This is a genomic window from Pseudomonas sp. RIT-PI-o (assembly GCF_001297215.1).
Classification (GTDB): Bacteria; Pseudomonadota; Gammaproteobacteria; order Pseudomonadales; family Pseudomonadaceae; genus Aquipseudomonas; species Aquipseudomonas moraviensis_A.
Window position 1 is genome coordinate 284,876 of the sequence record NZ_LHPA01000041.1, and the last position, 56,792, is coordinate 341,667.

The window sequence follows — 56,792 nt, forward strand, 5'->3', positions numbered from 1 at the left end:
TCTCGGTCGAGAGCACATTGCAACGGCCCAAGGCACCCGCTATCGCCTGGGACAGGTCGAGACCGCTGTGCTGGGCAAGTTGAACCGTGTCACCGAGTTGCTGCCGAGAGTGTCGGCACACCAGCAGAAAAAAAGTGCAGCGAATCACTTATGAACGCTCGCGCCTTGACTCGCACACCAGACATAGTCGCTTGGGATGGCAGAGGCCTGGCTGTCAGACAGATCGCCTGTTTGCGCAAACCCGGTGACCCTGCTGTGCAAATGCTTGTCGCTCGCCAGTATTACAATGCGACAGGCGCGGTGGTTGAAAAATGGGATGCGCGTCTTTTTGGCTCAAGCCCCCGTCCCAACCTTGCCCTCGTCTATTCACTGAACGGCGAGCCCTTGAAAACCGACAGCGTCGACGCCGGCTGGCGCCTGACCCTGCCCGGGCTGGCCGGTGAGCCTTTGCGCCGCTGGGATCAGCGCGGCAGCCATTGGCAGACGCTCTTCGATGAGCAACTGCGGGTGGTCGCCGTCGGGGAAAATGGTCGGCCCAACGTGGATGTTTTCATCTACGCCGACGCCTCGGCCGAGGCGGGGCTCAATCAGCGCGGCCAGTTGCTGGAACAAAAGGATCGTGCCGGCTCACTGCTTACCGACAGTTTTTCCCTGACCGGCCCGTCTCTGAGGGAAACCCGCACGTTCCACGACGGTGAGCCATTTACCAGCCACCAAGTGTTCAGCCCCCTCGGCGCACTGCTGGAGCAGACCGACGCCGGCGGCCACCGGCGACGCTTATGTTACGGCCTGGCCGGGCAACTCAAGGACGCGCAACTGCTGATCAGCGGCACGTCTGACTGGCAACCGGTGTTGATCGACGCGCAGTACAACGCCAACGACCAGATCATCGAACAACTGGCCGGGAATCGGGTGCACAGCACGTGGACGTATGACCCGGCGGATAATCGTTTACACACCCAGTCCAGCCACCACGAAGAACGTGGGGTCCTGCAAGACCTCGAGTACTTCTACGACCGCGTCGGCAACATCACCCGCATCGAAGACCACGCTTTTGCACCGCGATATTTCGCCAACCAACGGATCGACGGCCACCGTGATTTCATCTATGACTCGCTTTATCGGCTGATCAGCGCCACCGGCCACGATGCGGGCCCGCCGCCGGACATCCCCGGTCTGCCGCAACCGGGTGACCCTAACGATCGCCGCAACTACACCCAGACCTATCAGTACGATCACGGTGGCAACCTGATCGAGCTGTGCCATGTACGGGCGGGCAACCATTACACCCGGCAAATGCGCATCGATCCGAACAGTAATCGCGGGGTACGCTGGAAAACAGACGATCCGGAACCGGAGTTCGACGTTCTGTTCGATCGCCACGGCAACCTGAATGCGATGCACCCCTGCAAACCGCTGACCTGGAATGCCCGCGACGAGCTGCAAAGCGTGACCCTGATCCAGCGCCCGGACGGCCCCGATGATGCCGAGCATTACCGCTACAGCCAAGGCATGCGCGTGTTCAAGCGCCACGAAACCTTGGCGGCCAACACCGCACACTTTCATCAGGTGCGCTACTTGCCGGGGCTGGAAATCCGCACCCGCGACAACGGCGAAGAGCTGCACGTCATCACGCTCGGCAACGCCCGTTGCCTGCATTGGGCAGCGAAACAACCCGAGGGCATCGCCACCGATCAACTGCGCTACAGCCTGGAAGATCACCTTGGCTCCTGCGTCATGGAACTCGGTCAGCAGGCGCAACTGATCAGCGCCGAAGGTTACTACCCGTTCGGCGCCACGGCGTGGATGACCGCGCCCTCAGAGATCGAGGCCCCCTACAAGTTCATCCGCTATTCGGGCAAGGAGATGGACGCGAGCGGTTTGTATTACTACGGCGCCCGTTATTACGCGCCATGGTTGCAGCGCTGGCTCAGTGCGGATCCGGCGGGGGATGTGGATGGGCTGAACCTGTATGGATTCGTGCGCAACAATCCGATGACTTACTTCGACACGACAGGCAACAAAACAGAAGAAGCCCAGCCGTCAAGCACAGGCGCTCTGGCGTTTATTACCGGAAACACTCCCACAGAGCGTATGCAGAAGAAACTGGCCTTCCATAACGAGCTGCTTTCAGCGGTCGATCTGGCTGTCAGGGATGTCACCACACAGATACTCAATCATCGTTCCGAGACCAACAGCAGGGTATCAACCGCGAAACGAACAGGTTTTTTTCTTGCGGAAAAGGGCGCGTCCAACGCGGTTGGCATAGGCATGGGCGCAGCCGGGGTAGCAATGGGAATCCCTGGCGGCCCTCTGGGAATGCTGATTGGCGGAGCTCTTGGTTTCGTCGTCGGAAAAACCGTGAGTAGAACGACGAAAGCGATCGGCAAAAAAACCGGTTTGAACACCTCCATCAGCTTGCAAACGGATCGATTGAAAGGACCCAGGCTGTTAAAGCAAACACAGGGCGAACAAGGGCCCGTGATCAACTTTAAAGCTATCGCCAGTTACAACCCGCTCACACCCGAAGGACGGCAAGAGATCCAACAAGGCGGCATCGCGGCTGGCAAGGAACTGGCCCTGGCAGCCGCTGGCAAGATCCCCTACGTCGGGCCGGCCATTAAGGTGATTCCGGACACCCTCGATCTCTTGAATGAAATAGTAACCAGCGCAAATGATCTTACCGAGGATGAGGTGACTGCACTGGATGCCGACATTACCGACACGATCAATATGCTGCAGTATCGCTCGAAACATTTAATCGAAACGGTCAAGACCCTAAGTCGTACGGACCCCTCCAAGCGCATTGAACGCATTGAACGCATTGAACGCGACACAGGACAGCGAATAAGAAGGCTTCGAAACCTGAGGACCGTGCTTCATTCCAATTCGTCGACTTTTACTGCCGTATGAAAAGGTGACGCCGCCGCTCCTGGCCTGAACAGCGCTCATGGTAAGGTGCCTGCCCGTCCTTATTCCTGCGCCCAGCATGCTGCCGACTTCCCGTACCCTGCGTCTGTCGTTGTATTCCCTGCTGATCATCGCCGGCACTGTCGTGGCCGCGACCCTCGCCATGCGCCACGCCGAGCGTCAGGCACAGGAAGAAGACGCCACCCGCGCGAACCAGCAACTGGGGCTCTACGCCAACTCATTGCACACCCTGATCGACCGCTACCGCGCGCTGCCCGCCGTGCTGGCGCTGGATCCGCAATTGCGTTCGGCACTGGGCGGCCCTGTCGATGCGGCGCAGCAGACCGCACTGAATCTGAAGCTGGAAAAGATCAATGGCGCGGCGCAGTCCTCGACCCTTGAACTGCTCGACCGCACCGGCCTGGCCGTGGCCGCCAGTAACTGGCGCTTGCCGAGCAGTTACGTCGGTCACAATTACGGCTTCCGCCCCTACTTCAGCCAGACCCGCACCCAAGGCACCGGGCGTTTCTACGCGGTGGGTGTGACCAGCGGCATTCCCGGTTATTTCCTCTCAAGCGCTGTGCTCGGGGACAACGGCGAGTTCCTTGGCGCGATGGTGGTCAAGCTGGAATTTCCCGAGCTGGAGCGCGAATGGAGTCAGGGCAGCGACACGCTGCTGGTCAGTGATGCGCGCGGGATCATCTTCATCGCCAACCAGCCGGGCTGGCGTTATCGCGCCTTGCGGCCGTTGAGCGCCAGCGATCTGGCCGAGATCAAAACCACCCGCCAGTACGACAAGCAATCGCTGGTCCCTTTGACCCATTTGCCGCTACGGCGCTTCGATGACAACAGCGATCTGCGCCGGGTCGAAGGCCCGCAGGGCACGGCGGATTATCTGTGGGAATCGCTGCCGCTGACGACCGAAGGCTGGACCCTGCACCTGCTGCGCCGCCCGCAAGTGGCCTTCGAGGATTTGCGCAACGCCGCGCTGGCCGCCGCCGGGGTGTGGCTGGCGCTGGTGTTCCTGTTGCTGTTTCTCAACCAGCGCTGGCGGCTGGCCAAGGTCCGCCAGCGCAATCGCGAAGAACTCGAGCGTCTGGTCGAGGAGCGCACCCGCGACCTGCGCACTGCTCAGGAAGGTCTGGTGCAGTCGGCCAAGCTCGCCGCGCTGGGGCAGATGTCCGCCGCGCTGGCCCATGAAATCAATCAACCGCTGACCGCTCAGCGCATGCAACTGGCGACCATGCGCCTGCTGCTCGAACATGGCCGCGTGGATGACGCGTACAAGGCGCTGAAACCGGTGGACGACATGCTTACGCGCATGGCCGCCCTCACCGGCCACCTCAAGACTTTCGCCCGCAAAAGTCCGAGCGGTTTGCGTGAGCGTCTGGATCTGGCGACCGTGGTCGATCAATCGCTGCAATTGCTCGATGCGCGGCTGCGCGACGAGCAGGTCAGCCTGGTGCTGCATCTGACACGCCCGGCATGGGTGCGCGGTGATGCGATTCGTCTCGAACAGGTGCTGATCAACCTGTTGCGCAATGCGCTGGACGCCATGCAAGGCAAAGCCTGCAAGCGTCTGCAAATCCGTCTGGAGGCCGACGAGCAATTGTGGCGGCTGAGCGTCAGCGACAATGGTGGCGGCATTGCCGAGGAGCATCTGGGCCAGGTGTTCGATCCGTTCTTCACCACCAAACCGGTGGGTGACGGCCTGGGCCTGGGGCTGGCAGTATCCTTCGCCATCGTGCATGAATCCGGCGGCCGTCTGAGCGCCGAGAATGCCGACAACGGCGCGGTGTTCAGTCTTACTTTGCCAATCGATCTGGAGGCACACATCTGATGCTCAATTCGGTGATGGTGGTCGACGACGAAAGCAGCATTCGCGACGCCGTCGAACAATGGCTGAGCCTGTCGGGCTTCGAAGTGCAGCTGTTCAGCCGCGCCGAAGAATGCCTCGCCGCGCTGCCGGAGCATTTTCCCGGGGTGATCCTCAGCGATGTGCGCATGCCCGGCATGGACGGTTTGCAATTGCTCGCCGAGGTGCAGAAGCGCGACGCGGATCTGCCGGTGATTCTGCTCACCGGCCACGGCGACGTGCCGATGGCAGTTGAAGCCATGCGCGACGGTGCCTACGACTTCCTGGAAAAACCGTTCAGCCCGGAAACCCTGCTCGGCAGTCTGCGCAGGGCGCTGGACAAACGCCGCCTGGTCCTGGAAAACCGCGCCCTGCACGAACTGGCCGACAACCGCGCGAAGCTGGATGCGACGTTGCTGGGCGTGTCCCGGGGTTTGCAGACGTTGCGTCGGCAGGTGGTGGATCTGGCGGCGCTGCCGGTCAACGTGCTGATCCGTGGCGAAACCGGCAGCGGCAAGGAACTGGTCGCGCGCTGCTTGCATGATTTCGGCCCGCGCGCCGACAAACCGTTCGTGGCGCTGAACTGCGCGGCGATCCCGGAACAACTGTTCGAGGCCGAACTGTTCGGCCATGAGAGCGGCGCGTTCACCGGCGCCTCGGGCAAGCGCATCGGCAAACTGGAGTACGCCGATGGCGGCACGCTGTTTCTCGACGAGATCGAAAGCATGCCGCTGGCCCAACAGGTGAAATTGCTGCGGGTGTTGCAGGAGCAAAAGCTTGAACGGCTGGGCTCGAATCAGAGCATTCGGGTTGATCTGCGCATCGTTGCGGCGACCAAACCGGACCTGCTTGATGAGGCCCGCGCCGGACGTTTTCGCGAAGACCTGGCTTATCGCCTGAACGTCGCCGAACTGCGCTTGCCGCCGCTGCGCGATCGCCGCGAAGATATTCCGTTGCTGTTCGAAACATTTGCCCAGAACGCCGCCCAGCGTCTGGGCCGGACCTTCCCACCGTTGACCGGCGCCCAACTGAGTCACCTGCTCAGCCACGACTGGCCAGGCAACGTCCGCGAACTGGCCAACGTTGCCGAGCGTCAGGTGTTGGGGCTGGATGAACCGGTCGCCGGAATCGATCCGGGGCAATCGCTGGCGGCGCAGCAGGAAGCCTTCGAAGCGCAATGCCTGCGCGCGGCGCTGACCCGGCACAAAGGCGATGTGAAAGCCGTGCTCGAAGAACTGCAACTGCCGCGCCGCACGTTCAATGAAAAGATGCAGCGCCATGGGTTGAGTCGGGAGATGTTTTTGGCCGAGTGAGGCAGAGATTTGTGGTGTAGCTGAAATCCATCCCCCTCACCCCAGCCCTCTCCCCCAGGGGGGCGAGGGGGAAGGGAGCCGATCTCCATGCTTTCCCGAATCTGTATTCGACTCGATATTGCAGGTCGATGTAACCCACGAGAACACCTCGGTCAGTTCCCTCTCCCTCTGGGAGAGGGTTAGGGTGAGGGGCTTTGATCTTCACGCCGATAAGCGGAAATCCGCTCACACAAACCAATCAGTCGGCACAAATCCGCTCACCCATTCCCCCTACCCCCTCTAAACCGGCCCTCCGGCCCTTGGCACAGCTCCTGCTATAGCCCCGGCAGGCTGCGTTCCGACGCGCTCCACAAAAACAATTAAACGAAGGATCCTTCAATGGATAACTCCAACGCCCTGCCTCTCGGGTCGGCTGCCGTGCCGGCCAAACCGAGAACCACCGCCAGCCGGATCAAATCGATCTTCAGCGGCTCTGTCGGCAACATGGTCGAATGGTACGACTGGTACGTGTATGCCGCCTTCTCCCTGTACTTCGCCAAGACCTTCTTCCCCGCCGGTTCAACCACCGCGCAACTGATGAACACCGCAGCGATCTTCGCCGTCGGCTTCCTGATGCGCCCGATCGGTGGCTGGCTGATGGGCATGTACGCCGACAAGGTCGGACGCAAGAAAGCGCTGATGGCCTCGGTGTACCTGATGTGCTTCGGCTCGCTGCTGATTGCCCTGAGCCCGAACTATGAAACCATCGGCATCGGCGCGCCGATCCTGCTGGTGTTCGCCCGCCTGCTGCAAGGCCTGTCGGTCGGTGGCGAGTACGGCACGTCGGCGACGTATCTGTCCGAGATGGCGACCAAGGAACGTCGCGGCTTCTTCTCCAGCTTCCAGTACGTAACGCTGATCTCCGGCCAGCTCATCGCCCTCGGCGTGCTGATCGTGCTGCAAAACATGCTGACCACCGAACAGCTGTACGCGTGGGGCTGGCGCATCCCGTTCGCCATCGGCGCGCTGTGTGCGGTCGTGGCGCTGTACCTGCGTCGCGGCATGGAAGAAACCGAGTCGTTCACCAAAAAAGAGAAGTCCAAGGAAAGCGCCATGCGCACCTTGATGCGCCACCCGAAAGAGCTGTTGACCGTGGTCGGCCTGACCATGGGCGGTACCCTGGCGTTCTACACCTACACCACTTACATGCAGAAATACCTGGTGAACACCGTCGGCATGAGCATCTCCGACTCGACCACCATTTCTGCCGCCACACTGTTCCTGTTCATGTGCCTGCAACCGATCATCGGCGGCCTGTCGGACAAGATCGGCCGGCGCCCGATCCTGATCGCCTTCGGCGTGCTCGGTACGATCTTCACCGTGCCGATCCTGATGACCCTGCACACCATCCAGACCTGGTGGGGCGCGTTCTTCCTGATCATGGCGGCGCTGATCATCGTCAGCGGCTACACCTCGATCAACGCCGTGGTGAAAGCTGAATTGTTCCCGACCGAAATCCGCGCCCTGGGCGTCGGCCTGCCTTATGCACTGACCGTATCGATCTTCGGCGGCACCGCTGAATACATCGCGCTGTGGTTCAAGAGCATCGGCATGGAAACCGGTTACTACTGGTACGTCACCGCGTGCATTGCCGTGTCGCTGCTGGTGTACATCACCATGAAAGACACCCAGAAGCATTCGCGGATCGTGACTGACTGATAGGGCTTTTGATCAACACAAATCCACTGTAGGAGTGAGCCTGCTCGCGATAGCGGTGTATCAGTCGCCATCACTGATATCTGACACACCGCCATCGCGAGCAGGCTCACTCCTACAAGGTTTGCATCCGGGTGGAAATATGCACTGGCTCCTTGCACTATGGCTGCATCCGAATGCAGCTCAGGAATCCGCTCCCCATGCCCGATGACATCCACTTCTACGAACCTGCCAATGGCCACGGCCTGCCTCACGATCCGTTCAACGCCATCGTCGGCCCGCGCCCCATCGGCTGGATCTCTTCGCAGGATGCCGAAGGCCGGCTCAATCTGGCGCCGTACAGTTTCTTCAACGCCTTCAACTACATTCCGCCGATCATTGGTTTTTCCAGCATCGGGCGCAAAGACAGCCTGAACAACATCGAGCAGACCGGTGAGTTCGTCTGGAACCTCGCCACCCGCCCGTTGGCCGAGCAGATGAACCAGAGCTGCGCGATGGTCGCGCCGGAGGTCAACGAGTTTGAACTGGCGGGGCTGACGACCGTGGCGTCGAAGGTGATTTCCGTCCCACGGGTCGCCGAAAGCCCGGTGTCCTTTGAGTGCAAGGTCACGCAGATCATCCAGTTGCAACGCGCCGATGGTGAAACCGTGCCGAGCTGGCTGATCCTCGGTGAAGTTGTCGCCGTGCACATCGCCAAATGGCTGCTGAAAGATGGCGTGTACGACACCGCCGCCGCACAACCGATTCTGCGCGGCGGCGGGCCGGCGGATTATTTCCAGCTGGGGCCTGAAGCATTGTTCAAGATGTGGCGCCCGGGGGCGCAGAAATAACTACCAGATCAGCTCGGCGTCATCAGTGACGCCCTGGAGTTTATCCAGCTCGTTGATCGCCGCTTCATCGGCTGCGATGGCGCCGGGAAACACCTGCTCGTTCAGCAATTTGTGAAAGCGCGGTGCGCCGCCATCGATCAGGGCCTTGACCGCGATGGCCGCGTAATAACCCTTGTTGCCGCCCAGCTCGACGGGGACGACTGCGGAGACTGCTTCGAAGCGTTCAAACTCTTTACGTGCCATGTCGCGGATCCTGGCTCAATCAATTAAGCCGGACATTAAACCCTCAACCGGCGAGTTTGTGTATCGGCGCCGAACATTGACCGAGGGCCTGCGCGGCGGAAACGTCCCTGAAGGTGTGGAAGTCGAGGCTGTTGACCACCAGGTCCTGGACCAGCTCGGCGAAGACTTCCATCGACGGACTGTTGAAGTAAGCAGTCATCATCTGCTGGCTGCTCCAGTAGCCGCTGACCAGCCACAGGTCGGCGTCGCACTGCGATTGTTGCAACGAGAAACTCAGGCAACCGGGCGCAGCGCGCGAGACCTCGATCAAAGCGCTCAGGCGCACACCGAGTTCCGCCGAGCGCCCGGCCTGGGCACGAACGAAGGCCATATGACTGACAGGCATCTGCTTGGACATGATCAACCCTCCATGAAATCGCGTGGCAGCCGGGGGACGGGCTGCGACTGAAGCAAAGATTAAAGGCCGGGCCGGCAGCGCCGTTAGTCGATTCCTGCCTTCGCGTTGCACAATCCTGCGAGACTGTGCAGACGACCTGTAACAACCTGTAAACCTGCGCAACACGTGGGTCATACGCGTTTTGTGTAGGAGCTGCCGAAGGCTGCGATCTTTTGATTTTGCCTTGAAGATCAACGGATCGCAGCCTTCGGCAGCTCCTACAGGATCGTATGGCGGGAGACATGTGCGCACCTCAGGGCAGAATCAGGCAAGCATTTGGCAGAATGTGTCTACCGCCGCTGCTTGCACAAACATATGCTCTGTTGCATTCCCCCTCACTTGCCGAGGATGCCGTGCATGACGTCATTCGATCGTTTTCAAGCCGAACCCAGCGCCGACATGGAAAAGCAGCGCGCGGAGCTGGCGGCGATCATCCGCCGCAACACCAGCGATGATGGCAGCTACCAGACCGCCATTGGCTCGCTGCTCATGTCGCGCCACACCAAGTCCCATGATTTCGCCCCGGTGCTCGCGCAGCCGGCGCTGTGCATCATGGCGCAGGGGCGTAAAGAGGTCCGACTGGCTGACGAGTTCTTCAATTACGACCCGCTGAATTATCTGGTGGTGTCGGTTTCGATGCCGCTCAGCGGGCGGGTGGTCAACGTCTCCCCCGAAGAACCGATCCTCGCCGTGCGCCTCGACATCGACCCGACGGAAATCACCGCGCTGATCGCCGACGCCGGCCCGATGGGCGTGCCGACGCGCCCGACCGGCCGTGGTCTGTACGTGGAAAAAATCGACAGCGCCATGCTCGACGCGGTGTTGCGTCTGGCGCGATTGCTCGACGCGCCGAAAGACATCGCCATGCTCGCGCCACTGATTCGCCGGGAGATTCTCTATCGCCTGCTGCGCAGCCCGCAGGGTCATCGCTTGTATGAGATTGCGATTGCCAACAGCCAGAGCCATCGCATCAGCCAGGCGATCAAATGGCTCAACGGCAATTTCGAGCAGCCGTTGCGCATCGATGATCTGGCGCGAGAAGTGAACCTCAGCGTGTCGACGCTGCATCACCGCTTCAAGGCGATGACGGCGATGAGTCCGTTGCAGTATCAGAAGCAGCTGCGCCTGCAAGAGGCGCGGCGACTGATGTTGACCGAAGGACTGGAAGCGTCAGCGGCGGGGTATCGCGTGGGCTATGAAAGCCCGTCGCAATTCAGCCGCGAGTACAGCCGGCTGTTTGGCGCACCGCCGTTGCGGGATCTGGCGCGGCTGCGGCTGTCGGTCTGACCGTTAAAAGCCCCTCACCCTAGCCCTCTCCCAGAGGGAGAGGGGACAGATTGGGGAATATTGAAGAGGTTCACCGACTTGAACGATTACCTTTGAATCCATAATCGACTCGATTTTTCAGGTCGGCGAACATCGCAAGACACCTCGGTCGGCTCCCTCTCCCTCGGGGAGAGGGCTGGGGTGAGGGTCGGCTTTTACACCGCTCGAATCACATGCTTGATCTCCTGAAACGCCGCCAACCCCCAAGGCCCCAGTTCGCGGCCAATGCTGCTCTGTTTGTATCCGCCCCACGCCGTCTGCGGGAAGATCACCTGCGGTGCATTGATCCACACCAGCCCCGCCTGCAACCCATTGGCCACGCGATCTGCTGCGGCGGCATCGCGCGTCACCACACTCGCCACCAGGCCGAACCGGGTGTCGTTGGCCAAGGCAATCGCTTCGGTTTCGCTGCCGAAACTGCGCACACACACCACCGGCCCGAAAATCTCCTCTCGCCATAACGCGCTGTCCAGCGGCACGTCGGTGAACACCGTCGGTTGCAGAAAATAGCCCCGCGGCAAATCTGCCGGGCGATTGCCGCCACAGAGCAAACGCGCCCCCGCACTCAGGCCACGATCAATATGCCCGAGCACCCGCTGGTATTGCGCCTGATTGACCAGCGCGCCCATCTCCACGTCCGGGTCGAACGGATCGGCGACTCGAATCGCCTGCGCGCGTTTTTGCAGACGCTGAAGGAATTCATCCATCAATTGCTCGGCGACCAGCACCCGACTGGTGGCCGAACACATCTGCCCGGCGTTGAAGAACGCACCGCCACACGCCAGTTCCACCGCCAGATCAACATCGGCATCCGCCAGCACCAGCAACGACGATTTGCCACCGAGCTCCAGGCTGACTCCCTTCACGGTTTCGGCAGCGCGTTGCATCACCTGCACGCCAACTGCGTTGCTGCCGGTGAAGGAGATTTTGGCAATACGTGGATCCGCCGACAACGGCGCACCCACCGCCAGACCAGTACCGCAGACCAGATTGAACACGCCGTCGGGCAAACCGGATTCAGCGATGATCGCCGCCAGTTCCAGCTCCGGCAGCGGCGTTACCTCGGACGGCTTCAGCACCACGCAGCAACCGGCGGCCAGCGCTGGTGCGAGTTTCCATGCGGTGGTGACCATGGGGAAATTCCACGGCACGATCAGCCCGACCACGCCGCACGGCTCACGACGCAGGCGCGCGCTGAAATCCGCGCTGGGCAGCGGCACGTGGCTGTCCTGTTTTGCGTCGAGGCCTTCGGCGAGTTCGGCGTAATACTCGAACGTGGCGATCACGTCATCGACATCGATCGCCGCTTCGAACTGCGGTTTGCCGTTGTTGCTCGATTGCAGGTTCATCAAATGCTCGCGACCCTTGCGCACGCCATTGGCAATGTTGCGCAGGATCGCCGCGCGCTCGGTGCCGGTGGTCTGCGACCAGTGTTTGAACGCTTCGCACGCGGCGCTGATCGCTTGATCGACGGTCTGTTCGTCACCGCCATTGACCGTGGTCAGCAGCGCCTCCGTAGCGGGGTTGATCACCCGCAGGTGTTCACGGCCCGACGACCATTGGCCGTTGATGTAGAGGCCATCGAGTGTGGTTGGAAAATTGATCATGGGGCCACCGCCTGCATCCATTGGTTCTGGTCGATTTCAATCAGCGTCGGGCCTTGCCGGTCCGTCGCCTTGCGCAGCGCTGCGCGCAGTTCGTCGACGCTGCTGATGGCTTGCGCGGCGCAACCGAGGCCCTTGGCCACGGCGACGAAGTCCGGGGTGTAGATGTCCACGCCGACCGGTTCGATGGCGCGGTTGACCATGTACTTTTTAATCTCCTCGTAACCCTGGTTATTCCACAGCAGCACGATCACCGGCACCCGCGCTTCGACGGCGCTGGCCAGTTCCGGCAGAGTGAATTGCAAGCCGCCGTCGCCGATCAGGCACACCACGGGCGGACGGGCGCCGTTATCGAGTTGTCCACCGAGCCACGCACCAATCGCCGCAGGCAACGCATAGCCGAGGGTGCCGTAACCGGTGGAGGCGTTGAACCAGCGGCGGGGACGCTCGGGGTTGAAAGTGAGGTTGCCGGTGTACACGGGTTGCGTGGAATCGCCGACGAACACCGCGTCGGGCAATTCATGCAACACCGTTTCAAGGAAGCGGGTTTGCGCCAGCGTCGGCGCGTCCCAGCTCGCGGCCAGCTCATCGCGCAAACGCCCGGCTCGAGCGTGGCCCCAATCGGTTCGGCGCTCGGCCAGCGGTTTTTGCGTCAGCGTGCTGAGCAATGCCTGCGCGGCGTTGCGCGAATCAGCGACCAGTGCGACGTGCGGCGGGAAGTTGCGCACGGTCTGATCGGGGTCGATGTCGATGCGCAGCAGCTTGCCGGGGATCTCGAAGCCGCCAGCGAAGGTCACGTCGTAATCGGTCTCGGCCAGCTCGGTGCCGATAGCCAGCACCACGTCGGCTTCAGCGACCAGTGCGCGGGTGGCGACCAGGCTTTGCGTCGAACCGATCAACAGCGCATGGCCCGTCGGCAGCATGCCCTTGGCGTTGATGGTCAGCGCTACCGGCGCATCGAGCAACTCGGCAATTCGCCTCAACTCCGGGGCGGCGTCGATGGCACCGCCGCCGGCGAGAATCAGTGGCCGTTGCGCGCTGGCGAGCAGTTCGCTCATGCGACTTACGGCAGCCGGTGCGGCGCCGGCACGGTCGATGTTCACCGGCATGCTGGCGAGCAATTCATCGGCCTCCTCCACCAACACGTCCAAGGGAATTTCGATGTGCACCGGACGCGGTCGCCCGGCCTGGAACAACGCAAACGCACGGGCCAGCACCACCGGCAACTCGGCGGCAGACATCAGCGTGTGCGAGAACGCTGCAACGCCGCCAACCAGTGCGCTCTGGTTCGGCAGCTCATGCAACTTGCCTCGGCCACCGCCCAACTGATGGCGCGACTGCACGCTGGAGATCACCAGCATCGGAATCGAATCGGCGTAAGCCTGGCCCATGGCGGTGGTGATATTGGTCATGCCCGGGCCGGTAATGATGAAACACACACCGGGTTTGCCGCTGGTGCGCGCATAGCCGTCGGCCATGAACCCGGCACCCTGCTCATGGCGAGGCGTGACGTGGTTGATGCTCGAACGGGCGAGGCCCCGGTACAGCTCAACGGTGTGCACACCGGGAATGCCGAACACCTGCTCGACCCCGTAATTCTCCAACAGCCTGACCAGTACTTCGCCGCACGTTGCCATGTTGATTGCCCTTTCTCGTTCGCTGAAACACAGCTTGTGCAGGAGTGAGCCTGCTCGCGATAGCGTCATGAAATTCAACATTGCGGTGACTGACTCACCGCTATCGCGAGCAGGCTCACTCCTACAGAAAAGCCGTGGAATGCGTTCATTGGAACGGTGCACAACTGGCAGCAACAATCGATTAAAAGTCATACTAGCCATGTCCTCCCGTCATACCTCGGATTGCCATGAAACGCCTGCCTCCCCTGCCCGCTCTGCATACGTTCTGGATCACCGCGCAATGCTGCAACTTCACCCGCGCCGCCGAGCAGTTGCACATCACTCAGGGCGCGGTGAGCCGGCAGATCGCCGGGCTGGAGGAACAGCTCGGTTATCCGTTGTTCATTCGTCTGGCCCGCGGTCTGGCGTTAACGGCCGAAGGCCGCGAATGGCTGCCGCAGGTGGAAAAGGTCTTCGGACTGATCGGCGAAGCGACCGAGCAGATCGGGCTCAAACATCAGACTTTGCAACTCAAGGCCCCGAGCTGCGTGATGCGCTGGCTGCTGCCGCGTCTGCTGCAATGGCAGAAGGAGCGCCCGGACGTGCCGGTAAAACTGACGGCCTCGCTGCAACACGGTGTGGATTTTCAGCGCGAGCAATTCGACGCCGCCGTGATCTACGGCCCGCCACCGGATAATTCGCCAGGCGCGCTGCATCTGTTCGACGAGCAACTGACACCGGTCTGCTCGCCGCAATTGCTCAAGGGCTCGCCTGCGCTGAATTCACCGGAGGATTTGCAGGCGCATCTGTTGTTGCACCCGACCCACGACCTTCAGGACTGGTCGGTGTGGCTCGATGCGGCGGGTTTGCAACTGAGTAATCTGGGTCGCGGGCAGCATTTCGAAACGCTGGATCAGGCGATGTCGATGGCCTCCCATGGCACAGGTGTGGCGATCGGGGACTGGTCGCTGATTGGTGATGATCTGAACGCCGGGCGGCTGGTGATGCCGTTTGCGTTGAAGGTGAAGACGGGGTTGGCGTATTACGTGGTGGTGCCTGCTGCAGCCAAGCCCTCGCCGCAGTTGGAAGAGTTGATGCTTTGGCTGGTTGAGCAGGCACATTTGCGCTGAAGCTTCTCCCCCTCACCCTAGCCCTCTCCCCAGGGAGAGGGAACTGATTGGGGGATGCTCAAGAAATTCATCGACCTGACACAGCCGCGCCGAATCCATAATCGACACGGTCGTTCAGGTCAATGCGTGATCCAAGACAACTCGGTCGCGTCCCTCTCCCCCCGGGAGAGGGCTGGGGTGAGGGGAAAAGTCTTGACTCAATATCCGACCGTATAACGTTGGCGCGAATGCTTCGGCGTTTCCACTTCGTCAATCAGCGCAATCGCGTAATCGGCAAACGTGATCCAGCTACGCCCTTGCGCACTGACCAACAGATGATCCTTGCCGACACGGAAGGTGCCACTGCGCTCACCTTCGACAAACTCCGCCGACGGCGACAGGAAAGTCCAGTCCAGTTCCTGTTCCTGACGCAACGCTTCAAGAAACGCCGCCCCCGCACTCGCCTCGGTTTTGTACTCGGCCGGGAACTCGGCACTGTCGATCACCCGCGTGTCATCCGGCAGCAACAGCGAACCGGCGCCGCCCACCACCAGCAAGCGTTTAACGCCCGCCTGCTTGACCGGCCCGACAATCGCCGAGGCCGGCACGGTGGCGAAATGCGCTGCGCTGATCACCACGTCGTGACCGGCTACCGCCGCCTGCAGCGCCGCCGCATCCAGCACGTCGAGATTTTTGCTGACGACACCGGCGCGATTACCGATCTTCGAAGTATCGCGGGCAATGGCCGTGACGCTGTGACCGCGACGCAGGGCTTCTTCCAGCAGTTGGCTACCGGCACGTCCGGTGGCGCCGATGATTGCAATCTTGCTCATGAGATTCTCCAGTTGGCTTGAAAAGGCTGCGTGTTCAGGTTCGGCTTACCACTGCATCTCACCCTTGGCGACTTTCGCGCTGAGTTCCAGCGAGCTTTCCTCGCCAAGTTGCGGGTAGCGCTTTTTCATCGCCGCGATCAACGCAGCAGAATCTTTGGCCTTGGCGGTTTCGGCATCGAAGGCCTTGATGTAATCAGCGGTGAATTTCACGCTGTCCAGCGAGCGGCTGCTATCACCCAGGTAATGGCCAGGCACCACGGTTTGCGGTTTCAGGCTTTCGATGGTGTGCAAGGTGTGCAGCCAGTCGGCGTGGGATTGCGCAGTCTGGGTGTCGGCCATCCACACATGAATGTTCTCGGCGACCACCACGCCGCCGACCACCGCCTTCAGCGACGGAATCCACACGAAGCTGCGATCTGGCTGTTTGCCGTCGAGGCCGATCACCTGCAACTTCTGCCCTTCGAGGGTCAGGCTGTCGCCCTTGAGCACGTCCGGGACGATGGTTTTCGCTGGCACATCGGCGCCCATTTTCGGGCCCCAGTAGGCCAGTTTGCCATCGACGGTGTGCTTGATGTGATCAACGGTCGGCTGCGAGGCCAGCACTTTCGCCTGTGGAAATGCTTTGGTCAGGGTGTCGAGACCGAAGTAGTAATCCGGATCGCCGTGGCTGATGTAGATGGTGGTCAATTGCTTGCCGCTGGCGCGGATCTTTTCCACCACCTGCTCGGCTTGGGATTTGCCGAATTGCGCGTCGACCAGAATCGCCTCTTTGTCGCCACTGACCAGCACCGAGCTGACCGGGAAAATCGCCTGGGTGCCCGGGTTGTAGATATCGAGGCTCAGCTCGGCAGCGGACGCATGGGCGGCAAAAGCGAAAAATGCTGAGGCGAGCAGCACGCGTTTGAACTGGGTGAAACCGATCATCTGTTGCTCCGAGTTTCGAATGCCAGGCTGGCGATGCAACAGAGCTTAGTTGCCAGACTCAGTACAAAAAATGCGATGCTTGAACATAGTTTGTTTCTAAAAGCGGGCAAATCATGGATCGGCTTCAAGCAATGCGCGTATTCGTCACGGTGGTGGATCTGGGCAGCCAGTCAGCGGCGGCCGACCACCTCGACCTGTCGCGACCGGTGGTCTCGCGCTATCTGGCGGAGCTGGAAGACTGGGTCGGCGCGCGGCTGATGCACCGCACCACGCGCAAACTGAGCCTGACCGCCGCCGGCAGTGAAATCCTCCCGCGTTGTCGGCAGATGATCGACCTGTCGCACGACATGCAGGCCGCCGTCAGCGAACCCGATGACGCCCCGCGCGGACTGCTGCGGATCAGCGTCAGCACCTCGTTCGGCCAGGCGCAACTGGCCGTTGCCATGGCGGCATACGTCAAGCTTTACCCAGGCGTGAGCATCGATCTGCAAATGCTCGACCGCACGGTGAATCTGGTCGATGAACGCATCGATCTGGCGATTCGCACCAGCAACGATCTCGATCCGAATCTGATCGCCCGACGCCTGACCGTTTGTCGTTCGGTGGTGTGCGCAGCGCCGGCTTACCTGCGAGAGCATCCGGCGCCGCGGACAGTTGTAGATCTGAGCCGACACAATTGCCTGACCCATTCCTACTTCGGCAAGAGCCTGTGGCATTTCGAAGAGGATGGCCAACCGGTTTCTGTACCGGTGCAGGGCAATATCAGCGCCAACGAGGCCAGCACCCTCCTGCGCGCCACCCTGGCCGGCGCGGGTGTGGCGATGCTGCCGACCTACCAGGCCGGGGTGCATATTCACAACGGCGAACTGCTGCGTTTGCTGCCACATGCCGAACCGCGACAGATGAACATCTACGCGGTGTACGCCTCACGCAAACACATGCCCGCAGCGCTGCGCAGCCTGCTCGATTTTCTGGCGCAGCGCTTTCCTGAGAATCCCGCGTGGGACGCCGGCCTGTAAAGCAATCCCTTGTAGGAGTGAGCCTGCTCGCGATAGCGGTATTTCTGTCGGCACAGCGGTGACTGACACACCGCTATCGCGAGCAGGCTCACTCCTACAGGGGCTCATCAGTGTGCTGAATGGCCAGGTAAATCCTCAAGCGCACTCGCTGGCAAGTGTGCACCGCTGACCTATGCTCAAAGTAATACCGCAAGGTAGACGTTCAGAGGTCTACGCCATGAACATCAAAACAAAAAGATACGCCGCGATTTTCATCACCTGCGCCGCCACGCTGGCGTTGTATGGCGCCGCTGCCTGGCGGGTCGAGCAGTTACGCCAGCTGCCGCGCGAGTATGCGAGCTGCAACTATGAGCGGTGTATTCCGCACAATGCCACACTGAATGCATTGCGCTGATTGACCTGGGCTGGAATGCAATCCCTGTGGGAGCGAGCCTGCTCGCGAATGCGCTGTGTCAGCCAGCATCGTTGCTGAATGAGAGGCCGTATTCGCGAGCAGGCTCGCTCCCACAGGGGGTTGCGGTGTTCTCAGGATTGCTGCTCGGCCTTCAAGCGGTCGCGGAATGCCTTTGGCGAAATCCCCACCCGGCGGCGGAACAGCCGCGTGAAGTTGGTCGGGTCGGAAAAGCCCAACAACTCCGACATCTCGTAAATGGTCATGCTGGTGTAGGTCAGCAGGCGCTTGGCTTCCAGCAACTGGCGCTCGTGCATGATCTGCAACGCCGGTTGCCCGGCCAGTTCACGGCAGGTGCCGTTGAGGTGCGATACGGAAATGCCCAGGCGATGGGCGAGGTCTTCCACTTTGACGTGCTGGCGGTAAGTCTCTTCCACCAACTGAATGAAACCGTTGAGGTACTCGCGCTGACGTTGTGGGCGCTGACTGGCCTTGTGGCGGACGATCGCCTGACGGCTAACCCAGACCATGATCACGCTGACCAGCGAATGCATGAGCATTTCCCGCGCTGGTTGATGGCCGTTGTACTCGGCCTGCAACGCTGCAAACAGACTGTTGAGGTAATCGCCGTCCTCGCCGGCCGGGTAGTTTTCCGCCCGGGCCAGGGCGTGTACCGAGTCGCCCAGTTGCGCCTGCAAATGGTTGATCAGGGGCGTCGCCAGGGTGACGATGAAGCCCTCGACGTCCTCGGAAAAGCGAAAACCGTGCACCGACAACGGTGGCAACACCTGTATCGCAGGCGTCTCGAGTTGCGTGCGCTGGCCTTCGATTTCAAGCTCTGCCTGACCTTTGAAAACGAATAGCAGCTGGCACAGATCCGCGTGGCGGTGAGGTTTGATTTCCCATTGATGTTCGCGACTGCGCGAGGAAATGGTTTCACAGTGCAGCAAGTCCGGGGTCGGCCAGTCCAGGCTTTCACCATAGAGCTTGAACACCGGAATCGAAGGCAGGGCAGGCTTGTTCATCACTTCAATCCAGGCCTCGGGTTTATGGGCGATAATCGCACCGATTGGCAGAATGTACAGGTATCAGCTCAGTTTTCACCTTCAATTGACAGACCCGCAAGGGAAAAATGCAAGCACTCGATCCATAAAATCATTCACCGGCTATTGCTGCGTGAAGCTTGCGAGTCATAAAAACAATGAAAACCCTGAAAACCCAAGTCGCCATTATCGGCGCCGGTCCTTCCGGACTGCTCCTCGGCCAGTTGCTGCATAACGCTGGCATCGACACCCTGATCCTCGAACGCCAGACCTCTGATTACATTCTCGGACGCATCCGTGCCGGTGTGCTTGAACAAGGCATGGTAGAGCTGCTGCGTCAGGCCGGGGTCGGTCAGCGAATGGATGCCGAGGGCCTGATCCATGGCGGATTCGATCTGGCGCTGGACGGTCGTCAGGTGCACATCGACCTGCACGCGTTGACCGGTGGCAAAACCGTAATGGTCTACGGCCAGACAGAGGTCACCCGCGACCTGATGGCCGCTCGTCGGGAGGCCGGCGCGCCGACTATTTATCAGGCGAGCAATGTCGTTCCCCACGACATGAAAAGCGACGAAGCTTTTGTCACCTTCGAAAAGGACGGTGAATCGTGGCGCGTCGACTGCGATTACATCGCCGGTTGCGATGGCTTCCACGGCGTCGCGCGGCAGTCGATTCCTGCCGATTGCCTGAAGATCTTCGAGCGGGTTTATCCGTTCGGCTGGCTGGGCATTCTTGCCGACACACCACCTGTTCACGATGAACTGGTCTATGCCCGTCACGAGCGCGGCTTCGCCTTGTGCAGCATGCGTTCGGCCACCCGCACGCGTTATTACCTGCAAGTGCCGGCGGATGAAAACGTCGATGACTGGAGCGATCAGCGTTTCTGGGATGAGTTGAAAAACCGCCTGCCGGTGGCCCTCGCGGAAAAACTGGTGACCGGCCCTTCGATCGAAAAAAGCATCGCGCCGCTGCGCAGTTTTGTCGTTGAACCGATGCAGTACGGCCGGATGTTCCTGGTCGGCGACGCCGCGCACATCGTCCCGCCCACCGGTGCCAAAGGCTTGAATCTGGCGGCCAGCGATGTCAGTACGCTGTTCAATATTCTGCTGAAGGTCTATCGAGAAGGCCGTAGCGATCTGCTGGAAAAATATTCAGAGATTTGCCTGCGCCGGGTGTGGAAAGCCGAGCGGTTTTCCTGGTGGATGACGTCGATGCTGCATCGCTTCGACGAGCACGATGAATTCAGCCAGCGCATCAGCGCTTCGGAACTGGACTACTTCGTCAGCTCGGAAGCCGGGCAGAAAACCATTGCAGAAAATTACGTCGGGCTCCCGTACGAGGCTATCGAATAGCCTCCTATCGACTTACACTGGCGAGCACTTACCCGCTCGCCTTGCTCCGAGCGGGTCAATCACTGCCCGCAGGTTTTCCGTGACCACTCTCAATCAGCCTGAAACGCCCAAACCGGCCATTCGCAGCGTGCTGGTCGCCTTGATGATGGCGATCTTTCTTGGTGCGCTGGACCAGACCATCGTCGCCGTGTCGATGCCGGCGATCTCCGCGCAGTTCAAGGACGTCAGCCTGCTGGCCTGGGTGATTTCCGGCTACATGGTGGCGATGACCGTCGCGGTGCCGATCTACGGCAAGCTCGGCGACCTGTACGGGCGACGCAAACTGATGCTGTTCGGCATGGGCCTGTTCACCCTCGCCTCGTTGTTCTGCGGCATGGCGCAAAGCATGGAGCAATTGGTGCTGGCGCGCATTCTTCAGGGCATCGGCGCTGGCGGCATGATCTCGGTGAGTCAGGCGATCATCGGCGACATCGTCCCACCGCGTGAACGCGGGCGCTATCAGGGTTACTTCAGCAGCATGTACGCCGTGGCCAGCGTTGCCGGGCCGGTGCTCGGCGGCTACATGACCGAATACCTGTCGTGGCGCTGGGTGTTTCTGATCAACCTGCCGCTGGGCCTCGGCGCGTGGTGGGTGGCGCGGCGCAACCTGCGCGGCTTGCCGATTCCGCAGCGCAAACCGGTGATCGATTACCTCGGCACGGTGCTGATGATCATCGGTCTGACTGCGTTGCTGCTCGGCATCACCGAAGTCGGCCAGGGCCATTCATGGCGCAGCAGCGAAGTGCTCGGCCTGCTCGCCTGCGCCGTGATCGTCCTGGCGATGTTCGTCTGGCATGAGCGCCGGGCACGCGAGCCGTTGCTGCCGATGCACCTGTTCGCCAACCGTAATGCCCTGCTGTGCTGGTGCACGATTTTCTTCACCAGTTTCCAGGCCATCTCGCTGATCGTGCTGATGCCGCTGCGCTTTCAAAGCGTCACCGGCGCCGGCGCCGACAGCGCCGCGTTGCACTTGCTGCCACTGGCGATGGGCTTGCCGATCGGCGCCTATTTCGCCGGCCGCCGCACGTCGATTACCGGACGCTACAAACCGCAGATTCTCACCGGGGCGATCCTCATGCCGATCTCGATTCTCGGCATGGCCTTCAGTCCGCCGCAAGCGACGTTGCTCAGCGGGTTGTTCATGTTGCTAAGTGGTATTGCCGGCGGCATGCAGTTCCCGACCTCGCTGGTCGGTACGCAAAACTCAGTGGAACAACGGGACATCGGCGTCGCTACCAGCACCACCAACCTGTTTCGCTCACTCGGCGGTGCGGTAGGCGTGGCGTTGATGTCGGCGCTGTTGCTCGCCTTGCTGCACGACTCCAGCTTCGCCCACTTGGCGAACAGTTCGCTGATCAGCGAAGGGCATTCTGGCAATGTCCTGCTCGATGGCCTGAACGCCGCGCCGGGAGATGCGCAGAACGCTTTGCGAGCAGAACTGCTGGTGACCTTCCGACACTTGCTCTGGGTCAGCACGGCAGTGTCGCTGCTGGGGCTGGCGGCGGCGATTGCCATGCCGAACAACCTGCTGCGCGGGCGCGAACACGGCGCGAAATAGCACAAGCACCGCAAAACCCTGTAGGAGTGAGCCTGCTCGCGATGACGGTATGCCTGTCGACATCATTGTTGTATGAAACACCGCATCGCGAGCAGGCTCACTCCTACAGAGGAACGGCGTTCGCTCAAGGGCTGTAGTAACCCACCGCGACGAGGAAGTGCCCGACCTTTTTCAGGTAGGCATGCTTGTCCTCGATCTTGCCGGTCACCGGGTTTTTCCAGCGATATTCGTATTCGCCTTCATCCTGTTTGCCGATCAGCGCCAGAATCGGCTCGCCCACCGGCTTGCCTTCCGGGTCCTTGACCTTGCCAAAATCGGTGTTGATCAAGCGCAGGTTGGTGCCGTGTGCGACGTAGCGCTGGTTGTTCAGATCGACCACGAACACATACAGATCGTCCTGCAGATAACCGCCCTTGAGCGAGTTGATCGCGGTCAGCGTGCCCTTCTCGTCCTTGCCCAGATCCGTCGCGGCTTTATCCAGCAAGGCCTTGGCCTGCTCGGCAGAGGCACGCGGCAAGTAGTAGCCGACCGCAAGAATGCGCTGACCGACGCGCTGATAGAACACATGCTTGCGCTCGACCTTGCCGTCGGCCCAGTTCTGCCAGCGATATTCGGCCTGCTGGATGCCGTTGCCTTCCGGCACTTTCAGCGCGTCCTTGAACGCCTTCTGCAGATCCGGCCCGAGCACTTCGCTGACATCGCGGCCGATCAGCGCCGAAGACGGCCCGCCGCTGGCAAGCATGACGCCCTTGGTGTCGAGGACGAAGACGTAGCGATCCTTGTCGACGAATTCGCCCTGGCGGCTGAATGCGGCGAACGCCTTGTCGCCATTGTCGTGGTAGTAGGCCAAGGCTTTTTCCAGCAGGGCGATGGCCGCCTGACTGTCATCCTTGGCGGCGGTGGCGGCGCTGGCCTGGCCGAAACCGGCCAACAACAGCAGGCCGAGCCAGGCCACCTTATGCAAAAACCCCATAGCGCATCCCTCGTTCTTTTTGGTGTTTCAAGAGCGTAGACGGCTTGCGGTCATGTCGAGATATTCAGAGCGTTTCTGAACATTGCGCCGTGAGGCTGCCAAGCAATGCTCGCCAGCCTCGATCAGCGCTTACGGGCGGGAATTGATCTGTTGCTGCAGGTTCTGGATCTGCGCCTGCAAGGTGTTGAGGTTGCGGGTCATCTGCGCGCGGAACGCATCGAACTCGGCGGTATTGCCGCCACCCTGTGGCGCGGCCGGGCGATTGTCCTGCTGACTTTTCAACACCACGATGTCCTGCTCCAGACGATCGATCGCCGCGCTCGGATTGCCCTGTTTCTTCAGCGCCGCGATATCGGCGCCGAGGCTCTTGAACTGGGCGTCGAAGGCCTTCAGCTGCGCATCGACCTTGCTGGTATCGGCCGGCGTGCTTTTGATGGTCGCCAGTTCGGCGCTCAGGGCTTTGACCTGCGCCTGCAACTGCGTGTTGGCGTTCTGCTGTTCGGTGGTCTGCGCGGTCATCTGCGCCAGACGCTTGTCCAGCTCGCTGGCCTGACCGGCGACGCCTTGCTGCTGCTTGCTCTGGTCGAGCAACTTGCCTTCAAGCTGTTTGATCTGCAACTTCAGCGCTTCGCTGTCGCTGCTGACGTTGCTCTGGCTGGCGACGACCTTGCCGGAAATATCCTGCAGGCGCCCCGCCGCTTCTTCGCTGATGCGCGCAAAGCTTTCCTGGGTGGCGACGAGTTGCTGTTCCATCAGCGAGATCTGCTGGAAGCTCCACCAGGCCAGACCGATGAAGGCGAAAAACAACGCGCCGACCAGCGCCCACAGCGGCCCGGTGCTGGCGGTCTTGACCCTGACCACGGGCGCGGTGCGCGAATGCACGGAAGTGCGGGGGCCGGGCGCAATGTCATCGTCATCGAACGGGTCAGCGCGCAGGCTTGGCACGTTATCGAAATCGTCGTCGTGGGCATCGTTTCGCATGGACATTGAGGCAACCTTTGGCAAACGCGGTGATGGCTAAATGCTGCGAAGTATAACCGCCGCAGCCGCAGGCATTGACCCTCAAGCCGCAACGCGGTTCATTGCCGCCCGGCCGAATCGTTTCAACGAATGTCCTGAGCTTTCCACCACGCACAGAACTCATCGAGGGCAGCCCACAGGCTGACTTTCGGGTCGTAGTCGAGATAATGCCGGGCGCGGCTGATATCCAGGGTGAAATTTTTCTTCATGACTTGCATGCCCAGGCGCGACAGGGTCGGCTCCGGACGTCCGGGCCAGAGCATGCACGCGCCCTCATTAAGCGCCGCGACGCTGTAGGCCAGACCGTAAGAGCGATATTTGCGCACCTGATCGACGTCCATCCGCCGCATCACGTAGTTGACCACGTCCCACAGCGGCACCGGCGTACCGTTGCTGATGTTGTAGGCCTTGCCCAGCGCCGAGCCAGCCGCCAAGAGGCTGCTGAGCATGACTTCGTTGAGGTTCTGCACGCTGGTGAAGTCGACCTTGTTCAAACCGTCGCCGATGATCGCCAGACGGCCCTTGCGCTGCATTTTCAGCAGTCGCGGGAAGATGCTCATGTCACCGGCGCCGGTGACGAAACGCGGGCGCAGGGCGATGGTTTCCAGACCGAACTCCTGTGCGCCGAAGACTTTTTGCTCGGCCAGATATTTGGTCGCGGCGTAGGGATGCTTGAAGCGCTTGGGCACTTGCTCTTCGGTCAGGCCGAGATGGTCACGGCCATCAAAATAGATCGACGGCGACGACAGATGCACCAGCCGCCGCACGCGCTGCTTGAGGCAGGCTTCGACAACGTTTTCGGTGACTTGGACATTGCCCTGATGGAAGTCCTGATAACGCCCCCACACGCCGACGGCACCGGCGCAATGCACCACCGCTTCGACGTCGCGGCAGAGGTCGCGTACCAGATCGGCGTCGGTCAGATCGCCCGGCACAAACTCCGCACCCCGGCGCACCAGATGCTCGACGCTCTCGGCCCGGCGACCGTTGACCCGCACTTCAAGGCCCTGCTCCAGGGCGAAACGCGCAAAGCGCCCGCCAATAAAGCCGCTGGCGCCGGTAACCAAAATCTTCATCAAAAACTCCAGGGAAGCAGCTGCAAGCTTCGAGCTGTCAACTGCAAGTTGAAACGGTGCTTGTTCTTGCCGCTTGCAGCTTGACGCTTGCCGCTGCGTTCAAGCCACTAGCCATTGCTTTGAGGCGCGCAGCAGTTGTTCGGTAAGCAGGTTCAGCAACTGGCCGCCGTTGCGCCAATGATGCCAGTACAACGGCACGTCGATCGGTTTATCTGGCAGCAATTCGCGCAGCACGCCGCGCTCCAGCTGTTCGCGCACTTGCAGTTCCGGCACCAGCCCCCAGCCCAGGCCGGCTTCGGTCAGGCGAATGAAGCCTTCGGAGGACGGGCATATATGGTGTTCGAACGCGCCATCGACGCCCAACAGCGCCAGGTAGCGATGCTGGAGGAAATCGTCCGGGCCGAATACCAGTGCGGGGGTGCGTGGCAGCTGTTCGGCGCGTACGCCATCGGGAAAATGCCGGGCGATGAAGGCCGGACTGGCGAGCGCGCGATAGCGCATGGCACCGAGCAACACGCTGCGTGCGCCGGCCACCGGGCGCTCGCTGGCGCACAGGCATGCGGCCACTTCACCGGCACGCATGCGCTTGAGGCCGACGGTCTGGTCTTCGACGATCAGATCGAGCAACAAATGCTGCTCGGCGCAGAAATCGCCAACGGCGCCAGCCCACCAAGTGGCAAGGCTATCGGCGTTGAGGGCGATGCGCAGGCGATCCGGCAGGCCTTCTTCGTCCAGCGCCGGTACCGCCGATTGCAAGTCGCGCTCAAGCAAACGCACCTGCTGCACATGGTTGAGCAAGCGCCGGCCGATTTCGGTCGGCGATGGCGGTGTTTCGCGTACCAGCACCGGCTGGCCGACGCGCGCCTCGAGCAACTTGATGCGCTGGGAGATCGCCGACTGCGACAGGCCGAGAACCTGTGCAGCGCGATCGAATCCGGCCTGCTCGACCACGGCGGCCAGCGCGGACAACAATTTATAGTCGAACATCAGTTTTCCTAATGGGCGATCAGCACTATTGGTTTTTCTTATACAGCGCCACACCGGAGAATAGCCAGCAAGCACTCTCTTTCAAGGATATTTTCCATGTGGCAAAGCTATGTAAACGGCCTGTTGGTGGCGTTCGGCCTGATCATGGCGATCGGTACGCAGAACGCGTTTGTATTGGCGCAGAGCCTGCGCCGTGAACACCATCTGCCGGTGGCAGCATTGTGCGTGGTGTGTGACGCGATTCTGGTCGCGGCCGGGGTGTTCGGCCTGGCGACGATTCTCGCGCAGAACCCGACCCTGCTGGCGATTGCCCGTTGGGGCGGCGCGACCTTTTTGATCTGGTACGGCAGCCAGGCGCTGCGCCGGGCCTGCTCGAAGCAGAGCCTCAAGCAAGGCGAGAACCAGACCGTACGCTCCCTGCGCGCGGTCATGCTCAGCGCGTTGGCGGTGACATTGCTCAATCCCCACGTTTATCTGGATACGGTTTTATTGATCGGCTCGCTGGGCGCGCAGCAATCGGTGCCCGGCGCTTATGTAGTCGGCGCGGCGAGCGCCTCGCTGCTGTGGTTTTTCACCCTGGCTCTCGGCGCCGCATGGCTGGCACCGTGGCTGGCCCGGCCGAGCACCTGGCGCATTCTCGATCTGGTGGTGGCGTTGATGATGTTCGCCGTGGCCGCGCAGTTGATCATCGCCGGATGAATTAATGCTGAAGGCTCTGGAACCTCTATCCCACACAGTTGTTGCGTGGTTAAGGCGCGACCCCGGTGCTATGATCCGAACCCTGCGCCGCAAAGAGTAAAAACTCGCCGGTGCATTTCCGGCCGCCCGTGATCGGCCTTGCGCTCACCGCAACAGACCTGATTAGGAGAATCATCATGGCTTTCGAATTGCCGCCGCTGCCCTACGCACACGATGCCCTGCAGCCGCACATCTCCAAGGAAACCCTGGAGTTCCACCACGACAAGCACCACAACACCTACGTCGTGAACCTGAACAACCTGGTGCCAGGCACCGAGTTTGAAGGCAAGACCCTGGAAGAGATCGTCAAGACTTCCTCGGGCGGCATCTTCAACAACGCCGCTCAGGTCTGGAACCACACCTTCTACTGGAACTGCCTGGCGCCAAACGCTGGCGGTCAGCCAACCGGCGCACTGGCAGATGCCATCAACGCAGCGTTCGGTTCGTTCGACAAGTTCAAGGAAGAATTCAGCAAAACCTCGATCGGCACCTTCGGTTCCGGCTGGGGCTGGCTGGTGAAAAAGGCTGACGGTTCCCTGGCCCTGGCCAGCACCATCGGCGCCGGCAACCCGCTGGCCAGCGGCGACACCCCGCTGCTGACCTGCGACGTCTGGGAACACGCTTACTACATCGACTACCGCAACCTGCGTCCGAAGTACGTTGAAGCGTTCTGGAACCTGGTCAACTGGAAGTTCGTGGCCGAGCAGTTCGAAGGCAAGACCTTCACCGCTTAAGCTGCGTGCCAGACAGGAAACCCGGCTTCGGCCGGGTTTTTTTATGCCTTGCGCATGGCGTTTGTCGCACGGCAAAAACAGCTTCGGGCCGTTTGCTGCCAGCCGACAGCCGACTACCATCAGAGACAGGAAAAAATCTTTGACCCGGTGCTCAAGTTGCGGACCACTGCAACCGACACAGTAATTCAGAGCTATTACTCAAATGACGACATCGCGGCCAGGATACCGGCGAATTTTCCCGTGCCTGATTGTCCCTTTGACTGCCAACCCGGGATTGCCAATACTCATGGCAACTTGACGCTACCCGCACGGAACAAGGAATAACCCTTTGAAGCTGGAACTCAAGAACAGCTTGTCGGTGAAGTTGCTCCGGGTCGTGCTCCTGTCGGCATTGATCGTAGGCGTAGTCTTGAGCTGCGCGCAGATTGTCTTCGATGCCTACAAGACCCGTCAGGCGGTGGCCGGTGACGCCGAGCGGATCCTCGACATGTTCCGCGATCCTTCGACCCAGGCGGTCTATAGCCTGGACCGGGAAATGGGCATGCAGGTGATCGAGGGGCTGTTCCAGGACGACGCCGTGCGCCAGGCCTCCATTGGTCACCCCAATGAAGCGATGCTCGCGCAGAAATCCCGCGAATTGCAGCATTCCAACAGCCGTTGGCTGACAGACCTGATTCTCGGTCAGGAACGCACCTTCACCACGCAATTGGTCGGCCGTGGCCCCTACAGCGAATACTACGGCGACCTGAGCATCACCCTCGACACCGCAACCTATGGCGAAGGTTTCATTGTCAGCTCGGTGATCATCTTCATTTCCGGCGTACTGCGCGCACTGGCCATGGGACTGGTGCTGTATCTGGTCTATCACTGGCTGCTGACCAAACCGCTGTCGCGGATCATCGAACACCTTACCGAGATCAACCCGGATCGTCCCAGCGAGCACAAGATTCCGCAGCTCAAGGGCCACGAAAAAAACGAGCTGGGCCTGTGGATCAACACCGCCAACCAGTTGCTCGAGTCCATCGAACGCAACACCCATCTGCGCCACGAAGCGGAAAACAGCCTGCTACGCATGGCCCAGTACGACTTCCTGACCGGTCTGCCGAACCGCCAGCAATTGCAGCAGCAGCTGGACAAGATTCTCGTCGATGCCGGCAAGTTGCAGCGCCGCGTCGCGGTGTTGTGCGTCGGCCTGGATGATTTCAAAGGCATCAACGAACAATTCAGCTACCAGACCGGCGACCAGTTGCTGCTGGCCCTGGCCGATCGCTTGCGCGCCCACAGCGGTCGTCTCGGCGCCCTTGCCCGCCTGGGCGGCGATCAGTTCGCCCTGGTGCAGGCCGACATCGAACAACCTTACGAAGCAGCGGAACTGGCGCAGAGCATTCTCGATGACCTGGAGGCGCCCTTCGCCCTCGACGATCAGGAAATCCGCCTGCGCGCGACCATCGGCATCACCCTGTTCCCGGAGGACGGCGACAGCACCGAGAAGCTGTTGCAGAAAGCCGAGCAGACCATGACCCTGGCCAAGACCCGCTCGCGCAACCGCTATCAGTTCTACATCGCCAGCGTCGACAGCGAGATGCGCCGCCGTCGCGAGCTGGAAAAAGACCTGCGTGATGCGCTGATCCGCGACCAGTTCTACCTCGTCTATCAGCCGCAGATCAGTTATCGCGATCATCGCGTAGTGGGTGTCGAAGCGCTGATTCGCTGGCAGCACCCCGAACACGGCCTGGTGCCGCCGGACCTGTTCATTCCGCTGGCCGAACAGAACGGCACGATCATCGCCATCGGCGAGTGGGTGCTCGACCAGGCCTGCAAGCAATTGCGCGAGTGGCATGATCAGGGGTTCGTCGATTTGCGTATGGCGGTCAACCTGTCGACCGTGCAACTGCACCATGCCGAGCTGCCGCGGGTGGTCAACAACCTGCTGCAGATGTACCGCCTGCCGCCGCGCAGTCTGGAACTGGAAGTCACCGAAACCGGCCTGATGGAAGACATCACCACCGCCGCCCAGCATCTGCTGAGCCTGCGCCGCTCCGGCGCGCTGATTGCGATCGACGACTTCGGCACCGGCTATTCATCCCTCAGCTATCTGAAAAGCCTGCCGCTGGACAAGATCAAGATCGACAAGAGCTTCGTCCAGGATCTGCTGGATGACGACGATGACGCGACCATCGTTCGCGCGATCATTCAACTGGGCAAGAGCCTGGGCATGCAGGTGATTGCCGAAGGCGTGGAGACCGCCGAGCAGGAAACCTACATCATTTCCGAGGGTTGCCACGAAGGTCAGGGCTACCACTACAGCAAACCGCTGCCGGCGCGGGAGCTGGGCATTTACCTCAAGCAGGCGCAACGCAGCAATGCGGCGATTCTTTAAAGATCAAAAATCGCAGCCTCGTTGCACTCGTCAGCTCCTACAGTGCAACGAGGCTGCGATCTTTTGATCTTCTTGCGCAAATAAGAAATATTTCCACCCACGCCTTTACACATAATGCGAAAGATTTGCATTATGTCGCAGTTTTGCGCGCCCCCGGCGCCAGTCCACTCAACTACCGAAGCAGGATGTTCGCCATGATTCGTATGCCTCTGGCTACCGCCAGTCTGTTGGCCATCGCTATTTCCCTCGCCGGTTGCGGCGAAGGCAAGGACAAAGAAAAAGCCTCCGAAATGACTCCGGCTTCCAGCAGCGCTGCTCCAGCCCCGGCGCCGGCCGCTGCCCCTGCTCCTGCTGCCGGTAAAGTTGACGATGCCGCCGCCAAGGCTGTGGTCGCGCACTACGCCGACATGGTCTTCGCCGTTTACAGCGATGCCGAATCCACCGCGAAAAGCCTGCAAACCGCCGTCGACGCGTTCCTCGCCAAGCCGAACGCCGACACCCTGAAAGCCGTCAAGGCTGCCTGGGTTGCCGCGCGCGTGCCGTACCTGCAAAGCGAAGTGTTCCGCTTCGGCAACACCATCATTGACGACTGGGAAGGTCAGGTTAACGCCTGGCCGCTGGACGAAGGGCTGATCGACTACGTCGACAAATCCTACGAGCACGCACTGGGTAACCCGGGCGCCACCGCCAATATCATCGCCAACACCGAAGTTCAGGTCGGCGAAGACAAGGTCGACGTGAAAGAGATCACCCCGGAAAAACTCGCCAGCCTCAATGAGCTGGGCGGTTCCGAAGCCAACGTTGCGACTGGCTACCACGCGATCGAATTCCTCCTCTGGGGCCAGGACCTCAACGGTACCGGCCCGGGCGCTGGCAACCGTCCGGCCTCGGACTACCTGGAAGGCGCTGGCGCCACCGGCGGTCACAACGAGCGTCGTCGTGCCTACCTGAAAGCCGTGACCCAACTGCTGGTCAGCGATCTGGAAGAAATGGTCGGCAACTGGAAGCCGAACGTGGCCGACAACTACCGCGCCACACTGGAAGCCGAGCCAGGCGAAACCGGCCTGCGCAAAATGCTCTTCGGCATGGGCAGCCTGTCCCTGGGTGAACTGGCGGGCGAGCGCATGAAGGTTTCCCTGGAAGCCAACTCCCCTGAAGACGAGCAGGATTGCTTCAGCGACAACACCCACTACTCGCACTTCTACGATGCCAAAGGCGTGCGTAACGTTTATCTGGGCGAGTACACCCGGGTTGATGGCACCAAGCTGACCGGCGCCAGCCTGTCGTCGCTGGTGGCCAAGGCCGATCCGGCCGCCGACACCGCACTGAAAGCCGATCTGGCCGCGACCGAAGCGAAAATCCAGGTCATGGTCGATCACGCCAACAAGGGTGAGCACTACGACCAGTTGATCGCCGCCGGCAACACCGCTGGCAACCAGGTTGTTCGCGACGCCATCGCCGCACTGGTCAAGCAGACCGGTTCGATCGAAGCCGCTGCCGGCAAACTGGGCATCAGCGACCTGAACCCGGACAACGCCGATCACGAGTTCTGATCACCCCGTCCGCGTCAAAAAGAGGCGACCTTCGGGTCGCCTTTTTCATACCTGGCACACCGCTGTCCCTGTGGGAGCGAGCCTGCTCGCGAAGGCCTTATCCGGCGCGGCATTTTCAGCGCGTCGGGCGTCTCTTTCGCGAGCAGGCTCGCTCCCACAGTGTTGGCACGCGCTTCAAGGCTTGCGCTGTATCAAGCAAACGATAATTCCTCTTATTCAAACTCCCCTGCCCTGTTAGACTTTGCGCCTTTGTTTTCGCCCGTTTGCAGGATGTCTGATGCCGTCGTTGCCGCTTCGCTTGTCCGCACTGTTGCTGGCCCTGGGCCTGAGTGCCTGCGATGACGCCCCGCGTTTCACCAAGGCCGAGCCGGGTGAAGCGCGATCGGGCGGTGCGGCGACCGTGCGCAAGAGTGATCAGAACGCGTTCTCCCTGCCATCGGCCAACCTGCCGCCGTCGCGGCGGGTGGATTTCAGTGTCGGCAACAGCTTCTTCCGCAGCCCGTGGGTAATTGCGCCGTCGACCACCACGGCGCGCGACGGCCTCGGCCCGTTGTTCAATACCAACGCCTGCCAGAACTGCCACATCAAGGACGGTCGCGGTCATCCTCCGTCCCCCGATGCGACCAATGCGGTATCGATGCTGGTGCGCCTGTCGATTCCCGACGCGCCGCCCTACGCCAAAATCATCGAACAGCTCGGCGTGGTGCCGGAGCCGGTGTATGGCGGGCAGTTCCAGGACATGGCCGTGCCCGGCGTCGCCCCGGAAGGCAAGGTGCGCGTCGACTACACGCCAGTGCCCGTACGGTTCAAGGACGGCACGCAAGTGGAGTTGCGCAAACCGACCCTGAAGATCACTCAACTCGGTTACGGCCCGATGCATCCGGACACGCGTTTTTCCGCGCGGGTGGCACCGCCGATGATTGGTCTGGGCCTGCTCGAAGCAATCCCCGAAGAGGCGATCCTCGCCAACGCCGCCGCCCAGGCGAAAGAGAACAACGGCATCAATGGCCGGCCCAACCGGGTTTGGGATGACCAGTTGCAGAAAACCGTGATCGGCCGGTTCGGCTGGAAAGCCGGGCAGCCGAATCTCAACCAGCAGAATGTTCACGCGTTCTCCGGTGACATGGGCCTGACCACCAGCCTGCGGCCTTTCGACGACTGCACGGAGGCGCAGACCGCCTGCAAACAGGCGCCGAACGGCAATGGCCCGGACGGCGAACCGGAAGTCAGCGACAACATCCTGCGTCTGGTGCTGTTCTACAGCCGCAATCTGGCGGTGCCGGCGCGCCGTGGCGTCAACGACCCACAGGTGCTGGCCGGCAAGAACCTGTTTTTCCAGGCCGGTTGCCAGTCGTGCCACACGCCCAAATACACCACCGCCGCCAACGCCGCCGAACCTGAGCTGGCCAATCAAGTGATTCGTCCGTACAGCGATTTGCTCCTGCACGACATGGGCGAAGGACTGGCGGACAACCGCACGGAATTTCAGGCCTCCGGCCGCGACTGGCGCACGCCGCCGTTGTGGGGGATTGGTCTGACGCAAGCGGTCAGCGGTCACACGCAGTTTTTGCACGACGGCCGCGCTCGCAACCTGCTCGAAGCGGTGCTCTGGCATGGCGGCGAAGCGACGGCTGCGCAGCGACAGGTTTTGTCTTTCAATGCCGAGCAGCGCGCTGCGTTGCTGGCATTTCTGAACTCACTTTAAATACTGAAAACGCATCGGGAGCCCGACATGTTCCGTCCCAAGTTACTGTTCACCAGCCTTGCCGCGCTCGCCCTCGGCGCCTGCTCGCCGCAGGATCCGCAAGCGGTCACCTCGGCGGCGATCGCCAAATCGGTGATCCTGCCGACCTACACCCGCTGGGTCGAAGCCGACCGGCAACTGGCGGTCAGCGCCCTCGCCTACTGCCAGGGCAAGGAAAGCCTGGAAACCGCCCGCGCCGATTTCCTCCACGCGCAGAAAGCCTGGGCCGAGCTGCAACCGCTGCTGATCGGTCCGCTGGCCGAGGGCAATCGTTCGTGGCAAGTGCAGTTCTGGCCGGACAAGAAAAACCTCGTCGGCCGTCAGGTCGAGCAACTGGTCGTCGCCCAGCCGCAGATCGATGCCGCCGCGCTGGCCAAATCCAGCGTCGTGGTGCAAGGCCTGTCGGCTTACGAATACATCCTTTTTGACGCCAAGCCTGACGTCGCTAACGATGCGCAGAAAGCCAAGTACTGCCCGCTGTTGATCGCCATCGGCGAACGCCAGAAGCAACTGGCCGAGGAGATCCTGCAGGGCTGGAACAACACCGACGGCATGCTCGCGCAGATGAGCAAGTTCCCCAACCAGCGCTACGCCGACTCCCACGAAGCGATTGCCGATCTGCTACGCGTACAAGTCACTGCACTGGATACCCTGAAGAAAAAACTCGGTACGCCGATGGGCCGTCAGAGCAAAGGCGTGCCGCAGCCGTTCCAGGCGGATGCGTGGCGCAGCCAGTCGTCGCTGACCGCACTGGAAGCCAGCCTTGCCGCGGCCAAAACCGTTTGGGAAGGCGTCGACAACAAAGGCCTGCGCGGGCTGTTGCCAGCCGAGCAGAAACCCCTGGCGGACAAGATCGACGCCGCGTACGCCGCCTCGCTGAAGCTGTTCGACAGCACTCAGCGCTCGCTCGGCGAAATGCTCGAGGACGACGCCGGTCGCCAGCAACTCAACGATATCTACGACAGCCTCAACGTCGTCCATCGCCTGCATGAAGGCGAGCTGGCCAAGGCGCTGGGCATCCAACTGGGCTTCAATGCCAACGACGGTGACTGATGAGGGCGAGTGCCATGCTGCGACGTCAGGTTCTGACTTTAGGTAGTGCACTGCTGGGAGCAGTGACCCTGGGCGGCTGGACGCTGTTCAAACGCAAGGATCAGAGCCCGTTGCTGTTGTCGGCGCGCGATGACAGCGACGGCAAGCATTATGCCGTCGGTTATCGGCTCGACGGCACGCGGGTGTTCGCCACCCATGTCGGTCAGCGATGCCACGACATCATCAATCATCCGACGCAGCCGCTGGCGCTGTTCGTTGCGCGGCGTCCGGGTACCGAGAGTTACCTGATCGATCTGCGCGACGGCAAGTTGCTGCAGACCGTGACCTCGCAACCGAACCGGCACTTCTACGGCCACGCCGTGGTGCACAAGGACGGCGAATACCTCTACGCCACCGAGAACGACACCACCGATCCCGGCCGTGGCCTGCTCGGCGTGTACAAGTTCGAGGGTGAGCGACTGGTGCACACGGGCGAGATCTCCACCCACGGCCTCGGCCCGCATCAAGTGTCGTGGATGCCCGATGGCGAGACGCTGGTGGTGGCCAATGGCGGGGTTCGCACCGAGGCGGAAAGCCGCGGCGACATGAACCTCAACGCCATGGAGCCCCGCCTGGTGCTGATGCAGCGCGACGGCACGTTGCTGAGCAAGGAAACCCTCGCCCAGCAGATGAACAGCGTGCGCCACCTGGGCATCGCCAGCGATGGCACCATCGTCGCGGGCCAGCAATTCATGGGGCCGTCCCACGAGCGCTCGGAACTGCTGGCGATCAAACGGCCGGGGCAACCGTTCGTGGCGTTCCCGGTGGCCGAGCAACAGCTGCAGGCGATGGGGCACTACACCGCCAGCGTCGCGGTGCACAGCGATCTGCGTCTGGTCGCGTTGACGGCGCCGCGTGGCAACCGCTTCTTTATCTGGGATCTGGACAGCGGCGAACTGCGCCTCGATGCGCCGTTGCCTGATTGTGCCGGCGTCGGTGCGGTGAAGGATGGCTTTGTCGTGACCTCGGGTCAGGGCCGTTGCCGCTACTACGATTGCCGTCAGGAACAACTGCTGGCCAAGCCGCTGGAATTGCCGGCGGGGCTCTGGGATAACCATCTCCATCTGATGGCCTAGGCACCACGCGATTTGTGGCGAGGGAGCTTGCTCCCGCTGGACTGCGCAGCAGGCCCCGCTTTTGCACAAAAAGAGGAGCCGCTTTGCGCCTCGGCGGGAGCAAGCTCCCTCGCCACATGGATTCGGGTGTGCAGCACCTGTAATAACTGCCAGTTGGAATCCCCCCTGTACTCGGAGTAATGTGCCCGCCTGTCTCATGATTTATCCAAGGAACTGGACATATGCTGCGTCGCCGCATGCTGATCATGTTGGGTGTTGTTTTGCTGCTCGTCCTGGTGCTGGGCGGATACAAGGCCTTTTCGATCTACACGATGATCCAGGGCTTTTCCAAACCGAAACCACCCATCAGCGTCGCCGTGGCCACGGCCGGCGAACAGCCGTGGCAGATGCGTTTGCCCACTGTCGGTTCGCTCAAGGCGCTGCAAGGCGTTGATCTGAGCCTGGAAGTCGCCGGCACCGTCACTGAACTCAAATTCGAATCCGGGCAGAAGGTCAAGGCCGGCCAACCGTTGTTGCAACTCGACAGCGCCGTGGAAACCGCCCTGCTGGAAACCGCCCGCGCCGATCTCGGCCTGGCGCAACTGGACTTCGGCCGTGGCGCGCAACTGGTCGACAGCCGCGCGATCTCCAAAGGCGAATACGATCGCCTCTCCGCCGTGCTGCAAAAGAATAAGGCCACGGTCAATCAGCTCAATGCGTCACTGGCGAAAAAGCGCATCCTCGCACCATTCAGCGGCACCATCGGCATCCGTCAGGTCGACGTCGGCGACTACCTCGCCAGCGGCACCAAAATCGCCACGCTGCAAGACTTGAGCAGCCTCTACGCCGACTTCTACGTACCGGAACAAGCGGTGCCGAAACTCGCCATAGGCCAGCCCGTGCAGTTCACCGTTGCCGCTTACCCGGGGCAGAACTTTACCGGCAAGATCAGCGCGATCAACCCGATCGTCGAAAGCACCACGCGCAACATTCTCGTCCGCGCCACCCTGGCCAACCCCGACGGCAAGCTGCTGCCGGGGATGTTCGCCAGCCTTGAGGTGCTACTGCCCGATCCGCAGAAACACATCGTGGTGCCGGAGAGCGCGATCACCTACACCCTGTACGGCAACTCGGTGTACGTGGTCGGGCAGAAAAAAGCCGAGGACGGCAGCGTCGCCAAGGATGACAACGGCCAACCGCTGCTGATCGCCGAACGTCGTTTCGTCGAGACCGGTGAACGCCGTGATGGCCTGGTGATGATCAACAAGGGCGTGCAGAGCGGCGAACAGGTGGTGACGGCTGGCCAGATCAAACTGGACAACGGCGCCCACATCGCCATCAGCGACGACAAGACCCTCGGCGAGCAGAACAGTCCGCCTCGCGCCGACTGATCAAGGAATCCCCATGGCTTTTACCGATCCGTTCATCCGCCGCCCGGTGCTCGCCACCGTGGTCAGCCTGCTGATTGTGCTGCTGGGCTTCCAGGCCTGGAGCAAACTGCCGCTGCGCCAGTACCCGCAAATGGAAAACGCCCTGATCACGGTGACCACGGCTTATCCCGGGGCCAACGCCGAGACCATTCAGGGCTACATCACCCAACCGATGCAACAGAGCCTGGCCAGCGCCGAGGGCATCGACTACATGACCTCGGTCAGCCGGCAGAACTTCTCGGTGATCTCGATTTACGCGCGCATTGGCGCCAACACCGACCGCTTGTTCACCGAGTTGCTGGCCAAGGCCAACGAGGTCAAGAACAAGCTGCCGCAGGACGCTGAAGACCCGGTGCTGAGCAAGGAATCTGCCGACGCTTCGGCGCTGATGTACATCAGTTTCTTCAGCAAGGACCTGAGCAACCCGCAGATCACCGACTACCTGTCGCGGGTCATCCAGCCGAAACTGGCGACGCTGCCGGGCATGGCCGAAGCGGAAATCCTCGGCAATCAGGTATTCGCCATGCGCCTGTGGCTCGACCCGGTGAAGCTCGCCGGCTTCGGCCTCAGCGCCGCCGACGTCACCGCCGCGGTGCGTCAGTACAACTTCCTATCCGCCGCCGGTGAGGTGAAAGGCGAGTACACCGTCACCAGCATCAATGCCAACACCGAACTGAAATCCGCCGAAGCCTTCGCGGCGATTCCGCTCAAGGTCGACGGCGACAGCCGCGTGCTGCTGCGCGATGTCGCGCGGGTGGAAATGGGCGCGGAAAACTACGACTCGATCAGTTCGTTCGGCGGCACGCCGTCGGTGTACATCGGCATCAAGGCCACGCCGGGGGCCAACCCGCTGGACGTGATCAGGGAAGTGCGCAAGCTGATGCCCGAGCTGGAAGCGCAGCTGCCACCGAACCTGAAAAGCGAAATCGCCTACGACGCCACACTGTTCATTCAAGCCTCGATCGATGAGGTGGTGAAAACCCTGTTCGAAGCGGTACTGATCGTCATCGTCGTGGTGTTCCTGTTCCTCGGCGCACTGCGCTCGGTGGTGATCCCGGTGGTGACCATCCCGCTGTCGATGATCGGCGTGATGTTCTTCATGCAGATGATGGGTTACTCGATGAACCTGCTGACGCTGCTGGCAATGGTGCTGGCCATCGGTCTGGTGGTGGACGATGCGATTGTCGTGGTGGAAAACATCCACCGGCACATCGAAGAAGGCAAGACGCCGTTCGATGCTGCCCTGGAAGGTGCGCGCGAGATCGCCATGCCGGTGGTGTCGATGACCATCACCCTGGCGGCGGTGTACGCGCCGATCGGTTTTCTCACCGGGCTGACCGGAGCACTGTTCAAGGAGTTCGCCCTGACCCTGGCCGGTGCGGTGGTGATTTCCGGCGTCGTCGCCCTGACCCTGTCGCCGATGATGTGCGCGTTTCTGCTGCGTCACGAAGAGAATCCCAGCGGACTGGCCCATCGTCTCGACCGGGTTTTCGAAGGCCTCAAGCGCCGCTATCAAAGCATGCTGCACGGCACGCTCAATACCCGGCCGGTGGTGCTGGTGTTCGCGGTGATCGTGCTGTGTCTGATTCCGGTGTTCCTCAAGTTCACCAAGTCGGAACTGGCGCCGGACGAGGACCAGGGCATCATTTTCATGATGGCCAGCGCGCCGCAGCCGACCAACCTCGACTACCTGAGCACCTACACCGACCAATTCATCACCATCTTCAAAGAGTTTCCCGAGTACTACTCTTCGTTCCAGATCAACGGCTACAACGGCGTGCAGGCCGGCATCGGCGGTTTCCTGCTCAAACCGTGGAACGAGCGCGGCCGTACGCAGATGGAAATCCTCCCCGAGGTGCAGAGCAAGCTGGAGAGCATTCCCGGCTTGCAGATCTTCGGCTTCAACCTGCCCTCCTTGCCCGGCACCGGTGAAGGGTTGCCGTTCGAATTCGTGGTCAACACCTCCAATGACTACGAGTTGCTGCTGCAAGTTGCCGAGCGCATCGAGAAGCGCGCCATGGAGTCGGGCAAGTTCGCCTTCGTCGACCTCGATCTGGCGTTCGACAAACCGGAAGTGGTGGTCGATATCGACCGCGACAAGGCTGCGCAGATGGGCGTATCGATGCTCGATCTGGGCGGCACGCTGGCGACCTTGCTTGGCGAGGCGGAGATCAACCGCTTCACCATCGACGGGCGCAGCTACAAGGTCATCGCCCAGGTCGAACGGGCCTACCGCGACAACCCCGACTGGCTGAACAACTACTACGTGAAAAACACTCAGGGCGAATTGTTGCCGCTGTCGACCTTGATCAAGGTCAGCGACCGCGCACGACCGCGCCAGCTCAACCAGTTCCAGCAGCTCAACGCGGCGAAGATTTCCGGTTTCCCGCTGGTGAGCATGGGCGAAGCCATCGATACCGTGCTGCAGATCGCCCGTGAAGAAGCGCCGGCAGGATTTGCCTTCGATTACGGCGGCGCCTCGCGCCAGTACGTGCAGGAAGGCAGTGCCTTGTGGGTCACGTTCGCCCTGGCGTTGGCGATCATCTTTCTGGTGCTGGCCGCGCAGTTCGAGAGCTTCCGTGATCCGCTGGTGATTCTGGTGACGGTGCCGCTGTCGATCTGCGGCGCGCTGATTCCGCTGTTCCTTGGCTGGTCGAGCATGAACATCTACACCCAGGTCGGGCTGGTGACGCTGATCGGCCTGATCAGCAAGCACGGCATCCTGATCGTCGAGTTCGCCAACCAGTTGCGCAAGGACAAGGGCCTGACTGCCCGCGAAGCCGTGGAGGAAGCGGCGGCGATTCGCTTGCGCCCGGTACTGATGACCACGGCGGCGATGGTGTTCGGCATGGTGCCGCTGATTCTCGCGACCGGCGCGGGAGCGGTCAGCCGGTTTGATATCGGCCTGGTGATTGCCACGGGGATGTCGATTGGCACGTTGTTTACGTTGTTCGTGCTGCCGTGTGTCTACACCTTCCTGGCGAAACCGGATCCCAAACCCACCACATAGCTCCTTGTAGGAGTGAGCCTGCTCGCGATAGCGGTATGTCAGTTTCCATAATGTTGACTGACACACCGTTATCGCGAGCAGGCTCACTCCTACAGGGGGAGCGGTGTGTAAAAAAAAAGGCCTCGCATTTGCGAGGCCTTTTATTTGGGCTTCATTCGTTTCAACTGGCTGGCCTCATTCCCTGGGACAGTCCGAACATGAACAACAACAAATCATGATCGGGCTGGGTCGCCACGGAGGCCTTGGCCACCCGTGGAACCGAACAGAAAGCGTCGTTCCCGGACGCTCCTATGACCTGCATGCGCGGCTGCTCCCAGGCAGCCACCGCCAGTGAAGCAACTGCCAAGGCCCCAACCAGGAACAAACCTCGTGCAATTTCGAGTTTCATCGCTATAAACCTTTGATAGCGCTGCCAAACGCCGTCTCATAAAAGTAGACGAGTTTTTTCCAGTCGGCATCGCGGAACGACGAATGGCGACGCAGCTGCTTCATGTCATGCTGCGCGGCGCGATAGGCGGTCAGGCGCTGGCGGCACTTCTCCAGATCGATCAGCGCCACTTCAACCTGCGCCGCTTCACCTTCACCGATCACCCGCACGAACACGTGCTTGATGTAGATGCAGCTGTGCTGCCAGCGACCCTTGTGCATGCGCGCCAGGTTCTCGGCGAGGTCCTTGAGGACACGCTCGTAAACCACGTCGCCACATTGATCGCGGCCACCAGCAGCGGCCAGCCAGTGTTCCAGTTCCTGAAAGCCGTCGAGCGATCTGGTGACAAGCAGGGCCCGCCACTTGTGCTGCGGATCCGGTTGAGCGCCGCAAAAAACGATCTGCGGAACCCGCACACCGAGCTTGCTCACGCCGGTCAGTGCATCGAGTTCACGCAATACGGTCGGGCGACCGAACGGGTGCAACCAGCTGCGATAGATGTGCCCGGTCTGGCGCTTGGCGTACAGCAACTGGCCGTCACGGCCGACGATGCGCTGCACACCACTTTCACCGCCGCGGCGCACGTTGGGCTCTTCAACCCATTCGCCGCGCTGGGCCCAGTAATAATCGAAACCATCCTGTGGAGCGACACCCGCTCCAACCGCTGCTTGCACTGCCATCCTCTACCTCTTGCGTAATACGTAAACCCGCCACATCGCATAGAGCGGTATAAAGTCCAGTTGTTCCTGAATGCGGAAACCCGCCTGTTCAAATTCTTTCTCGATCGTCGTTGCCGGAATCAGAAAGCGATTCTGGTAATCGCGATTTGGCCGGTCCAGCTCAGCACGTTTGCGCTTCCAGGCTTTGAAGTTGCCGTCGACCCACAATGAAACAATCACGCTGTCACGGGTAACCCGCTCGAATTCACGCAGGATCACCTTACGGTGCTCGGCTTCACCGATGTGGTGAAGAAGACGCATGCAGAAGATGCTGTCGACCGCGTTATCCGGCAGAGCAATATCGAATGCCGAGGTGTGCAGCGGTTGTACGCGCTTGACCACCTCGGCCGGCTGACCTTGCAGCGCCGTATTGATCATCGACTCGGAATTGTCCGCACCGATAATTACCCGATTGGGCTTTTCCGCGAGCATCGGCCAGAAGCGCCCTGCACCGCAGGGCAGGTCCAGCACCAGTCCGGGATCCCCCGCCAGCGCCAGGGCCTTGCGCCCCAATTGCTCGTCGCGCCAGTGCGACAGGCGGCGGCCAAGGCTCTCCTTGTGCTTGCGCAGGTAACGTTGCGCGTGTTGGTCGTCGTACTTTTCGGAAAAATCGAGCTTGATCGGGCCGGCCATCATCTGGACTCCTGAGTTCTGATGACGTCACCTTAGGCAGCGACGTGTCAGCGTCAGGTCATCCAATTGTGAAAATTCTGTCAGGTAAATCTGCAAAGTATTACAACGTTATACAGGATTTAGACAGGTGGGCGGGAGTAGCCTCGAGCCACTATTTGCCTGCATTCACGCCAAGATCTACCTCGAATCGGCAGCCATTGGGCTCCATTGTGCTCAGGCTGACCGTCCAGCCCTGGTTTTCGCAGATGCGCTGCACCAGCGATAACCCCAGGCCCAGACCCTCGCCCCGCTTCTCGCTGCCGCGCACAAATGGCTCGAACATCGCCTCGCGTTTTTCCTCGGGAATGCCCACGCCCGAGTCCTCGACGGCGAAGCCGTTGGCGGTGAGGGTCAGGCGAATGAAACCCTGCTCGGTGTAATGCAGTGCATTGCGCAGCAAATTGCCCATCACCGCGTTGAGCAAGGTCGCGTTGTAACGGGTGTCTGGAGGGTTGCCTGCCTCGAACATCAGCGTCAGGCCCTTGCGCTCGATCGGCTCGCGCCACAGGCACAGCAGGCTTTCGGCCACTTGCGTGAGGTTCTGCTGCGGCGCTGCCCCGGCCTCTTCGTTCTGCGCGCGCGCCAGCGTCAGGAAGGTCTGCACCAGCTCGCGCATTTCCTCACTCGCGCGGGCGATACGCTCGACCTGGGCGCGACCGCGCTGATCGATGCCGGGGTTTTCCAACAGCAGTTCGCAGGAACTGGCGAGGACCATCAACGGCGTGCGCAATTCATGGCTGACGTCGCTGGTGAACAGCCGCTCGCGGGTCAACGCCTGACGCAACCGGCCCAGCGTGGCATCGAACGCCACTGCCAGTTCACCGACTTCATCCGCGGCGTAATCCGGTGCCAGGGGTGGCGCCAGGCCGAGCAACTGATCGCGATGGCGCACCTGCCGGGCCAGCCGCACCACCGGCGCCATCACCTTGCGCGCGAGCACCCAGCCGAGAAACACCGCCAGCGCCAGACTGAGCACGAAGCCCACCAGCACCACGGCGAACAGCACGCGCTCGCGCTCTTCGAAATCGCTCTGATCCTGCAGGAGCACGTAGCGCCGGCCATCGACCACTTCGACCATGGCGTGATAGGACAGCTGCTCGCGAAACACTTCGTGGAAACCTGCATCGAGATGCCGCAAATCCTTGGGCAGCTCGAAATCCCCGGGCCCGCCGCTGAAATAGAACAGCTGATCCGGCTCCGGGCGATGGCTCCAGTCCGAGACGTTGTCCATCAGCAGCAGGCGTTGCAGGTCGCCGCCCAGCCCTGCGGAAATCAATTTCTCTTCCACCAGGTGCACCGTCGCCACGATGCCCATGGCGAAAGCGCCGGCCACCAGTGCGCTCATCAGCGCAAAGGCGATGATGATCCGCTGGGAAAGGCTCTGCTTAAACTCCATCTCGGCCCTCGGCCAAGCGATAACCGACACCGTGCACGGTGTGCAGCAGTGGCTTGGCGAATGGCTTGTCGATCACCTGGCGCAACTGGTGAACATGGCTGCGCAGGCTGTCGCTGTCCGGGCAGTCGTCGCCCCACAGCGCTTCTTCGAGAATCTCCCGACGCAGGACGTGCGGGCTCTTCTGCATCAGTACCGCGAGCAACTTGAGGCCGACCGGGTTGAGCTTGAGCAGCTTGCCTTCACGGGTCACTTCCAGGGTGTCGAGGTCGTAGCTCAGATCACCGACCTGCAACGCGCGGCGACCGCCGCCTTGGGCACGGCGCATGACCGCTTCGACGCGCGCCGCCAGTTCGGACAGGGCGAACGGTTTGATCAGGTAATCGTCGGCACCGGACTTGAAGCCCTGCAGCCGGTCGTCGAGTTGATCGCGCGCAGTGAGCATGATCACCGGAGTGTCGCGCCGGGCATCTTCACGCAGGCGCTTGCACAAGGTGTAGCCGTCGATGCCGGGCAGCATGATGTCGAGCACGATCAGGTCGTAATGCTCGGTTGCCGCCAGATGCAGACCGGACAGACCATCCTGGGCGCAATCGACGGTATAGCCTTTCATGCCCAGGTAATCGGCCAGATTGGCCAGGATGTCACGGTTGTCTTCGACCAGCAGAATTCGCATGGGCACCTCCTCCGAACGGGGTAACGGCCGTCTTGGCCCGCGCAGCTTACGGCCAAGTGTGGCTCAGGGCTAGGGGCCGTTGGATAAACCCGCGCATTGCGCTACCCGACGTTTTTTTCACTTTCGATTAACAAATCGCCGACGCCACCGCGCGCAGACTCCGCGCGATCTCGCTCTCTCCACTCCCTTCATCGACCAAGGAATCTGCCATGGTGTCGACCTCTGCCCTTCCCGCTTCAAGACCACTGAACGGGTGGTTGTGTCTGGGCATTCCCGCAGCGGCGGCGATCATTCTCCTGTTGCTGGAACTGACCGATCTGGACATGGTTCTGGCGCGAATGTTCTACGACCCGGTCGCCGGTGATTTCATCGGGCGGCACAGCTATTTTCTCGAAGACATCCTGCATGACCGGGCGAAACAGGTGGTGATCGGCTTCTCGGTATTTGCCATCCTCGGTTTCATCGGCGCGTTTTTCATCGAACGGCTGAAACCGTTCAAGCGTGAATTGGGCTGTCTGGTGCTATCGCTGGGACTGGCCACTTCGTTCGTCACTCCGGTCAAAGCCGTTACCGCGGTGCAGTGCCCATGGAGTCTGGAGCAATTCGGCGGCCATGAAACCTACAGCAAACTGATGGAGCATCGTCCCGCCACCGACAAGCCCGGGCGTTGCTGGCCGGGTGGCCATGCAGCGACCGGGTTCACCTTGTTTGCGTTGTTCTTCGTGCTGCGCGACCGCCGTCCCCGGCTGGCACGGCTGGCGTTTGTATTTGCCTTCGCGCTGGGCTCGGTGTTCTCGATCAGCCGCATGATGCAGGGCGCGCACTTCTTTTCGCACAATGTATGGACGGCGATCTTCTGCTGGCTGATTTGTCTGGGGGCCTATTACTGGGTGCTTTATCGCCCGGCAGGCAAGACTTCGACGGTTTTGAATGCGCAGCCAATCAACGCCTGAAATACAAATCCAATGTAGGAGTGAGCCTGCTCGCGATAGCGATGTGTCATTCAAATAGCCAGTGACTGACATACCGCTATCGCGAGCAGGCTCACTCCTACAGGGGGCGGTGCAACTCTGGAATTCGGGCAATAAAAAACCCCGCTGACTTTCGCCAGCGGGGTTTTGCGTTACAGGGCCAGGGCTGGCTTACATCATGCCGCCCATGCCACCCATGCCGCCCATGTCTGGCATGCCGCCGCCCGCTGCACCTTCTTTCTTCGGTGCGTCAGCAACAGCTGCTTCCGTGGTCAGGATCAGACCGCCGATCGAAGCTGCGGCTTGCAGAGCCGAACGGGTTACCTTGGTTGGGTCCAGGATGCCCATTTCGATCATGTCGCCGTATTCGCCGGAAGCAGCGTTGTAACCGAAGTTACCTTTGCCGTTCTTCACTTCGTTGACGACTACGCTTGGCTCGTCACCGGAGTTGGCAGCGATCTGACGCAGCGGCGCTTCAACAGCGCGACGCAGCACAGCGATACCGACGTTCTGGTCAGCGTTGTCGCCGGTCAGCTCGGTCAGTGCTTCCAGAGCACGGATCAGCGCCACGCCACCGCCAGGTACCACGCCTTCTTCAACGGCTGCACGGGTTGCGTGCAGGGCGTCTTCAACGCGGGCTTTCTTCTCTTTCATTTCAACTTCGGAACCAGCGCCAACCTTGATCACTGCAACGCCGCCGGACAGCTTGGCCAGACGCTCTTGCAGTTTTTCACGGTCGTAGTCCGAGGACGTTTCGGCAACCTGGGCACGGATCTGAGCGATACGGCCTTCGATGTCTGCCTGTACGCCAGCACCGTCAACGATGATGGTGTTTTCCTTGGACAGGGTCACGCGCTTGGCGTTACCCAGGTGCTCCAGGGTGGTGCTTTCCAGGCTCAGACCGATCTCTTCGGAGATCACGGTACCGCCGGTCAGAACAGCGATGTCCTGCAGCATGGCCTTGCGACGGTCGCCGAAGCCCGGTGCCTTGACGGCAGCGACTTTGACGATGCCACGCATGTTGTTCACAACCAGAGTCGCCAGGGCTTCGCCTTCAACGTCTTCGGCCACGATCAGCAGTGGACGGCCGGCTTTGGCAACGGCTTCCAGCACTGGCAGCATTTCGCGGATGTTCGAGATCTTCTTGTCGACCAGCAGGATCAGCGGGCCGTCGAGCTCGGCAACCATGGTGTCCGGCTTGTTGACGAAGTATGGCGACAGGTAGCCACGGTCGAACTGCATGCCTTCTACAACCGACAGTTCGTTTTCCAGGCCCGAGCCTTCTTCAACGGTGATCACGCCTTCTTTACCGACTTTTTCCATGGCTTCGGCAATGATGTCGCCGATGGAGTTGTCGGAGTTGGCCGAGATGGTGCCGACCTGAGCGATGGCCTTGAAGTCAGCGCATGGCTTGGACAGGGCTTTGAGCTCTTTGACGATGGCGATGGTCGCCTTGTCGATGCCGCGCTTGAGGTCCATCGGGTTCATGCCGGCAGCGACGGCTTTCAGGCCTTCGTTGACGATCGACTGAGCCAGAACGGTAGCGGTGGTAGTACCGTCACCAGCGTCATCGTTGGCACGGGAGGCAACGTCTTTGACCAGCTGCGCGCCCATGTTTTCGAAACGATCTTCGAGTTCGATCTCTTTGGCGACGGAAACGCCGTCCTTGGTGATGGTCGGAGCGCCGAAGCTCTTCTCGAGGATCACGTTACGGCCTTTCGGGCCCAGGGTCGCTTTTACCGCGTCAGCCAGAACGTTGACGCCTTTGAGCATCTTGGAGCGGGCGGCATCGCCGAACTTAACTTCTTTAGCAGCCATGATCGATATTCCTTAAATACTTTGTAGTAACGGGAAAATGAACGGGAGTATCAGCCTTCGATAACCGCGAGAATTTCGTTCTCGCTCATTACCAGCAGGTCTTCGCCATCGACTTTCACAGTGTTGCTGCCGGAGTAGGGACCGAACACAACCTTGTCGCCTTCCTTCACGGACAGTGCACGCACTTCACCGTTTTCCAGAGCTTTGCCCGGGCCTACAGCGAGAATCACACCGTGGTTGGCTTTTTCAGCAGCCGAACCTGGCAGGACGATACCGCCAGCGGTTTTCTTTTCTTCTTCGCTGCGACGGATAACGACGCGGTCATGCAGAGGACGAAGCTTCATTGTCGATCTCTCCTAATTGTGGTTTTCATCGGCCGGTGTAGTCCCGGCGGGTTTAACAAATCCGGCCTGCGCCGGTCGCGATTCGTCGAGCGAACCGCGGAAGTCTGTCCGGTTCAAATACCGGAAACCTTTCGGTGACCGATACATAGGGGCGTACAAGCCGATTACAAGGGCTGGCGGAAAAAATTTTTCATCCAGACACGGTAAATAACAGCCATAAACGAGCACGGCACCCGCAGGTGCCGTGTCGATGCTGATGTCACTTGTTGTCGCGGTGTTCGAACTCGCCTTCGATCACATTCGGCTCTCGACCGAGCGGCTCGCGCGGGGCCGGGCCGCCACGGGGTTGCAGGTCGTCGGCGAAAGCGCGCTGGCGCATGGCCTGATCTTCGGCGCGCTGGCGCATCTTGTTCGCCAGCAGACGACGAGTGACCGGCAACAGCATCACCAGACCGACCACGTCACTGATGAAGCCGGGAATGATCAACAGGCCACCAGCCAGCGCCAGCATCAGGCCTTCGAGCATGGTCTGCGCGGGCAACTCGCCGCGATTCAGGCTTTCCCGGGCACGCAATGCGGTGGCCAGACCGGCGACGCGCAGCACGAACACACCGAACATCGAGCCGAGAATGATCAGCAGCAGGGCCGGGAAGAACCCGATAGAGCCTGCCACTTTGACGAATACGAACAGCTCCAGCACTGGAAACAGCAGAAAGAGCAACAGAAAAGGGCGCATCAAAGTTTCCTCAACGCAAGAAATGCCTTGCAGTAAGCCTTAGATGACGTCGCCCTTGCGTGAATTCAACCTTAAGAATCCGGTTTTTTTGGCCAGACCTCGGCGTGAGCCAATGAAACCAAGGCCTCGCGCACTTGTGTCGGCGTATTACATGGCGCCGCGAAGGGTAACCAGTACAGCGCCTGACCGATGCGCAGATGCATGCCTTCGCTGTCGATGCCGGCCAGTTGCGCCGGCTCGCTGTTCGGCAGCCCCGCCAGCGCGACGTAATGGGCGATGGCTTTGGCGTGGTCGCTGTTCATGTGCTCGACCATGCTGATTTCCGCCTTGCCGGCGAACGGGTTGGCCAGGACCAGATGGTCGACCCAGTGGATCGCGCCAAACCCGCCGATGTAGCGATGGCGCACCGGATCGAGCACCCAGAAATCGAAATCATGAGCCTGGTGATAATTCTGCGAGTCTGGGAAATAGCGGTAATAACGTTCGGCGGCGGCCTCGATGGCTGCCGGGTCTTCGAGCTTCCGCGCTTGCGCCAGATAGGTCAGACGCCCGACCGCCTGCACATCGTCGGCCTCGCGCTCGCCCACCAGCATCGAGCACTTCGGATCCTTCTGCAGGTTGTGGGTGTGCTGGGCGATGCGGCTGATCAGAATCAGCGGCCGGCCCTGCTCGTCCAGGCAATACGGCACAACCGAGCCGAAGGGAAAACCCGGCATCGATCTGGAATGGGTCGACAGCACTCCACGGTATTCCTTGAGAAGCAATTCTCGGGCATTCTTCGCCACTTCAGCGCTCAATTTGTGACTCCTTAAATGGGTTCCGTCTAGAAAACGGACAGGCGCGCAGTGAAAAGTAACCGGCGCGCATCGGGCAAATGTTCTAGTGCAACCAGGCCCGGACCGGTGCCGATCGAGCGTTGCCGACAACAAAAACAACTCAGACCTGCCAGCGGGACATGCGAATGCAACTCAACGACAAAGTAATCATTATCACCGGCGGTTGCCAGGGTTTGGGCCGCTCCATGGCCGAGTATTTCGCCGGCAAGGGAGCGAAACTGGCCCTGGTCGATCTGAATCAGGAAAAACTCGACGACGCCGTGGCCGCCTGCAAAGCCCAGGGTGTCGACGCGCGCAGCTACCTGTGCAACGTCGCCAATGAAGAACAGGTCGAGCACATGGTCGCGCAAGTGGCCGAAGACTTCGGCGCCATCCACGGCTTGATCAACAACGCCGGGATCCTGCGCGATGGTCTGCTGCTGAAGGTCAAGGACGGCGAGATGAGCAAGATGAGCCTCGCCCAGTGGCAGGCGGTGATCGACGTCAACCTGACCGGCGTGTTCCTCTGCACCCGTGAAGTCGCGGCGAAAATGGTCGAGCTGAAGAACAGCGGCGCGATCATCAATATTTCGTCGATCTCCCGCGCGGGTAACGTCGGCCAGACCAACTACTCGGCAGCCAAGGCTGGCGTAGCGGCGGCGACCGTGACCTGGGCAAAAGAGCTGGCGCGTTACGGCATTCGCGTCGCGGGCATTGCGCCGGGCTTCATCGAAACCGAGATGACCCTGGGCATGAAGCCGGAAGCGCTGGAGAAGATGACCTCGGGTATTCCGCTCAAGCGCATGGGCAAGCCGGAAGAGATCGCCCATTCGGCGGCGTATATCTTCGAGAACGACTATTACACCGGGCGGATTCTGGAGATGGATGGCGGGTTGCGTATCTAAGTCCCACCACAAAACCACTGTAGGAGTGAGCCTGCTCGCGATAGCGGATTAACATTCAACAGATGCGTTGAATGAACGACCGCAATCGCGAGCAGGCTCACTCCTACAGGGTTATCGGTGTTGCGAATTGATCAATCGTCGCTGATGGTGATGTTCGGCATCGCCGGCGTAACGGCTTCCTGCAACACAATGCGCGCGCCGACGTGGCGGGCCAGTTCCTGATAGACCATGGCGATCTGGCTGTCCGGCTCGGCGATCACGGTTGGCTTGCCGCCGTCGGCCTGTTCGCGGATCAGCATCGACAGCGGCAGCGAGGCCAGCAGTTCGACGCCGTACTGGGTGGCCAGTTTCTCACCGCCACCTTCACCGAACAGATGCTCGGCATGCCCGCAGTTCGAGCAGATGTGCACGGCCATGTTTTCCACCACGCCCAGCACCGGAATGTTGACCTTGCGGAACATTTCCACGCCTTTGCGTGCATCGAGCAGCGCCAGATCCTGCGGCGTGGTGACGATCACCGCGCCCGCCACCGGGACTTTCTGCGCCAGGGTCAGCTGGATGTCGCCGGTGCCTGGTGGCATGTCGATGACCAGGTAATCCAGATCGCCCCACGCGGTTTGCGTGACCAGTTGCAGCAGCGCCCCGGAAACCATCGGCCCGCGCCAGACCATCGGCGTGTTGTCGTCGGTCAGGAATGCCATCGACATGACTTCCACACCGTGGGCCTTGAGCGGCACGAACCACTTCTGATCCTTGATTTCCGGGCGGGTGCGCTCGGGGATGCCGAACATGATGCCCTGGCTCGGGCCGTAGATATCGGCGTCGAGGATGCCGACCTTGGCGCCTTCGCGGGCCAGTGCCAGTGCGAGGTTGGCGGCAGTGGTGGATTTGCCCACGCCGCCCTTGCCGGAAGCGACGGCGACGACGTTCTTGACGTTGGCCAGCCCCGGAATCTGCGCCTGGGCCTTGTGCGCGGCGATCACGCTGGTGACCTCGACTTTCGCTGCCGTGACGCCGTCGAGATTTTCGATTGCCAGTTGCAGCATCTGCGCCCAACCGCTCTTGAACAGCCCCGCGGCATAGCCGATTTCCATCTGCACATTGACGCGGTCACCGATGATCTCGATGTTTTTCACGCAACCGGCGCTGAGCGGGTCCTGGTTCAGGTAAGGGTCGGTGTATTGGCTGAGGACGGCTTCCACCGCTGCGCGAGTGACGGCGCTCATGGGCAACTCCGATAACAAGACTGGAAAGGATGGCGGCTATCCTACCCCTTCTGCCCTCCAGACGGCATGCCCGGCAACCATTTGCAGGGGTGAAATATCTTTGCCGGCGCTTTATAGTGGCCGACCTCCGTTTCATCAAGTAGCGAAGCCCCATGTCCGAGCCACGCAAGATCCTCGTCACCAGCGCCCTGCCCTACGCCAACGGTTCGATCCACCTTGGCCACATGCTGGAATACATCCAGACCGATATGTGGGTGCGCTTCCAGAAGCATCGCGGCAACCAATGCATCTATGTCTGCGCCGACGACGCCCACGGTTCGGCGATCATGCTGCGCGCGGAAAAGGAAGGCATCACCCCGGAACAACTGATCGCCAACGTGCAGGCTGAACACAGCGCCGACTTTGCCGATTTCCTGGTTGATTTCGACAACTTCCACTCCACTCACGCCGAAGAAAACCGTGAGCTGTCGAGCCAGATCTACCTCAAGCTGCGTGACGCCGGGCACATCGCCCAGCGCTCGATCACCCAGTATTTCGACCCGGAAAAGAAAATGTTCCTGGCCGACCGCTTCATCAAGGGCACCTGCCCGAAATGCGGCACCGAAGACCAGTACGGCGACAACTGCGAAAAATGCGGCGCGACCTACGCTCCGACCGACCTGAAAGATCCGAAGTCGGCGATCTCCGGCGCCACCCCGGTGCTCAAGGATTCCCAGCACTTCTTCTTCAAGCTGCCGGATTTCCAGGACATGCTCCAGGCCTGGACCCGTAGCGGCACCCTGCAGGACGCCGTGGCCAACAAAATCGCCGAATGGCTGGACGCCGGCCTGCAACAGTGGGACATCTCCCGCGATGCGCCGTACTTCGGTTTCGAGATTCCGGGCGAACCGGGCAAGTATTTCTACGTCTGGCTGGATGCGCCGATCGGCTACATGGCGAGTTTCAAGAACCTCTGCGACCGTAAGCCTGCGCTTGACTTCGACGCGTTCTGGGGCAAGAACTCGACCGCCGAGCTGTATCACTTCATCGGCAAGGACATCGTCAACTTCCACGCGCTGTTCTGGCCAGCCATGCTTGAAGGCGCCGGCTACCGCAAGCCGACCGGCATCAACGTGCACGGCTACCTGACCGTCAACGGCCAGAAAATGTCGAAGTCGCGCGGCACCTTCATCAAGGCCCGCACCTATCTCGATCACCTGTCGCCGGAATACCTGCGCTATTACTACGCAGCCAAACTGGGCCGTGGCGTCGATGACCTCGACCTGAACCTCGAAGACTTCGTGCAGAAGGTCAACTCCGACCTGGTCGGCAAAGTGGTCAACATCGCCAGCCGTTGCGCCGGTTTCATTCACAAGGGCAACGCTGGCCTGCTGGTCGACAACAATGCCGCGCCGGAACTGACCGAGGCCTTCCTCGCCGCTGCGCCGAGCATTGCCGACGCCTATGAAGCCCGCGACTTCGCCCGTGCCATGCGTGAAACCATGGCCCTGGCCGACCGCGCCAACGCGTGGATCGCCGACAAGGCACCGTGGTCGCTGAACAAGCAGGAAGGCAAGCAGGATGAAGTCCAGGCAATCTGCGCCACCGGCATCAACCTGTTCCGCCAGTTGGTGATCTTCCTCAAACCGGTGCTGCCGCTGCTGGCCGCCGATGCCGAGGCGTTCCTCAACGTCGCGCCGCTGACCTGGACCGACCACCCCACCCTGCTGGCCAACCATCAGTTGAACGAATTCAAACCGTTGATGACCCGCATCGACCCGGTAAAAGTGCAAGCCATGACCGACGCCTCGAAAGAAGACCTGACCGCCAGCCAGACCGACACCGGCGAAGCCAAGCCTGCGGGCAACGGCGAGCTGGCCAAGGATCCGCTGTCGCCGGAAATCGATTTCGACGCGTTCGCCGCCATCGACCTGCGCGTGGCGCTGATCGTCAAGGCCGAACACGTGGAGGGCGCCGACAAACTGCTGCGCCTGACCCTCGATATCGGTGACGAGCAACGCAATGTGTTCTCCGGGATCAAGAGCGCTTACCCGGATCCATCCAAACTCGACGGTCGCCTGACCATGATGATCGCCAACCTCAAGCCACGGAAAATGAAATTCGGTATTTCCGAGGGCATGGTGATGGCTGCAGGTCCCGGCGGTGAAGAGATCTACCTGCTGAGTCCGGACAGCGGCGCCAAGCCGGGTCAGCGCATCAAGTAAGACGTTGCCGTAAAACGATCCCACCGACGTGCCCCGCATGCCGGTGGGATTTTTCATATCTGGCCGGATAGTGCCTAACCTTAAGGATACCCGCCCGTTTCGCTGGCAGAACCATGACCGAACTCGTGTTAACGCTGATCAGTGCTGCGCTGCTCAACAACTTCGTGTTGCACTGGCCGCTGGGCGTCGCTCCGCTGCTGGCGGGTAGCCGACGGCAAGTCCATGCGCTGGGGTTGGCGACGTTGTGCCTGATGATGATCGTCGGCGTCATCGGTCAGGCGATCTGGCAGTGGATGCTGGTGCCACTGAAGCTTGAAGCGCTGCGTCTGTTCGTGTTCCTGCCGCTGAGTGTGTTGTTGATCGCGCCGCTGCTGAAACTGCTGGCGCGCGGCCTGCCCGATTGGCCGTTCGCTGGATTGTGGCCGCTGCTGCTCGGCAATGCCGGGGTACTCGGGCTGGCCTTGATCAATGCGCAAAACGATCATGGCCTGCTGCACGCGACAGCTTTGAGTTTGGGTGCAGGGCTGGGTTTCTGGCTGGTGCTGAGCGTGTTCTGCGACCTGCGTGAACGCACGGCCGCCAACGATATTCCCCTGCCCTTTCGCGGCCTGCCGATCGAGCTGATCAGCGCCGGACTGATCGCAGTGATTTTTCTCGGATTCAGTGGATTGATCAAAACATGAGTCTGATTCAACGCATCGATGCCCTGCTGCCGCAGACCCAATGCGGCAAGTGCGGCCATCCCGGATGCAAACCCTATGCGCAAGGCATCGTTGATGGCGAGCCGATCAACAAATGCCCGCCGGGCGGCGAGGAAACCATCGCTGCCCTCGCCGAGCTGTTGAAAATACCGGTGCTGGAACTGGACATCAGCCGGGGCCCGGCACCGCCGCAGGTGGCGTTCATCCGCGAGGCCGAATGCATCGGCTGCACCAAGTGCATTCAGGCCTGCCCGGTCGATGCCATCGTCGGCGCGGCAAAACTGATGCACACGGTGTTGATCGACGAATGCACCGGTTGTGACCTGTGCGTCGCGCCATGCCCGGTCGATTGCATCGAGATGCATCCTCTGCCTGCGAACACGATCCCGGTGGTTGGCGGTCTCGCATTCGATCTTGATGAACAGCGCGCCCGCGCTGAAAAGCGTGACCATGCGCGCCAGCGTTTCGAGCGCCGCAACCAGCGCCTGCTGCGTGAAGAACAGCAAAAACAGGCCGAACGTGAGGCGCGAGCCCAGCGTGCGGCACAGCCGCAAGTTTCCACCGCCGACCCGGTGCAGGCCGCCCTTGACCGGGTGCGTGCGCAAAAAGCGGCGAACGCAGATGCGGCACTGAAGAAGGCCAAGGTCGATGTGGCGATGAGTCGTGCGCAACTGCACAAATCCCTGAAAGCCTTTGGTCATCCGCCGACGTTCGAGCAGCAGGCGCAATTGATCGTGCTGCAGCAACAATTCGAAGTCGCCGAGCAAGCACTGGCGAAGCTGGAAAGCAGTCAACCGGCTATTCCCGCCATCCCTGCCCCGAGCAACGACGCAGAGTTGAAGCGAGCGAAGATTCAGTTGGCCATGCGCCGCGCCGAATTGAAAAAGGCCCAGGCCGCGGAGGCTGCGCCGGAGCAGATCGCCGCGCTGGAACACGCCGTGACCGATGCCGAGCGCCGGGTGCAAGACCATGCCGCCCCTTGAGGCAGCGGACGCTCGCCTGCAACAGGCGATGAATAGCGTGCTGCTCGCAGCTCTGCCGGGGCTGCTTGCTTTGTTCTGGCTGTATGGCTGGGGCGTGTTGATCAACCTGCTGCTGGCGGTCGTCAGCGCTTTGCTCGTCGAGGCTGGCGTTGCCCGTCTGCGTCGGCAAGCGCTGCAACCTGCGTTGCTCGATGGCAGTGCGCTGGTCAGCGCGATGTTGCTGGCCGTTGCGCTGCCCGCTTATTGCCCTTGGTGGCTGACGGTCATCGCAACCGCCTCGGGTTTGTTGTTCGGCAAGCACCTGTATGGCGGCGTCGGCAAGAACCCGTTCAACCCGGCCATGCTTGGCTTTGCCTTGAGCATCGCGCTGTTCCCGCAAGCGATGACGCACTGGCCGGGTCATGGCCTTGATTTCCTTTCAGCGCTGCAACAGGTTTTCAGTCCGGCACCAGCGCCGGACGCCTGGGTGCAGGCCACGGCACTGGACAGCTTGCGCATCAATAAAAGCCTGACCATGGATGAGCTGTTCGCCGGCAATCCGGCCTTCGGCCGTTTTGGCGGGCGCGGTGTGGAGTGGGTGAATCTGGCGTTCCTGCTCGGAGGCCTGTTCCTGTTGCAGCGGCGGGTCTTTTCCTGGCACGCGCCGGTGGGCATGCTTGCCAGTCTGTTCGTCATCAGTCTGTTGTGCTGGAACGGCTCGGGGTCGGATTCCCATGGCTCGCCGCTGTTTCACCTGCTCAGCGGCGCCACGATGCTCGGTGCATTCTTTATCGTCACCGAACCGGTCTCCGGTGCAAAAAGCCCCCTCGCCCGCCTGTTGTTCGGCATCGGCGTCGGCCTGCTGACTTATCTGATTCGCACGTGGGGTGGTTACCCCGACGGCGTCGCGTTCGCGGTATTGCTGATGAATCTTCTGGTACCGGCACTGGAGCGCTTCGCCGCCAGGCGTCAGCCGCCGGTGAGCGCATGAACCGCTCGGCCAGTGTCGTGACGGTTGTGCTGCTCGCACTCGGCGGCGTCAGCGCGACGTACCTGCTGCAACGCAGCAGCGCGCCGCAGATCAGCGCCGAGCAACGCTTGCGCGCCAGCCGCAAACTGCTCGATGTGCTCCCTGCCGGGTATTACGACAATCAACCGCTGGAACGGCCGCTAGCCCTCGGCAAGGTGACGTTGCGCCATAGCATTTTGTCGGGCGGCTATCGGGCGATGCGATCCGGGCAAACGGTAGCCGTGCTGTTGCGCAGTCGCAGTGAGGGTTACGCAGGCACGCTCGAACTGCTGATCGCCATCGATGCCAACGGCAGACTCCTTGGTGTGAAAACCCTGGAGCAGCGCGAAACGCCGGGATTGGGTGGCTACCTTGGTGAATGGCCGAATGCCTGGCTGCAGCGTTTCACCGGTAAATCTCGCAATGAACCGACAGACCCCGGTTGGGCGCTGAAAAAGGATCAAGGGCAATTCGATCAGATCGCCGGCGCGACCATCACCTCCCGTGCCACCCTCCATGCAATTCATGACGCACTGCGTTATTTCGATGAGCATCGGGAGCGGCTGTTGGGGGCTGGCCCATGAAACACACGGTGAGTTTATTGATGCTGGTGCCGCTCCTGGGTGCCACACCCACGTTGGACGCGGCGCTGGGGATGACCATGATGCTCGGCGCTGTACTCGGCGTTTTTGCTGTCTGCATGTCGCCGTTGCGCAAACGTGTGAAGGGCATGAGCGCGTTGCTGATCAGCCTGATCGTCGCCGCGACATTGACCAGTTGCGCGGATCTCGCCGCGCAACGCTGGTTTTTGCCATGGCAGCAGAAGTCCGAGCTCTATATAGGGTTGATCGCCTTGTACTGCGTCGTGCTTGAGTACCACGGCTTCTTCGGCGAGCCCGTCGCTGCCCGCGTCAAACGCTGCGCTTTGTTCGGCGCGCTCATGCTGTTGTTCGGCGGGCTGCGGGAGATTATCGGTCACGGCACCCTTGGCCGAGGGCTGGCGGCACATTGGCAAGGTCTGGTTTTATTTCCCGAAGGGCTGCATCTGATTACGCTGGTTCCCGGCGCTTTTGTTTTACTCGGTCTGCTTCTCGCCATTCGTCAGGCGTGGAGACGCCGCAACTCTGTCACCAAGGAAACGCATCGCCCATGAATGCTGCAAAACGTCTTGAGATATTTCGCCGACTGCACGAAGACAATCCCGAGCCGAAAACCGAACTGGCCTATTCTTCGCCCTTCGAGTTACTGATTGCGGTAATTCTTTCGGCGCAGTCTACCGATGTGGGGGTCAACAAGGCCACTGCCAAACTCTTCCCCGTCGCCAAC

At 61.0% G+C, this 56,792-nt stretch carries 51 protein-coding genes (2 of these 51 running past the window's edge); 30 read left to right on the top strand and 21 right to left on the bottom strand.

Annotated elements, in window-relative coordinates; genetic code table 11:
* The 6 genes from AEQ63_RS23540 to AEQ63_RS23565 all read left to right on the top strand — a co-directional run.
* Nucleotides 1–154, top strand: the end of a protein-coding gene (locus tag AEQ63_RS23540; protein WP_064365052.1) for an RHS repeat-associated core domain-containing protein. 2,558 nt of this gene lie to the left of the window's left edge; only the last 154 of its 2,712 coding nucleotides appear in the window; the start codon falls outside the window, past its left edge; the stop codon is at nt 152–154.
* Complete coding sequence (locus AEQ63_RS23545; RefSeq protein ID WP_082367956.1) at nt 151–2,913, top strand: RHS repeat-associated core domain-containing protein; 2,763 nt, start codon at nt 151–153, stop codon at nt 2,911–2,913. Before AEQ63_RS23540 ends, AEQ63_RS23545 begins: the two co-directional genes overlap by 4 nt.
* Nucleotides 2,914–2,989: 76 nt before the next feature.
* Nucleotides 2,990–4,750: a sensor histidine kinase gene (locus AEQ63_RS23550; protein ID WP_064365054.1), complete on the top strand. Its 1,761-nt coding sequence runs from the start codon at nt 2,990–2,992 to the stop codon at nt 4,748–4,750.
* Complete coding sequence (locus AEQ63_RS23555; protein WP_064365055.1) at nt 4,750–6,078, top strand: sigma-54-dependent transcriptional regulator; 1,329 nt, start codon at nt 4,750–4,752, stop codon at nt 6,076–6,078. Before AEQ63_RS23550 ends, AEQ63_RS23555 begins: the two co-directional genes overlap by 1 nt.
* A 378-nt stretch (nt 6,079–6,456) precedes the next feature.
* A complete protein-coding gene (locus AEQ63_RS23560) occupies nt 6,457–7,776 on the top strand; it encodes an MFS transporter (RefSeq protein ID WP_024014128.1) in 1,320 nt (439 codons plus the stop codon).
* A 197-nt stretch (nt 7,777–7,973) separates the two neighbouring features.
* Nucleotides 7,974–8,603, top strand: a complete 630-nt coding sequence (locus AEQ63_RS23565) for a flavin reductase family protein (RefSeq protein ID WP_064365056.1) — start codon at nt 7,974–7,976, stop codon at nt 8,601–8,603.
* Here the strand turns inward: AEQ63_RS23565 and AEQ63_RS23570 are convergent, their stop codons facing one another.
* Together AEQ63_RS23570 and AEQ63_RS23575 are read right to left on the bottom strand one after the other, a co-directional pair.
* Nucleotides 8,604–8,846 carry a hypothetical protein gene (locus AEQ63_RS23570; protein WP_064365057.1) on the bottom strand — a complete coding sequence of 81 codons (243 nt, stop codon included), beginning with the start codon at nt 8,844–8,846 and terminating at the stop codon, nt 8,604–8,606.
* Between the two features lie 43 nt (nt 8,847–8,889).
* A complete protein-coding gene (locus AEQ63_RS23575; protein ID WP_039758266.1) occupies nt 8,890–9,243 on the bottom strand; it encodes a putative quinol monooxygenase in 354 nt (117 codons plus the stop codon).
* A 396-nt stretch (nt 9,244–9,639) separates the two neighbouring features.
* On the opposite strand from AEQ63_RS23575, the gene AEQ63_RS23580 reads away from it, so the two are divergent.
* Complete coding sequence (locus tag AEQ63_RS23580; RefSeq protein WP_064365058.1) at nt 9,640–10,569, top strand: AraC family transcriptional regulator; 930 nt, start codon at nt 9,640–9,642, stop codon at nt 10,567–10,569.
* A 194-nt stretch (nt 10,570–10,763) separates the two neighbouring features.
* On the opposite strand, the gene AEQ63_RS23585 is transcribed toward AEQ63_RS23580, so the two are convergent.
* Both AEQ63_RS23585 and AEQ63_RS23590 read right to left on the bottom strand, forming a co-directional pair.
* On the bottom strand, nt 10,764–12,212 hold the full coding sequence (locus AEQ63_RS23585; RefSeq protein WP_177330617.1) for an aldehyde dehydrogenase family protein: 1,449 nt from the start codon (nt 12,210–12,212) through the stop codon (nt 10,764–10,766).
* Nucleotides 12,212–13,849, bottom strand: coding sequence for a 5-guanidino-2-oxopentanoate decarboxylase (locus AEQ63_RS23590; RefSeq protein ID WP_064365060.1), 1,638 nt, complete (start codon nt 13,847–13,849; stop codon nt 12,212–12,214). Before AEQ63_RS23590 ends, AEQ63_RS23585 begins: the two co-directional genes overlap by 1 nt.
* A 227-nt stretch (nt 13,850–14,076) precedes the next feature.
* Here AEQ63_RS23590 and AEQ63_RS23595 point away from each other — a divergent pair, with 227 nt between their 5' ends.
* Nucleotides 14,077–14,958, top strand: a complete 882-nt coding sequence (locus AEQ63_RS23595) for a LysR substrate-binding domain-containing protein (protein ID WP_064365061.1) — start codon at nt 14,077–14,079, stop codon at nt 14,956–14,958.
* Between the two features lie 197 nt (nt 14,959–15,155).
* Here the strand turns inward: AEQ63_RS23595 and AEQ63_RS23600 are convergent, their stop codons facing one another.
* Both AEQ63_RS23600 and AEQ63_RS23605 read right to left on the bottom strand, forming a co-directional pair.
* Nucleotides 15,156–15,770, bottom strand: a complete 615-nt coding sequence (locus AEQ63_RS23600) for an NAD(P)-dependent oxidoreductase (RefSeq protein ID WP_064365062.1) — start codon at nt 15,768–15,770, stop codon at nt 15,156–15,158.
* A gap of 45 nt (nt 15,771–15,815) precedes the next feature.
* The gene (locus AEQ63_RS23605) at nt 15,816–16,694 is read right to left on the bottom strand and encodes an MBL fold metallo-hydrolase (RefSeq protein WP_064365063.1); all 879 of its coding nucleotides are present in this window, start codon (nt 16,692–16,694) and stop codon (nt 15,816–15,818) included.
* A gap of 113 nt (nt 16,695–16,807) precedes the next feature.
* Here AEQ63_RS23605 and AEQ63_RS23610 point away from each other — a divergent pair, with 113 nt between their 5' ends.
* Together AEQ63_RS23610 and AEQ63_RS28830 are read left to right on the top strand one after the other, a co-directional pair.
* On the top strand, nt 16,808–17,713 hold the full coding sequence (locus tag AEQ63_RS23610) for a LysR family transcriptional regulator (RefSeq protein WP_201784923.1): 906 nt from the start codon (nt 16,808–16,810) through the stop codon (nt 17,711–17,713).
* 217 nt (nt 17,714–17,930) lie between these two features.
* On the top strand, nt 17,931–18,107 hold the full coding sequence (locus AEQ63_RS28830; RefSeq protein ID WP_173867352.1) for a hypothetical protein: 177 nt from the start codon (nt 17,931–17,933) through the stop codon (nt 18,105–18,107).
* A 131-nt stretch (nt 18,108–18,238) separates the two neighbouring features.
* Here AEQ63_RS28830 and AEQ63_RS23615 read toward each other — a convergent pair whose 3' ends face one another.
* Nucleotides 18,239–19,129 carry a helix-turn-helix domain-containing protein gene (locus AEQ63_RS23615; RefSeq protein WP_042607337.1) on the bottom strand — a complete coding sequence of 297 codons (891 nt, stop codon included), beginning with the start codon at nt 19,127–19,129 and terminating at the stop codon, nt 18,239–18,241.
* A gap of 176 nt (nt 19,130–19,305) precedes the next feature.
* On the opposite strand from AEQ63_RS23615, the gene pobA reads away from it, so the two are divergent.
* Together pobA and AEQ63_RS23625 are read left to right on the top strand one after the other, a co-directional pair.
* Nucleotides 19,306–20,499, top strand: coding sequence for a 4-hydroxybenzoate 3-monooxygenase (gene pobA / locus AEQ63_RS23620; protein WP_064365065.1), 1,194 nt, complete (start codon nt 19,306–19,308; stop codon nt 20,497–20,499).
* Nucleotides 20,500–20,578: 79 nt separating this feature from the next.
* Nucleotides 20,579–22,096, top strand: coding sequence for an MDR family MFS transporter (locus tag AEQ63_RS23625; protein ID WP_064365066.1), 1,518 nt, complete (start codon nt 20,579–20,581; stop codon nt 22,094–22,096).
* Nucleotides 22,097–22,220: 124 nt separating this feature from the next.
* Here AEQ63_RS23625 and AEQ63_RS23630 read toward each other — a convergent pair whose 3' ends face one another.
* The 4 genes from AEQ63_RS23630 to AEQ63_RS23645 form a co-directional block, all read right to left on the bottom strand.
* Nucleotides 22,221–23,069, bottom strand: a complete 849-nt coding sequence (locus AEQ63_RS23630) for a cache domain-containing protein (protein WP_042607340.1) — start codon at nt 23,067–23,069, stop codon at nt 22,221–22,223.
* A gap of 129 nt (nt 23,070–23,198) precedes the next feature.
* On the bottom strand, nt 23,199–24,056 hold the full coding sequence (locus AEQ63_RS23635) for a hypothetical protein (protein WP_064365067.1): 858 nt from the start codon (nt 24,054–24,056) through the stop codon (nt 23,199–23,201).
* A 116-nt stretch (nt 24,057–24,172) separates the two neighbouring features.
* Nucleotides 24,173–25,165, bottom strand: coding sequence for an NAD-dependent epimerase/dehydratase family protein (locus AEQ63_RS23640; protein WP_064365068.1), 993 nt, complete (start codon nt 25,163–25,165; stop codon nt 24,173–24,175).
* A gap of 99 nt (nt 25,166–25,264) precedes the next feature.
* Nucleotides 25,265–26,152 (bottom strand): LysR family transcriptional regulator ArgP, encoded by an 888-nt coding sequence (locus AEQ63_RS23645; protein ID WP_064365069.1) that lies wholly within the window; start codon nt 26,150–26,152, stop codon nt 25,265–25,267.
* A 96-nt stretch (nt 26,153–26,248) separates the two neighbouring features.
* On the opposite strand from AEQ63_RS23645, the gene AEQ63_RS23650 reads away from it, so the two are divergent.
* From AEQ63_RS23650 to AEQ63_RS23690, 9 genes are all read left to right on the top strand, one after another.
* Complete coding sequence (locus AEQ63_RS23650) at nt 26,249–26,851, top strand: LysE/ArgO family amino acid transporter (RefSeq protein WP_064365070.1); 603 nt, start codon at nt 26,249–26,251, stop codon at nt 26,849–26,851.
* Nucleotides 26,852–27,027: 176 nt separating this feature from the next.
* Complete coding sequence (locus AEQ63_RS23655) at nt 27,028–27,624, top strand: superoxide dismutase (RefSeq protein ID WP_064365071.1); 597 nt, start codon at nt 27,028–27,030, stop codon at nt 27,622–27,624.
* Between the two features lie 328 nt (nt 27,625–27,952).
* On the top strand, nt 27,953–30,004 hold the full coding sequence (locus AEQ63_RS23660) for a putative bifunctional diguanylate cyclase/phosphodiesterase (protein ID WP_042607344.1): 2,052 nt from the start codon (nt 27,953–27,955) through the stop codon (nt 30,002–30,004).
* Between the two features lie 194 nt (nt 30,005–30,198).
* Nucleotides 30,199–31,557: an imelysin family protein gene (locus AEQ63_RS23665; RefSeq protein ID WP_064365072.1), complete on the top strand. Its 1,359-nt coding sequence runs from the start codon at nt 30,199–30,201 to the stop codon at nt 31,555–31,557.
* 277 nt (nt 31,558–31,834) lie between these two features.
* Nucleotides 31,835–33,262 (top strand): di-heme oxidoreductase family protein, encoded by a 1,428-nt coding sequence (locus tag AEQ63_RS23670; protein ID WP_064365073.1) that lies wholly within the window; start codon nt 31,835–31,837, stop codon nt 33,260–33,262.
* 27 nt (nt 33,263–33,289) lie between these two features.
* On the top strand, nt 33,290–34,354 hold the full coding sequence (locus tag AEQ63_RS23675; protein WP_024014143.1) for an imelysin family protein: 1,065 nt from the start codon (nt 33,290–33,292) through the stop codon (nt 34,352–34,354).
* Between the two features lie 14 nt (nt 34,355–34,368).
* Nucleotides 34,369–35,469: a DUF1513 domain-containing protein gene (locus tag AEQ63_RS23680; protein ID WP_064365074.1), complete on the top strand. Its 1,101-nt coding sequence runs from the start codon at nt 34,369–34,371 to the stop codon at nt 35,467–35,469.
* 221 nt (nt 35,470–35,690) lie between these two features.
* Nucleotides 35,691–36,839: an efflux RND transporter periplasmic adaptor subunit gene (locus AEQ63_RS23685; protein WP_064365075.1), complete on the top strand. Its 1,149-nt coding sequence runs from the start codon at nt 35,691–35,693 to the stop codon at nt 36,837–36,839.
* Between the two features lie 13 nt (nt 36,840–36,852).
* On the top strand, nt 36,853–39,888 hold the full coding sequence (locus AEQ63_RS23690) for a multidrug efflux RND transporter permease subunit (RefSeq protein WP_064365076.1): 3,036 nt from the start codon (nt 36,853–36,855) through the stop codon (nt 39,886–39,888).
* Between the two features lie 160 nt (nt 39,889–40,048).
* Here AEQ63_RS23690 and AEQ63_RS23695 read toward each other — a convergent pair whose 3' ends face one another.
* The 5 genes from AEQ63_RS23695 to colR all read right to left on the bottom strand — a co-directional run bounded on the left by AEQ63_RS23695 (nt 40,049) and on the right by colR (nt 43,775).
* On the bottom strand, nt 40,049–40,276 hold the full coding sequence (locus tag AEQ63_RS23695) for a hypothetical protein (RefSeq protein ID WP_042607350.1): 228 nt from the start codon (nt 40,274–40,276) through the stop codon (nt 40,049–40,051).
* Between the two features lie 2 nt (nt 40,277–40,278).
* Complete coding sequence (locus tag AEQ63_RS23700; RefSeq protein ID WP_042607351.1) at nt 40,279–40,995, bottom strand: lipopolysaccharide kinase InaA family protein; 717 nt, start codon at nt 40,993–40,995, stop codon at nt 40,279–40,281.
* 3 nt (nt 40,996–40,998) lie between these two features.
* Nucleotides 40,999–41,667, bottom strand: coding sequence for a class I SAM-dependent methyltransferase (locus AEQ63_RS23705; protein ID WP_042607352.1), 669 nt, complete (start codon nt 41,665–41,667; stop codon nt 40,999–41,001).
* 151 nt (nt 41,668–41,818) lie between these two features.
* Nucleotides 41,819–43,102: a sensor histidine kinase gene (locus AEQ63_RS23710; RefSeq protein ID WP_042607353.1), complete on the bottom strand. Its 1,284-nt coding sequence runs from the start codon at nt 43,100–43,102 to the stop codon at nt 41,819–41,821.
* Complete coding sequence (gene colR, locus AEQ63_RS23715) at nt 43,092–43,775, bottom strand: two-component system response regulator ColR (RefSeq protein ID WP_016773421.1); 684 nt, start codon at nt 43,773–43,775, stop codon at nt 43,092–43,094. Before colR ends, AEQ63_RS23710 begins: the two co-directional genes overlap by 11 nt.
* Nucleotides 43,776–43,984: 209 nt before the next feature.
* Between colR and AEQ63_RS23720 the strand changes: the two genes are divergently transcribed.
* Nucleotides 43,985–44,728 (top strand): phosphatase PAP2 family protein, encoded by a 744-nt coding sequence (locus tag AEQ63_RS23720; protein WP_064365077.1) that lies wholly within the window; start codon nt 43,985–43,987, stop codon nt 44,726–44,728.
* Nucleotides 44,729–44,917: 189 nt separating this feature from the next.
* Here AEQ63_RS23720 and groL read toward each other — a convergent pair whose 3' ends face one another.
* The 4 genes from groL to AEQ63_RS23740 all read right to left on the bottom strand — a co-directional run bounded on the left by groL (nt 44,918) and on the right by AEQ63_RS23740 (nt 48,441).
* Nucleotides 44,918–46,564, bottom strand: coding sequence for a chaperonin GroEL (gene groL, locus AEQ63_RS23725; protein ID WP_064365078.1), 1,647 nt, complete (start codon nt 46,562–46,564; stop codon nt 44,918–44,920).
* A 50-nt stretch (nt 46,565–46,614) separates the two neighbouring features.
* On the bottom strand, nt 46,615–46,908 hold the full coding sequence (locus tag AEQ63_RS23730) for a co-chaperone GroES (protein WP_007916610.1): 294 nt from the start codon (nt 46,906–46,908) through the stop codon (nt 46,615–46,617).
* A gap of 259 nt (nt 46,909–47,167) precedes the next feature.
* Nucleotides 47,168–47,644, bottom strand: coding sequence for an FxsA family protein (locus tag AEQ63_RS23735; RefSeq protein WP_016773418.1), 477 nt, complete (start codon nt 47,642–47,644; stop codon nt 47,168–47,170).
* Nucleotides 47,645–47,715: 71 nt separating this feature from the next.
* Nucleotides 47,716–48,441 (bottom strand): HugZ family pyridoxamine 5'-phosphate oxidase, encoded by a 726-nt coding sequence (locus AEQ63_RS23740; protein ID WP_064365079.1) that lies wholly within the window; start codon nt 48,439–48,441, stop codon nt 47,716–47,718.
* A 164-nt stretch (nt 48,442–48,605) separates the two neighbouring features.
* Here AEQ63_RS23740 and AEQ63_RS23745 point away from each other — a divergent pair, with 164 nt between their 5' ends.
* A complete protein-coding gene (locus AEQ63_RS23745) occupies nt 48,606–49,364 on the top strand; it encodes an SDR family oxidoreductase (RefSeq protein WP_064365080.1) in 759 nt (252 codons plus the stop codon).
* A 131-nt stretch (nt 49,365–49,495) separates the two neighbouring features.
* On the opposite strand, the gene apbC is transcribed toward AEQ63_RS23745, so the two are convergent.
* Complete coding sequence (gene apbC, locus AEQ63_RS23750; protein WP_064365081.1) at nt 49,496–50,590, bottom strand: iron-sulfur cluster carrier protein ApbC; 1,095 nt, start codon at nt 50,588–50,590, stop codon at nt 49,496–49,498.
* A gap of 152 nt (nt 50,591–50,742) precedes the next feature.
* On the opposite strand from apbC, the gene metG reads away from it, so the two are divergent.
* The 7 genes from metG to nth form a co-directional block, all read left to right on the top strand.
* Nucleotides 50,743–52,794: a methionine--tRNA ligase gene (gene metG / locus AEQ63_RS23755; protein WP_064365082.1), complete on the top strand. Its 2,052-nt coding sequence runs from the start codon at nt 50,743–50,745 to the stop codon at nt 52,792–52,794.
* 113 nt (nt 52,795–52,907) lie between these two features.
* Entirely contained in the window at nt 52,908–53,477 is a 570-nt protein-coding gene (locus tag AEQ63_RS23760; RefSeq protein WP_064365083.1) for an Rnf-Nqr domain containing protein, read from the top strand.
* Complete coding sequence (gene rsxB, locus AEQ63_RS23765; protein ID WP_064365084.1) at nt 53,474–54,478, top strand: electron transport complex subunit RsxB; 1,005 nt, start codon at nt 53,474–53,476, stop codon at nt 54,476–54,478. The genes AEQ63_RS23760 and rsxB overlap by 4 nt, the downstream gene beginning before the upstream one ends.
* Nucleotides 54,465–55,448 carry an RnfABCDGE type electron transport complex subunit D gene (locus AEQ63_RS23770; protein WP_064365106.1) on the top strand — a complete coding sequence of 328 codons (984 nt, stop codon included), beginning with the start codon at nt 54,465–54,467 and terminating at the stop codon, nt 55,446–55,448. Before rsxB ends, AEQ63_RS23770 begins: the two co-directional genes overlap by 14 nt.
* On the top strand, nt 55,445–56,050 hold the full coding sequence (locus AEQ63_RS23775) for an RnfABCDGE type electron transport complex subunit G (protein ID WP_064365085.1): 606 nt from the start codon (nt 55,445–55,447) through the stop codon (nt 56,048–56,050). The genes AEQ63_RS23770 and AEQ63_RS23775 overlap by 4 nt, the downstream gene beginning before the upstream one ends.
* Entirely contained in the window at nt 56,047–56,619 is a 573-nt protein-coding gene (locus tag AEQ63_RS23780; RefSeq protein WP_064365086.1) for an Rnf-Nqr domain containing protein, read from the top strand. The genes AEQ63_RS23775 and AEQ63_RS23780 overlap by 4 nt, the downstream gene beginning before the upstream one ends.
* On the top strand, nt 56,616–56,792 hold the 5' portion of the coding sequence (nth, locus tag AEQ63_RS23785; RefSeq protein ID WP_064365087.1) for an endonuclease III. It continues 462 nt past the right edge of the window; the window shows 177 of its 639 coding nt (coding positions 1–177); the start codon lies at nt 56,616–56,618; the stop codon falls past the right edge of the window. The genes AEQ63_RS23780 and nth overlap by 4 nt, the downstream gene beginning before the upstream one ends.

Coding starts and splice junctions, on each gene's coding strand:
- AEQ63_RS23545 (WP_082367956.1), top strand. CDS start 151: ATGAACGCTCGCGCCTTGACTCGCACACCAGACATAGTCGCTTGGGAT.
- AEQ63_RS23550 (WP_064365054.1), top strand. CDS start 2,990: ATGCTGCCGACTTCCCGTACCCTGCGTCTGTCGTTGTATTCCCTGCTG.
- AEQ63_RS23555 (WP_064365055.1), top strand. CDS start 4,750: ATGCTCAATTCGGTGATGGTGGTCGACGACGAAAGCAGCATTCGCGAC.
- AEQ63_RS23560 (WP_024014128.1), top strand. CDS start 6,457: ATGGATAACTCCAACGCCCTGCCTCTCGGGTCGGCTGCCGTGCCGGCC.
- AEQ63_RS23565 (WP_064365056.1), top strand. CDS start 7,974: ATGCCCGATGACATCCACTTCTACGAACCTGCCAATGGCCACGGCCTG.
- AEQ63_RS23570 (WP_064365057.1), bottom strand. CDS start 8,846: ATGGCACGTAAAGAGTTTGAACGCTTCGAAGCAGTCTCCGCAGTCGTC.
- AEQ63_RS23575 (WP_039758266.1), bottom strand. CDS start 9,243: ATGTCCAAGCAGATGCCTGTCAGTCATATGGCCTTCGTTCGTGCCCAG.
- AEQ63_RS23580 (WP_064365058.1), top strand. CDS start 9,640: ATGACGTCATTCGATCGTTTTCAAGCCGAACCCAGCGCCGACATGGAA.
- AEQ63_RS23590 (WP_064365060.1), bottom strand. CDS start 13,849: ATGGCAACGTGCGGCGAAGTACTGGTCAGGCTGTTGGAGAATTACGGG.
- AEQ63_RS23595 (WP_064365061.1), top strand. CDS start 14,077: ATGAAACGCCTGCCTCCCCTGCCCGCTCTGCATACGTTCTGGATCACC.
- AEQ63_RS23600 (WP_064365062.1), bottom strand. CDS start 15,770: ATGAGCAAGATTGCAATCATCGGCGCCACCGGACGTGCCGGTAGCCAA.
- AEQ63_RS23605 (WP_064365063.1), bottom strand. CDS start 16,694: ATGATCGGTTTCACCCAGTTCAAACGCGTGCTGCTCGCCTCAGCATTT.
- AEQ63_RS23610 (WP_201784923.1), top strand. CDS start 16,808: ATGGATCGGCTTCAAGCAATGCGCGTATTCGTCACGGTGGTGGATCTG.
- AEQ63_RS28830 (WP_173867352.1), top strand. CDS start 17,931: ATGAACATCAAAACAAAAAGATACGCCGCGATTTTCATCACCTGCGCC.
- AEQ63_RS23615 (WP_042607337.1), bottom strand. CDS start 19,129: ATGAACAAGCCTGCCCTGCCTTCGATTCCGGTGTTCAAGCTCTATGGT.
- pobA (WP_064365065.1), top strand. CDS start 19,306: ATGAAAACCCTGAAAACCCAAGTCGCCATTATCGGCGCCGGTCCTTCC.
- AEQ63_RS23630 (WP_042607340.1), bottom strand. CDS start 23,069: ATGGGGTTTTTGCATAAGGTGGCCTGGCTCGGCCTGCTGTTGTTGGCC.
- AEQ63_RS23635 (WP_064365067.1), bottom strand. CDS start 24,056: ATGTCCATGCGAAACGATGCCCACGACGACGATTTCGATAACGTGCCA.
- AEQ63_RS23640 (WP_064365068.1), bottom strand. CDS start 25,165: ATGAAGATTTTGGTTACCGGCGCCAGCGGCTTTATTGGCGGGCGCTTT.
- AEQ63_RS23645 (WP_064365069.1), bottom strand. CDS start 26,152: ATGTTCGACTATAAATTGTTGTCCGCGCTGGCCGCCGTGGTCGAGCAG.
- AEQ63_RS23650 (WP_064365070.1), top strand. CDS start 26,249: ATGTGGCAAAGCTATGTAAACGGCCTGTTGGTGGCGTTCGGCCTGATC.
- AEQ63_RS23655 (WP_064365071.1), top strand. CDS start 27,028: ATGGCTTTCGAATTGCCGCCGCTGCCCTACGCACACGATGCCCTGCAG.
- AEQ63_RS23665 (WP_064365072.1), top strand. CDS start 30,199: ATGATTCGTATGCCTCTGGCTACCGCCAGTCTGTTGGCCATCGCTATT.
- AEQ63_RS23670 (WP_064365073.1), top strand. CDS start 31,835: ATGCCGTCGTTGCCGCTTCGCTTGTCCGCACTGTTGCTGGCCCTGGGC.
- AEQ63_RS23675 (WP_024014143.1), top strand. CDS start 33,290: ATGTTCCGTCCCAAGTTACTGTTCACCAGCCTTGCCGCGCTCGCCCTC.
- AEQ63_RS23680 (WP_064365074.1), top strand. CDS start 34,369: ATGCTGCGACGTCAGGTTCTGACTTTAGGTAGTGCACTGCTGGGAGCA.
- AEQ63_RS23685 (WP_064365075.1), top strand. CDS start 35,691: ATGCTGCGTCGCCGCATGCTGATCATGTTGGGTGTTGTTTTGCTGCTC.
- AEQ63_RS23690 (WP_064365076.1), top strand. CDS start 36,853: ATGGCTTTTACCGATCCGTTCATCCGCCGCCCGGTGCTCGCCACCGTG.
- AEQ63_RS23695 (WP_042607350.1), bottom strand. CDS start 40,276: ATGAAACTCGAAATTGCACGAGGTTTGTTCCTGGTTGGGGCCTTGGCA.
- AEQ63_RS23700 (WP_042607351.1), bottom strand. CDS start 40,995: ATGGCAGTGCAAGCAGCGGTTGGAGCGGGTGTCGCTCCACAGGATGGT.
- AEQ63_RS23705 (WP_042607352.1), bottom strand. CDS start 41,667: ATGGCCGGCCCGATCAAGCTCGATTTTTCCGAAAAGTACGACGACCAA.
- AEQ63_RS23710 (WP_042607353.1), bottom strand. CDS start 43,102: ATGGAGTTTAAGCAGAGCCTTTCCCAGCGGATCATCATCGCCTTTGCG.
- colR (WP_016773421.1), bottom strand. CDS start 43,775: ATGCGAATTCTGCTGGTCGAAGACAACCGTGACATCCTGGCCAATCTG.
- AEQ63_RS23720 (WP_064365077.1), top strand. CDS start 43,985: ATGGTGTCGACCTCTGCCCTTCCCGCTTCAAGACCACTGAACGGGTGG.
- groL (WP_064365078.1), bottom strand. CDS start 46,564: ATGGCTGCTAAAGAAGTTAAGTTCGGCGATGCCGCCCGCTCCAAGATG.
- AEQ63_RS23730 (WP_007916610.1), bottom strand. CDS start 46,908: ATGAAGCTTCGTCCTCTGCATGACCGCGTCGTTATCCGTCGCAGCGAA.
- AEQ63_RS23735 (WP_016773418.1), bottom strand. CDS start 47,644: ATGCGCCCTTTTCTGTTGCTCTTTCTGCTGTTTCCAGTGCTGGAGCTG.
- AEQ63_RS23745 (WP_064365080.1), top strand. CDS start 48,606: ATGCAACTCAACGACAAAGTAATCATTATCACCGGCGGTTGCCAGGGT.
- apbC (WP_064365081.1), bottom strand. CDS start 50,590: ATGAGCGCCGTCACTCGCGCAGCGGTGGAAGCCGTCCTCAGCCAATAC.
- metG (WP_064365082.1), top strand. CDS start 50,743: ATGTCCGAGCCACGCAAGATCCTCGTCACCAGCGCCCTGCCCTACGCC.
- AEQ63_RS23760 (WP_064365083.1), top strand. CDS start 52,908: ATGACCGAACTCGTGTTAACGCTGATCAGTGCTGCGCTGCTCAACAAC.
- rsxB (WP_064365084.1), top strand. CDS start 53,474: ATGAGTCTGATTCAACGCATCGATGCCCTGCTGCCGCAGACCCAATGC.
- AEQ63_RS23770 (WP_064365106.1), top strand. CDS start 54,465: ATGCCGCCCCTTGAGGCAGCGGACGCTCGCCTGCAACAGGCGATGAAT.
- AEQ63_RS23775 (WP_064365085.1), top strand. CDS start 55,445: ATGAACCGCTCGGCCAGTGTCGTGACGGTTGTGCTGCTCGCACTCGGC.
- AEQ63_RS23780 (WP_064365086.1), top strand. CDS start 56,047: ATGAAACACACGGTGAGTTTATTGATGCTGGTGCCGCTCCTGGGTGCC.